Below are 57,671 nucleotides of genomic sequence, written 5' to 3'. Positions count from 1 at the left end.
CGCACTGGGACACGACCTGAACATGATCCGTGAGGTCTTCAGCCAGACGGGTGCCAACTCCCGCGTGCTGGAAACCGACAGCGCCGACATGGTGGCCCGCGAGCACGACTGCTGGTTCTCCGCCGAGCACGCCGCCAAAGACAGCGGCATCGCCGCTGACGTGGCCAAAACCGTAGGCCTCAGCCTGCCTCTCAACGACGCTACCAAGGCGCAGTATGAAAAGATGGTCTCCCTCGGCCTAGGAGGGCTGGACAAGTCCGGCATCGCGGAGCTCACCTTCAAAGGACGCCACGCTTAGAGTTATCGGCAGGGCTGCTCTACTGCGGAGCAGCGCCGACTTTCAGCACCTCCAGCTTCTTGACCACCTTGTGGCGCTCCAGTTCACGAGCGCCGCTCGAGGTCTTGATGATCAGTGTCTGACCGATGCGGGCGGGGATCATGGCCTCCTCCCCGGCCTCCAAAGAGCGGACAAACAACTCGTTGTCCGCCCCCGGAGAAAGACCAAAGACACGGACCGCACCTGCATGATTGTTGGTGATGACGACGTCTGACGGATCGCCTGCATTGGCCGGAGGTTTGATGGCGGCTGCGGGCTGCGGCTTCGGAGATGGCAGGCCCGAGCTTTCAGGAGTCGGTTCTGCCCGCATGACCTGGGGTGCTGCAGGCTGCGGAACATTGGGCAAAGGCTTTCGAGCACTGACAAACGCCGGCTCCTTGATCTCAGCAGCCTGCGCGTTGATGGCGGGACGCTTTGGCTCCTTGTCCGCGCCGCAGTCAAACTGCGCCAGAATCTCCTCGCGCCGCGCTTCCAAAGGCAGATCGCTGTAGGTTTTCAGAGAGCGGCGGCGGCGGACCAGATCATCGATCTCCGGCGTGCTGAAGGCTGCAGGATCAAACGGGGCCGTGCGCTGGCGCTCGAGGGTTTCCATTTCACGGGCGAGCACATCCCGGCGTTGAAGTTTGGTGTTTAGGTCCGCCTGGGCAGTCCCGGCGGTGCGGTTGAACTGCGTCTGCAGATTCGCGATGCTGGCTCCCATCTGCACATCCTGATTTTGGATGACCTGCATCTGCTGGCGGATCTGCTGAATTTCCGCCTGATGCTGCTGGATCTCCACCATGATGGCCTGGGCACCCATGCCCTGCTGGGGCGCACCCGGAATCATCGGCCGTACGCCCGGCCGCATCGTGGTGGGAGGCTGCGGCTGCTGGGTGGCCTGCATTTTCACCTGGTCCTGCGCCATGCATGCGGCGATCTGCTGCATGCGCGCGTTCAGCGCCTGCAACTGCACGGCGTTTGCCTGCTGTTGCTGCATGAAGCCGGTGGCCTGAATGCGATACTGCTGCTGGGCCTCACCCACCGTGGCCTGCAGCGCCTGGATTTCAGGATCGAGCACGGCCGCCTCTTTGCTCAGCACCGCCTGACGCTCCGCGATTCGGGCGAGCCCGGCCCCACGTTTCTCTGTGACGTCTGCCAGCAGCTTTTCGCGCGCGGCATCCTCCGCCGTTTTGAGCTTGCCGTATTCCCCGGCCACATGGTCACGGCCCCTCATGCACTCAGTCTGAAGCTCTCCCTTGAAGGCCGCCAGGAGATCCCTTTCCAGCAGGACATCGTCACCAGCGCCTACCATATCATGCCACGGCCCTTTGACCAGCCCCAGGCCGATGCCGCAGACATACGCCGTGCCCTTCGCCGCCGGAGTGGATGGACGGCTGGCATCATGACTCTGCGCCAGCGAGCGGATCTCACGCACGGCATCTGGCACCTGATGCTGGCAGAGGATCAGCCACACGCGTGCTTCACAGGCGCGATCCCACCAGGTGCTGTCACTCTTTTTGCCAATCGCCACCGTGAGACTTCGCCGGGCCGCATCCAGGTCTCCGGCGCTGAGCTGCGCGAGCGCGCTGGCGTAGTCCACGCTGCAGTCTGCGGCATCCGCTTTCACGGCGCGCTGAAAGGCCCGATCCGCCGCCGCTCTGGCCTGCGCGGAAGTGCCCCAGCCTTCATTGAGCATCGCGCGCACATAGCCATGCAGCAGTTCATTGCATGGGGTGAGTTCAAACACGACGTCCCCGTCCTTGTCGCATTTCACCGCAAGCTTGCCCGTGAAGGGATTGCACTCTGGTGCGTCGATGGCGACTGCATAATCCCCTTCCGCGAGATCTTTGACGGTGCATTCACCTTTGGCATCGGTGACAAAGGGCTGGTTCAGAGGCGTTGGCAGGTTTCCCGAAGGCTGCAGCACCACCCGCGCGTTTGCCACCGGCAGGCGCGCGTCATTGGCGCGGTCATTGCCGCTGCTGATGCGTTTGATCACGAGCACGGCCAGATCGCACCTCTCCCGCTTGGGCGGTGTTCGGGAGATAAAAAAATCATGCACATACTCCAGGGTGCCCTGCGGCACGGCAAAGCCGCGACCGTCATCCTCCGCTGCAAAGCCTGCTGCGGTCACGCGATAGGCGTAGTCTGCAGGTGGCAGGTTTTTGATTTCGTAATAGCCGCCAGGCGAGCTGGCCGTCGCTGTGGCCACCACCTTTCCGCCAGGACCGGAGAGCAGCTCCACTTTGGCGCCGGGCTGGGGGCCGAGATTCTCGCCTTTCTCCGTCTGACCATACACCCGGCCATGCACGGCTGGCTGCACAAGGTTTGACTGAGCTGGCGCCGCACCGGGCCGCGGCTCGCGCGAAAGGAGGAAATCATGCACAAATTCCCGCGTGTCCTGCGGCATGGTGAAGCCGCGCATGGCATCCTCATCGCGAAATCCGGCGGCTGTGATCTTGTAGTGGTAGGAGCCTGCCGCCAGCACGGGAATCTGATAGTAGCCGCTGGCATCCGTGGTCACCGTCGCGCCCGCCGCGCCAGGCTCGCCCTTCAGCTCGATCTTCGCTTTGGCCACAGGGCCGAGGTTGCCGCCTTTTTCGTCCTGGCCATAGACGCGCCCGTGCATGGAGCCATCCACGGCATGCAGCAGCGGCATAGCCAGCAGCAGGAAAACAAGCAGGAGCGTTTTCATGGCGTGTTGTCAGGAACCAGACGCACACCCAGTACTCCCACGGCATCCGTCGCATCCGCGGTGTTGAGCGAGACCATGTAGGTGAGCGTCACGTACATCGTGCCCGTGCCAGCCTGTGCGGTGTAGGCTGGGAAATTAAAAGCAGGCGGACCGGCAAAAGAGTAACTGGCGCCGTTCACAGGATCGAGCGGATAACCTGCAAAGTTGTTGGCCGCCATGCGATCAAATCGCAGAGGCATGTCCACCAGCAGCAGCGGCTGATTTTTCGCCAGCGGCACCGCCGGGACGGGGGCGGTGGTTTGCAGCGTGAAGAAGGGCTGCGCACTGAACGGCAGAGGCATGATGTTTCCGGCGAGGTTGCGCCGGATGGGGCCGCTGCTCAGCTCCGCACGGGCAAGCACCTGCGCCTTGCTTGCGGGAGAAGCGCCGCCCACGAACGCGATGCAGGCCACGGCGCGCAGACCATTGGCAGCCGCCGGCATTGGCACCACTCCCTCAAACCTCAGCGTGATCAGCTCGCTGCCATCGCCGGTGGGGCGCGCCGCCGTGCTCCAGGCCGGCAGCGTGAGCGGCGGGGGAATGCTTTCATGGCTGGCAAAGAGCAGCCCAAAATGACTGCCGTGCTCGGCATTCAGGCTCCAGGCATTGCGCACGGCCAGCGGGTCCGCCAGCGTCATGCCCTGCCATTTCAAAAACGGTGGAGTGACTGCTGGCGTGACCTGAAAGCTCGGAGCGGGCGCATTGCCAGGACCGAAGGGCGGCAGGATGCCGCCTCGCTTCAGGCCCACGGCGGCGGCGGTGGTGCCCGCAGGGAACAAAGGCAGCAGCGAGCCATTGGCCGCGGTTATCACATTTCCCCACGGCCCCAGGGCGGTGACGCGGGGCTGCACATACAGATAAAGTGCCTCGGCGGAGGCTGGAGCCAGGAGAGCGGCAATGGCGGCACGGTTGATCGGAGGCATCACCACACTCGTAGCACCGGCAAAAACACCGGACTTGGTAGCCATGGGTGTGACAAGCACCGGCACAGGCTTGTGCGGGAGCACGGCAAACAAATCGACGCGCCAGGAGGTGATGCCCGATGTGTTGCCACCCACGCTCCAGTTCACCGTCACAGCATCCCCATCACAGACAATAGGTGTGGCGGGAGCTATGCGCACACCGCTGATCAAGGGGGCCGCAGGCGGGGGCAAAGGAATCAGAAGCTGCGCCAGCGCATTGAGCAGCGGCAGCAGCCCACCGCCAGGCGGAGGCAGGCCGCCGGGCAGAATGGTGCGTATCGGGGGCAGCAGCGGTGGTGGCGGCAGCGGAGGCACCGGCGGTACGACGACCAGTGGCGGAGGCTCCGGCGGGAGCGGAGCTGATGGCGGCGCACCCGGCAGTGTCATGCCAGATTTCCAGACCGGTGTTTCCACCGCGGTGGGGGTGGGCCGCATGAGATCGCCCGCTTCGTTAAAATATGCAGCGGGCGTAAGCCACAGCGCGGGCAGTGTTTTCTGGTCGTCGGACTGCTTGTCACTGTCATAGACCACCTGCCCGTCAGCCTCGATTTTCACACTCTGAAGCTGCGCACGATCTGGCACTTTGCCTTCCGGCACACCGCTGCCGATGACACCCACCCCAGGTGTGCTCAACACCTCCTTCGTCAGCGGATTCATCGACAGCTCAAACGCCGCGAGATCAAAAAGCTGCGGTTCATTGGCATCGCGCAGCGGGTCCATCTCCGAGGAAAGCAGAAACTTCCGCGCTCCCGCCACAAGATAGAGCGGATTGCGCGTGCCCTGCTGCGGTCCTTTGCCGCCGGTGAGCGTGATGCGCACGCTCTCCACCTTGGCCGCAGCTGGTGGTGCGGGATTCAGCTCCTCATTGCTCTCCTCAAACCATGGAACCGCACCCACGATGCGGCCGCTGAGCGCACGGACCAGCGCGTATTCAGTCTTGTGCTCCGCCTTCTCGACATCGCTCAGTTTTTTGGCATTCGTCTTCGCCTCATAATCAGGGAGCAGTTTCATGAGGCTCGCACGGCTGGAGGCCAGCTTCTCCTGCGCACGGGCGTCCACGAGACCATTCGCGGCGAAGAGCTTTCCATTCACCTCGATGCGATAGCCCGCCAGCACCCAGTCGCTGCGTCCCTGCGAGGCAAAGCCGATTCGCTGCAAATCCCCGCACTTCACACCGCTGAGCAGTTGCTGCGAAGTGCGCAGAGCATCCAGTCCGGCGTCATCATCCTTCGCCGAAAATTCAAACGTGGCCATCTGGCCCGGCTGGATGGCAGCCGCCATGCCTTCGAGTGATGACTTGTGCGGAAACGCCGCAAAGGAGGGCTCCCGCCTCACTCCGCCCAGGGGATAGAGCCTCAGTGGAAAGCCAAGCCCCAGATGCACATCCACCGGCTCGCTTAGAGCCGCCCCATCCGTCCCGGCTCCCAGCGTGATCTTGATCGACTCCACCGGCTCATCCGGAGACAGGGAACCTTTTTCAAAAGGCGTTCGCGGAAGTCCCTCATGCTTCACCAGCACCTCCATTTCTTCGCCGCTGGCAGCTGCTGGCTGCGGTGCCACTTTCGCCAGTAGCGATGGATTCACCTTGGTAACATACAAGGCTCCGGCACCGATCGCTCCGCCCATCAAGAGACCTATGAACAGCCTGCCCCATCCAGAAGATGGCCTGACAGAGGATGAATGATCATCAGAGGAACCGTCTCGCATGGCATTTTTAGGGGAAGGAGTCCGCCTGCAGCATACAGACCAGCCTGTATGGAATTGGTTCGATATTACCGCCCAGTCTAGCGCATACGCAATCCCAATCTTAGGCAATAATCCCCATTACCACTTCACCGCTCACATTTGTCAGCCGGAAATTCCGACCGCCATAGGAATAGGTCAGCCTAGTGTGATCAAGTCCGAGAAGGTGAAGGATCGTCGCATGCCAGTCATGAATGTGCATCGGATTCAGCACGGCCTTGTGCCCCACTTCATCCGTGGCTCCATAGGTGAGCCCCCCCTTCACTCCACCGCCTGCCATCCAGATGGAGTAGCCTTTGTGATTGTGATCGCGACCATCACCGCTCTGTGCGTAGGGGGTGCGGCCAAATTCACCGGCCCACACCACCAGTGTGTCCTTGAGCATGCCGCGTGCCTTCAAATCCGTCAGCAGCGCGGCAATCGGCTCGTCGGTGGAGACACAGTTTGTGGCCAGCTGCTCACGCAAGCGGTTGTGATGATCCCAGTTTCCAGGGGAGGAAACTTCAATGAACCGCACCCCAGCTTCAGCCATGCGGCGCGCCAGCAGGCACTGCCGAGCAAACTGATCCTTGCCCCGCCCGATGCCATAGAGCTTCAGAATGTGCCCAGGCTCGCTACGCAGATCGAGCACCTCGGGAACCTCGCTCTGCATGCGAAAGGCGAGTTCAAACGACTCGATGGCGCCCTCAATCTCGGGATGGAAACCATCGCGCTCCAGTTTGCGTCCATCCAGGCCGCGAATGAGGTCGATCTGCGCCCGCTGGATATCGCGGGGAACGAGAGCATTTGTGATGTTCTTCATCGGCGGCCCAGGTGCAGCATCCTTGTTTAGCAGTGCCGCATAGAGCTCTGGAAGCTGCGACCCGCCAATGCGCGTCCCCTGGCAGATCGCAGGCAGAAAGGCGCTGCCGTAATTCTGTGCGCCACCATTGTCCGCCGGAGGATTCAGCGTGACGAAGCCCGGCAGATTTTCATTCTCAGAACCCAGCCCGTACAACGTCCATGCACCGATGGAAGGTCTTACGAACTGAAAGCTCCCGGTGTGCATCTGGCCAAAAGCCTGTGCATGATTTGGCAGGTCGGTGTGCATGGAGTTGATGATGCACAGGTCATCCGCATGTTTCGCGAGTCTGGGATACAGCGTCGTCATCCACTGCCCCGAGTTGCCAAACTGCTTCAACGGATGCACGGGACCAAACAGCTTCGCGCCCGCAGCATCACGGCCAAGGCTCGCGGTCTGGCCGTTTCGTTTGATCAGCTCCGGCTTGTAGTCAAACAAGTCCACATGCGAAGGTCCTCCACGCATGGTGAGGAAGATCACACGTTTCGCACGCGCGGGAAAATGCGGGAGCTTTGCTGCAAGGCCGCTTTTGGCCTGAGCCATGGCTGAAAAAGCCAGCCAGCCAATGCCCGACGACAGCGTCGTCAGCATCTCACGTCGTGTCTGGATCATCTTCATGGCATTTAATCGGCAAAGCGAAACTCGGCGCTGGCAAACAGTGACTGGCAGAATGCCTGCAGCAGTTTGAAACCGTCCTGGGCGCCGGTGTGGAGAAATTTTTCGGACAGCGCGAGTTCGCCTGCGTCTGGCTGGCGGTTGAAGCAGAACTGAAATGCGGCCTGCACACGTTCGGGCGAAGATTGGATTCGCTTTGCCAGCGCCTCCGCCTGCTCCTGGACAAAGGGGCCGTTAAGAAGGTAAAGCGCCTGCAACGGCACGTTTGTCACATCACGATTGCCCGTGACGAGATTGGGATTGGCCACATCAAACTGCTCCAGCACATCGGGCAGATGATCCCGCAGGACAGGCAGATAGACCGAGCGACGCTTCGATCCATCGAGGTCAGAAGGCAGTTTGGCATTGAAGCCGATGAGCGAGACCGACTGCCCGTCCAGCTCCGCCACGAGCGATCCGGGCCTGCGCGAGGTATCGAGCACACCCGCCACAGCAAGCATGGAATCACGTATCACCTCAGCATCGAGCCGGCGCTTGTTCGCACGCCACAGCAGCCGGTTGTCCGGGTCTTTTTCAAAGGACTCGCTGCGGTACGTGGATGCCTGCCTGTAGGCTTCAGACATCACCATCTCCTTGATCAGTTTTTTCACCGACCAGCCACCGTCCATAAACCGCAGCGCCAGGTAATCGAGCAGCTCAGGGTGGCTTGGACGCTCCCCGCTGAAGCCAAAATTATCAACCGTCCGAACGATGCCAGCACCCAAAAGATGCCGCCACACGCGATTCGCCATCACCCGGGCGGCGAGAGGGTTTTCACGGCTGACGAGCCACCGCGCCAGCTCCAGCCGACCGCTGTGCTCCTCTGGCATGGCTGCGCCGCTGCCCATGACTTTGGGAAAGCCACGCGGCACAGATTTCACCGGACGCGCGATCTCTCCACGGTCGTAGAGCTGCGAATCCTGGATGCTTTTTGCGTCTTGAACGCCCATGCACAAAGGCAGCGCATGCCCCTGCTCATCCACAGTTTCAAGCTGCCCCTCAATGCCACCACGATTCCACAGGATGCGAATGGCTGTGGCGAGTATCCGGTGATACTCGCCGCTGATGTCACGCCCGTCGGCTTTCGCCTTTGCGACATACTCATTTTGGGCCTTTTCCTCGGCTTGCAGCCTGACAAGATCCTCTTTGAGCTGCCTCACGCGATCCGCGCTCAGCGGCCGGTTCGGAATCACCTGCCCCGGCAGCCCGGGCAGGCGTATGAGATGGCCGTGGTTGTTGTTCTCTGAGTCGATCCAGTTGCCGTAGAAAGTCTGCGTGCTTTTAAAAATTCCAGCAAGCGCGTAGTAATCCTCCATGCTGAAGGGCTCGGTTTTATGATCGTGGCAGCGGGCGCAAGCGATGGAGCTGGCCAGCACTGCGCGCGTCACGGCATCGATCTGTTCGTCAGCCACATCTGCGGCGAATTGCGCCTTGTTCATCTCGTTGAGCCCTTTCGGACCAAGAGCGAGAAACCCTGTGGCAATGAGCAGCCGGGCACGCTCTGCATCTCCCTGTGCGGGAAGCAGATCCCCCGCGATCTGCTCGATGATGAAGCGATCAAAGGGTACGTCTGCATTCACCGCGTCGATCACATAATCCCGATAACGCCAGGCGTGAGGAAAGGTCAGATTGGACTCGCGGCCATTGGATTCGGCGTAGCGTGCCACGTCCAGCCAGTGGCGGCCCCACCGCTCGCCAAAGCGCGGGCTGTTCAGCAGCCCGTCCACCGTGGCTTCCAGTTGATCCATGGAAAACGCCGCGGCCTGTTCCGGTGTAGGCGGCAGGCCAATCAGATCGAAATACAGCCTGCGCAGGATGATCACCGGCTCTGCAACTGGCGCTGGCTCCAGCCCGTTCTCTTTCAGCTTTGCCTGGATGAAGCCATCAATGGTGCCGCCGGCTGCCCTCGGCTTTTGATAGCTCCAGAAGTTTCCGCCTGACTCCAAATCGACAGGCGGACGCTCCGCAGCATTGATGGCCGACTCACGCGGATCAGCCGCGCCTGCTTTGATCCAGGCTTCAAAGTCAGCAATGACCAGCTCTGGCAGCCTGGGCTTTTTCGGCGGCATTTCGAGATCAGGATCGCTGTGTTTGATCGCTGAGAGCAGCAGGCTCTTTGCTGATTCGCCAGGCACCACCGCCGGCCCGGTGTCACCCCCCACGCGGATGCCCTGCCTGGTGTCCAGCATCAGCCCGCCCTTCGCTTTGCCTGACTTCAGCGAGTGACATTCGTAGCAGTGCCTCACCAGCACCGGACGGATTTTGGCCTCAAAAAAAGCGGCGTCTTCTGGCAGCGCGGCACCCGCGCAGCAGCAAAAGAGGACAAGACACAAGGCGGGCTTCATGGTCTGGGACAGCCATTTCAGGATTAATCAGTGACTGTACCGCAAAAGCACCGGCTTTGTCACGCCGGGAGATGGCTCTTCACCACGTCCATGCTGGCGGCAAACTTGGCCATCACAAACTCGCGTGCCTTTTCGGCCTTCGCCTTTGAGCCAGCGGGGTCTTTAGCCATTGCCAGCACGGCGGCGGCCACCTTTTGCACTTCGTCCTCCTTGTCGAGATCGAAAAGCCACTCGCCCAGGCCGATGTCGCGCCACATGTAGCCCTTGCTGGTCTGCTCGGCCCAGCGGCACACGATGGCGGGGATGCCACTGCCGATACACATGATGGGGCTGTGCATCTCATGCCCAAAGAGCCCGGCGCTGCGGCGGTAGGTGCTGATGGCCTCGTCCGTGAGCCAGTAGCTCTCCCGCCATACCACGCGCGCCTTCACTTCTTCCGGCAGCTTGTCGTAGAGCATCTCCTTGCCCACCTTCATCTGCGTCTTGTCCTCCGGGCAGAGCAGGATATTGAGGTCGGTGTTATTGATCACGCTCACGATGGCATCCAGCAGCGGCTTGCCGTCATGGTCCATCATGGCCTTGTTACGAGCGTCCTTCTTTTCATCAATGGCCGCCTTCTTCTCCGGCAGCGTCCAGTAAGGTGTGTTGCGCAGGCGCGGGATGCAGCAAAGGAATTTCCCCTGCTCCAGTCCGTGCTCCTTCAGGAAGGCCTCGGCCTTCGCATCATCCTTCAGATCGACGGCGAAGGCTCCGTCCGGCCCGTACTCCATGCGTGGGCAGGTGCAGCCCATCTTCTTTGCCAGCTCCAGTGAAACGGAATCGCGGAAATACACAAACTTCGCGCCGCTGAGCACATCCACCGTTTTCACGCTCTTCGAGCTCTGCTGGCCGGAGAAGGTGATGCCGTACACACCGTAGGGCTTGCCCGTGGCCTGGCTCCACTTCACCACATCCGCCTGCGCCACCAGCGAGGGTCCGGAGCCGTGCAGCAGGAAATCGCACTCCTCAAAGGCCTTCTTCACCGCCTCCCCCTGGATCACCTGCACCTTAGGAAAGCGTGCAGCCAGCATTTCGGCCACGCCATTGTCCAGCTTGCTCGGCCACAGCCGCATCTCCACCTCTGGCAGATGTTTCTCCAGCAGCGCCAGCACGCCCGGCGTGTGGCCGATGTCGCCAATGTTCACCGTCTGCCACGAAGATCTCAGGATAAGCCGTCTGGGTTTTTCGGCAGCGATGGCCGAGATGAATGGCAGGGCGGCGGCAGAGCGGATGAAGTGGCGGCGGTTCATGGGTGATTGTCAGACGATGCGGTTTGTCTGTAAACGGAACGTAAATTGACTGCCACTCATTCATGCATCTTGCCATCGGCATTTCTGGCTGCGCATAATAAGAAATCATCAAATGGAGGCCACCATGTACCACCGCACCATCTTGTTCCTTGTCCTTGCTCGAACTTTGACAGCCTCCCCGGTTGATGAAGCAGAGATCCTGCTGCAGAGGCAGCGCTACACTGAAGCCGCTTCCGCATTGACCGAGGCCGTCATCTCTGCTGCAACCGATCCGGGCTATGCGCACTACCTGCGTGCCGTCGCCCGCGCGGAGTCAAGGCAGCACGCCGAAGCCATCAAGGATTGTGATGCCGTCCCCGCCACCCACGCATGGACACGCAAGGCCCTGTTTCTCAAAGCCCGGTGCCTGGGTGAGCTGAAGCGCCATCAGGAAGCGGAGGTGATTTACAGCGCGGAGGCCACGCGCCTGTTTGCCACGACACGCAAAGAAAAGCTGGCGGAGGCGCTGGTGGCTCTGGCAAAGGACATTACCAAACCGGCCGTCCCTGGCCAGAGCATGAACAAGAACGCTCAGCTCAAGGCGCTGGCTCTGTATCGCAAGGCGCTGGAACTCGAAACAGGCCCTGCCATGCGCGAGCAGCTTCTGTTTCAGATTGTCGCAAGCGTGCGCGACCTGAAACAAAACAATGAGCTGTCCCAGGCATGCGCCGCCTATCTGCTGGAATTTGATCCTGACTGGCGTGGACTCATTGGAAACCCGCTAGCTGCATCCGCCGCGAAGACAGCAGGAGCGCAGCGCTGGGAGGTGCGCCAGACACTCATCGAAAGCATGCTCCAAACAGGCAACGCCGATGCCGCGCGCCGCTATGCGGAGGATATAATGACCCTCTGGAAGACAAAGGCGCCGGCAGCAGGAACGCAGCCTGACCGTGGAGACATCGAATGGCAGATCTGTCGCAGCTATGCCGCGCTCATCGTCCAAGACGACAGACAACAGTTCGCCAACGCTCCCACCCCATCCCCCAATGAGCAAGTCACCATCATTCCTGCTGACCCCGCTCAGCAGACCGTAAGCCTGCGGAGCTTTCTGAAGACCTATCCGTCACATCCGCGTTCGGCGGAGGCAGCCTTCACTTTGATCCAGACTCTGGCTGCGCAAAACAAAAGCGATGAGGCCATGGAGGCCTGCAAAACTTTGTATGACCGCGCCGACTGGCCGGCACCTGCGGCGGATGAAGCCGACAAACGCACCCCGGCCGAGCGCCTCGAAGCGTGGCGGCAGACGGCATTTTTCCAGATCGGTGCACTGCACTTCGCCGCCCGGAAGTATCCGCAGGCCATCGAGCAATGGCGTGCCTACATCGCCAAACATCCGGACGGCAGCCTGTGGCAGCGGGCGCAGGCGAGCATCATGGACGCAGAGTTTCAGCTCTGCCTTGATGCTGTGGCGGCGGGAGACCGTGCCGAGGCCACGCGGCGTTTTGACGCCTTCATCACAGCCCATCCATTGGACGCACGCTGTCCACAGCTCCTCTTTTTAAACGGCCAGTGGCATTTCACCGCGGCGCAGGAGCTTGCCAAAAAGGAGGCTGGCAAGCCGCGCTCTCCAGAGCTCACCTCACTCTTTGAAAGCGCCGTCTCCGAATGGGCCCGCCTCATCATCAAACATCCCACGAGCGAGGAGGCCTCTCTCGCTCTGTACCGGACCGGCATCATTCAGGCAGATCATCTGGACCGGCATGAAGAGGCGCTGAACACCTTTCAGCGCCTCACCTGGGGCGGCTGGCAGCAGCTGGCCGCCGAACGCGCCGCCATGATGCCACAGCGCTCGCTGGGACTGCAAACACCGCGCATTTACCGCACGAATGAAACCGCCCAGGTGCGCGTGAACGTGCGAAATCTGGAAAAGCTCAGGGTCTCGCGCTACACGCTGAATCTCGAAGACTTCTACCGCAGCCGCCATCGCCTGGATGGTGAATCAGGCATCGGCTCCCTCGACATCGACTTGATCCAGCCGGACAAAACATGGGAGGTGCCCGTCACAGGCTACTCCCGCCTCAAGCCCATCGAGCAAACCATCGACGTCCCGTTTGAAGGCACCAGACCGGGAGTGTGCCTCGTCCGGGTCGAAGGGGAGGACTGGCAGGCCAGCACCATTGTGATCCGCAGCGACATCGACCTCATCGTGCAGTCCGCCTGGACGGAGGCGCTCGTGTTTGTGCAGGACCGCCTCAAAGGCACCGTGGTGGCAGATGCGGAGGTCCTGCTGAGCAATGGCAAGGAAATCATCGGCCAGGGCCGGACCGGCAAGGATGGCGTGTTTCGCCTGCGCGGCGAAATGATCCGCGCCACCGCAGATCTTTGCGCCTATGTGAGCACGGATTCGGGTGTGGCCATCCAGCGCCTGAACCTGCGCGGCATGACGCAGGAGATCACCGGAGGCAGCACCGACCGCTCGGACGTCGCGCTGTCGCGGCACGGCTTCATCTACACGGACAAGTCCGCCTACCGCGCTGGTGACGTGGTGCACTTCCGCGGCATCATTCGAGATGTGCAGGATGGTGCCTACAGCGTGCCCGCCGGCCGTGAGTATGACATCCACATCACCGATGGCGAAGGCCGCACTCTGAGCCGGATGAAGTCAAAGCTCAGCGACTTCGGCACCTTCACCCACAGTGTTCCCCTGCCCGCATCCACACCTCCTGGCAGCTTCCGCATCACGGCAAAGGCCTTGGAGGGAGATGAAACCCATGAGGCGTGGTTCAACGTGAAGGAGTTTGAGATCGAAGAGATCACAGTGGAGATCGAGACGAAACCCGAGGCGGTGTTCCGGGGGGACCGTATCGAAGGGACGCTGAAAGTCGGCTACTCCTGGGGAGCCCCCCTAGCAGACGAACCGGTGCGCCTGCGCATGCCTGATGGCCGCCTGCTGGAAGGCAAAACCGACGCGGCGGGCAACTACACCTTCACACAGGAGACCACCACTTTCACTGCGGGTGGTTACATTCGTTTTTTTGCTGAGCTGCCCGCCCGCCAGCGCAATGTGCATCATGCCGTGAGCCTGCTCCGCACCGGCCTGCAGCTTGTGTGGGACCGGCTGCCAAACCCAGCACTCACCGGCGAGCCTTCGCTCATTCGTGTGAAGGCGCTCGACCATCGTGGCAAACCCGCTGCGGCGGCTGTGAAGGTCACGCTCTCGCGACTGGACAATCAGCCGGCCAATCCCGTGCTCTCCGCCCTCCCCGGTCTGGTGTACATTCCCAATGCAAGCTCACCGGCACGCATCGCTGAGTTCACCGTCCAGACAGATGCCGCCACAGGACTCGGCAGTTCCACCATGGTGCTGCAGTCCGCGGTTATGCACCAGCTTGTCGCCCAGACCACAGACACGCGTGGCAACGCCGTGGAGAGCACCACCTTCATCCAGGCCTCCGGTCCTGATGACACCACCAAGCTGCGTCTCTTCAGCGATGAGAGTGATGTCAATGAAGGCAGCACGCTTAAAGTCGATGCGCACAGCCGCATCACCGCTCCGCTGGCGCTCATCACTCTCTCCGGAGAGAACATGATCGAGCATCGCATCATCAGGCTGGAACCCGGCCACAATGCGCTGCCCATTTCCGTCGCTGCGGCGCACTGGCCGCAGTTTGATGTCAGCGTCGCCTGCCTCGACGGAGACAAGCTGCACAGCGCCCGGCGTGGCTTTGAGGTGAAGCGCCCGCTCAAGATCGAGATCCAGACGCCTGCCCAGCCAGTGAAGCCGGGAGAAGCCGCCGAGATCACTCTCACCGCCACCGACGCGAATGGCAACCCCGTTGCCGCAGAGCTCAGCCTCGCACTTGCCAGCGCCGCACTTTTTGCACAGCACTCCGACCAGACTGAAGACATCGACAACTTTTTCCACGGCAGCCTGCGCCAGCACAGCAGCCTGCGCACCGGCAGCAATGCGGGCTTTCAATACCGCGCCGCCTCCCAGTTTCTCACCCGGGATGAAGCGGGCAATGTCATCGACATCGCCAGCAACGCGCAGTCCCACATCGATCAGCTGCGCAATATGGCACAGCAGGAAAACAGCGTGTGGTATCAGCAGGCAGAGCTGCGACAGCGGAGCGACCGCTCACAAATCGGCGATGCGTCCGGACTCCTCCCCGCACAGCAAGGTCAAACGTTGACCGTGGGAGGCGGCATGCATGTGAATTTCGGCAGCCGCATTGCAAGCAACAACCTGGACATCAGCTCAGGCGGCCTACTCGCGAATGGCCCCATCGACAACCTCCTTTCCGTCAACAGCTCCGGCCCGCCCTTCCCCTACGGCGCTGGACCGATAACCGCCGGAAACCGATCTGGGGGGTTCGCCATTAGCAGCGCTTCCATCGACGGGCTCCTGCAAACTGGCGGTCCCCTGACCCTCACAGGCAACATCTCCGGAGCCTACCCCTTCACTGGCGCTACCGCTTTCGCTGGCGTTCCCGTCATCGGCAGACTCTTCCCAAATGCAGGAGGCCAGCCCTTCGCGCCGGATGCACAGTGGCACTGCCCGCTCGTCACAGATGCCTCCGGCAAGGTGAAGGTGACACTCACGGCCCCGGGCACGGCTGGTGCATGGCGTTTGTCGAGCCGAGGCTGCACGGTAACGACACAGGTGGGCGAAGCTGAGAAGGAGATGACGACGAAGTCGGAGTTCATGGCTGAAATGCGAATGCCTGCTGCTATGCTCCCAGGAGACAGCTTTACTCCGCGCGTGCTGCTGCATGGCGCTCCAGAAAACGAGACGACCGTTCAGGCCACTTTTGAAACCGCAGGTGTGACGAAAGTGCAGACGCGCTCCGTCAAGCTCAACCCCCAAGGCACCGTCGAAGTGGTGTTTGACCCCGTCAGAGCCTCCGACACGCCGGGCCTGAGCATCGCCTCGACGTCCATCAAGACGGCCACAAAAACCCAGGGTCTGGCCTCAAACTTCATGGTGCTGCCCCTGGGTGAATCCAGCACCCGACATGCACTGAAGGTCGTTCCTGCTCCTGGAGAAGCCGCCTTCACGGTCATTCCCTCCCAGCAGCTTTGGATCTCCGCCTTCTCCTCACCTCTGGCGCTCCTGCAATCCATGAGCCACTCATCACAAACCGCTGCCAGCAGACTGCTGAGCCGTGTGGCGGCAGCACGTGCCGGCAAACCTGCGGATGAAAGCCAGCTCCGCCTGCTCATAGCGGAGCTCCAGATCGCCCAGAAGGACGGCGGCTGGACCTGGCAGGATGTCAAATGGCAGCGTGACAGCGTCGTGACCAGCCTCGGCCTGTGGGCGCTGGTGGAGGCGAGATCGCTGGGCTTTGATGTCGAAGACACGGCAATCAAGTCAGCGATGGCTTATTTGAAAAAGGCGCTGGCCATCATCCCGCCGGATGAGCCGGACAAGGCGGCCGTCATCCTGCACGCGCTGGCCTGCGTGAATGAGGCGGACTTCTCCGTGGCCAACCGCATGTATCGAGACCGCGCCAAGCTGAATGACCCGTCTCTGGCCTGGCTGGCTGCCGCCTTTCAGCGCATGAACCGGAGCGACGAGGCCAAGGAACTGCTCAAGGCGCTCGAAGCCAAACCCAGCTGGACCGGCAGCAAAACCACCTCCCGTCTCGGCAGTGACTACGACACGACGGCCATCATCCTCTATGCCGCAGCGAAGACCGTGCCCGGCACTGCGCTGGCAAACAACGCGGCGAACGCTCTGCTGCAACAGCTTGGCGTATCACGGGGATCTGACACAGCCTTGCAGGGGCTTTGGACGGCGGCACTGGCGGAGCATTTCATCAGCAGCGGCATGCACCGGACACCGCTGGCTGAAGAGATGACACTGACCCTGAATGGCGAGCAGCGGTCCATCGGCAATGGCGGAGTCATTCGCTTCCCAGCTCCCAAGGCCGGAGCCGACGGCAAATTCAAGATCAACGTGGGCTACAAAAACAACATGGCCACGCCCGTCATCATCGCGACTTTTGTCAATGAGACCGCCATCGATCCGAAAGCCGCCACGGTGGCCTCGCTGCCAACGGTGACCAAACGCTCCTGGCTGCATGAGGGCCTGCGGCATCACGACAAACCCTTGGAAGCGGAAAGCAGTTCGCCGGTGACTGTCGCAGCCCACGGCCAGCGGCTGCGCGTGCGGCTGGAGTTGAAAGCCCCCGGGCAGGCGCAGAACGGCTATGTCATCATCGATGAGCCGTTGCCTGCCGGCTGCATGTTTGTGCCCGGCTCACTTTCAGCGGAGCAGGCACGCATGGAGCAGCTTCCAGGCATGCTGCGGCTGTGGTTCATCCCCGGCACCTTCACCGAGGATGCAAAGATCAGCTATGAACTCATGGCCTTGCACCCGGGCAGCTATCGCATCGCACCCACGCGCGTGCGTGATGCCTGCCGTCATGAGCTCTTCAATACCGGCCCCGAAGGCAGGCTGACCATTCTTCCTCCCGGCCAGCCATCGACGGACCCGTATGTCATGAACGGCTTCGAACGCCTGGAGCTGGCGGAGCTGCTCTTTGATGAAGGCGCGCTGGAGGAAGCCCGCACCCACCTCGAACTTCTGCGCAATGACGCTGAGGCCATGAAATACCACGAACGCGACATCGCCCGCATGCTGCTTTGGATTCACACCTCCCGTGAAGCCATGGATGCCAGACAGGTGGTGGAGCTTTTTGAGGCGCTGAGCGAGCGCCACCCGGACATCGTCATCCCCTTCGATAAAATCCTCAAGGTGGCCGCAGCCTACCGGCAGATGGGTGAGTTTGAGCGCGCGTGGCTGGTCTATCGCGCCACGATGGAGAGCAGCTTTGTCAGCGATGCAGGCGTGAGCGCCGCCATGGAAACGGCGGGAGATTTCCCCGGCAGCGCAGAGCACCAGCTCAGCCTGTGGATGGAATACCCGGACGGCGCGGACAGCCTGCTGGCCTTCTTCAGCCTGGGCCAGCGCTATCAGGAGCTGGCCGCAGATCCCGCCTCGGTCCCCCTGCGCCCAGGCGCTGCAAAGTGGACCAGGAGCCAGCTGCTGGAGCGCAGCCGCGACCTGCTGCGCCGCCTGCTGACCCTCCAGGCCAGGAATGACCTCGCAGACGATGCCGCCTTCACCCTTGCGAACGTGTTCTTTGACCTCAAGGACTATGCCAGCGTGGTGCAGACGGCGGGAAATGCCGCCTCCACGTTCACGAAAAGCCCCTTCCTGAACAACTTTCACTACATGACGGCACTGGGCCGCTTCTGGCAGTATCAGTTTCCCGAGGCGCTCGCCGCAGCATCTCCTGTTGCCGCCGGCAGCAGCGACGACGCACCCAATGCGCGCTACATCACCGCACAGATCCATCACGCCCAGGGCAAATACGCCGAGGCCGTGCGCTGGTATGAAAAAGTGAAGGACGAATTCGAAGATGCCAGGGAATCCATCGCGGTGCTGCAGGAGAAGGCCGTGAAGCTGCCCTTTGCCACGCTGTCAAAGCCCGGCCAGGCTGTGAAGCTGGTGCTGGAACACCGCAATGTGAAGGAGGCAGCCCTGCTCATCTACCGGGTGGATTTGATGAAGCTGCAGGAGCGACAGAAGGACCTCAGCAGCATCGGCAGCGTCAACCTCTCCGGCATCACCCCGCAGGCAGAGATGAAGGTGCCGCTCGGAGACGGTGCGGACTACGCCTGGAAGAAACGCGACCTCGAGCTGCCATTGAAAGACGAAGGCGCCTACCTCGTGATCTGTCGTGGAGATTCGCAGATGACCAGCGGCCTCGTGCTGCTCACCACCCTGGAGATGGAGTCGCACGAGGACGCGCAAAACGGCTCCATTCGCGTGCAGGTTCGCGACACCCTGCGCAATGCCTATGTGGCTGACGCCGACATCACCGCCTACGACACCAGCGCCACCGCCAGCCCGCAGAAAGGCCGCACCGACCCCCGGGGTGCCTTCCAGGCCTCCGGCATTCATGGGCAGGCAGTGGTGGTCGCCAAGCTGGGGGATGCCCGCTACGCCATTCACCGCAGCAGCGGAAATCTGATGCCACTCCCAATGCCTGTGCAGAGTCCACGGCCCAATGAGCCTGCCGTATCCAGCATGGCCAACCGGGAGATCAGAAGAGGCACCGCGCCGAAGCCCGAGGGCAAAGAGGCTTACCTCCTCAACGTGCGTGGCAAGCTCGATCTCAACAATTTGGACAACCGCGCCGCGTGGTCGGAGAAACTCAAAAGCGAAGGCAAAGGAGTCAAGGCGGAGAAGGCGTTCAAGAAATGAGCATTTCTTCCCGTTGCATGCTTGTCTTCCAAAGCTCTGTTTCCTCATGAACATCCGCCGACTCCCCGCCCTGCTCTGCGTCCTAGCACTCGCCTCCTGCGCCACGCCTCCTGATTCGGAAACCAAGCCGCTGGGCGAGAACGTGCTGGGCAAGGACGCCATCCACGCCGCCAAGCATGGCCCCGTCGATTTCGTGGCGCATGTGAAGCCGGTGCTGGAGGCCAAGTGTGTGATGTGCCACAACCGCCAGGCCCTGCCCGGCCATATGAGCCTGGCCAGCCACAAGGAAGCCCTGCGCACCAAGGCCCTCGGCACCTACATCGTCCCAGGTCATCCGGAGACCAGCCTGCTCGTGGCCAATGTAAAGACTGTGCATCAAAACGTCAGCGTCATGCCCGCCGTGGGCGAGCGCCTGACCAAGGATGAATACGCCATCATCAACAAATGGGTGAAAGAAGGCGCGGCCTGGCCTGCGGGGAAAGCCGGCACGCTGAAGATCATTCGGTAATCACAATTTCCGATCCTGCGCATTCGCAATTCGTCTTGGTGCTCAGGACGGTGCGTGCTCTACTGCACCCATGGCAGACCACCGCGCCCTCATTTCGAATCCCGCAGACTTGCAGCCTTCCACCGCCTGGAATGAAACCGTCTGGGCCTACACCAGCGAGGAGGAGCTGGTGGACCACACCACCAAGGCACGTCTCTGCGTGGCCACGCTGCTGCCTTTCAAGGACAAGAAGCCCGACTGGGACGGCTTCACCAAAAGCGTGCGCTGGATGCAGCAGTGTGGCGAGCACTACGGCGTGGAGATGGTCTTCGTGCTCAATGCAGACACCGGCTACATCTTTGACCTTAGCAATGACCTGTATGCCGAGGTGCTGAGGCGCTTCCGCGCGGAGTTTCCCACGCAGCGCTTCATCGCCGGCGTGACCGCACGCGGCGCGGAAAACGACACCGCCTTCAAAGCCGAGCGCTACTGGCCGCTGCTCGACATCGCGCAGGAGCACGACAACTGCGAGATGATGATCATGACCAGCAAGCTGCTCAACACGCTGGAGAATGAGCCGCGACGCGATGCCTATTTTCAGATCGCCGAACACTTGATCCGCCCAGGCATCGCGCATGCGCTGGAGCCTTCCTTTGTGCCCTGGGCCACACCGTTTGATCCGTGGCTGTTCCATGAGATCGCGCTGCATCCGGCGTATGTGGGTGGCAAGGTCAGCACGCTGGACGAGCCGCACTTCCACTACTGGGCCACCATGTGCAAAGGGCTGAACCTGCCCTTCTCCCCGCACAGCGGAGACGACTACGGGATCGCCACCGCCATCAAGCTGGGCCTGCCGCTGCTCATCGGCGCGGGCGTCAGCGCCTGCCCGCTCATCTGCGCCGCCCGCGACATGTGGCTGCTGGACAGCGTGGCCGACAAGAAGTTCAAGACCGGCACCGGCCGCTTTGACACGCGCGTCTATAAGCTCTTCGAGGCCTTCCAGTCCTTTGAAGACATGGTCTTCCGCCTCGACGACCGCATGAGCGCCTCCCCCTACAAGCACAGCACCGCCCATGTGCTGCACCAGCTCGGCCTCATCGACTCCCCCGAAGCCCACCCCGATTGCAAAGACCTGCGCGGTGCCGATGAAGCAGCAAGAATGGCCGAAGCGATGCGCCGGCCCAAGCGCGTGGCGCAGAAGCTGGGCATTCCCTATTTTGGATCTTGATCAGCGGAAGTGTTTTCAGGCAGGGCGAAGGGATCTTCGGAGTATTGGTCAGCGGGGAAAAAGGGCCCTGGGCCCAGTAACGGCTCCTTGGCCAAACCAACCCACCAATCGACATACCGCTGGAATGGTGGGCCCAGGGATTCGTGCGCAAAGAGTGGCTTCAGCGGACTGTAAATGTTCAGCACGGCATTTATAAGACGCGGATGTTTTAGGCACCATGCCGAATCCTCAAGAAGACAGAATACTGGCCCGACACTCAAGACATACAGCAGAGGCAGTGCCACTAGCATCGCAGCGAATGCTCCGCTCTTGGAACTTTTGCTGGTGGTAGCGTCATTCATCGCAGGTCATTCTGCCAAAAGGGACGCTTCTCACATCTTCCTCGAGCCCAACCGCTCCCACCACGCCATATAGCTGTCTAATGGCTGCTTTAGCGAAGTATGATCATACAGCCAGAACATAGGCGCATAAAGCAACGGCACCAGCAACACGACCAAAGCAATGGTCGACGAATTGGAGGTCTGCCGAGGGTTGCCAGAGTCATCGTTCATGGCCGTGCAATGTGTTACTGACCAGTCTCCAAAATCGCCTCCATCATCCGCAGCGCATCGCAGTTCGGCTTCACATCATGCACGCGGATGATCCTCGCACCATGCTCGCGGGCGTAGGCACTCAGCGCAATCGTTGGCCAGAAGCGGTCTTCCATGGCATCGGAGTGCATGACGCGGGCGATCATGGATTTGCGCGACACACCCACCAACAGCGGGCGCCGGGTGCTGAGCTGCGGCAGGGCGCGCATGAGCGCGAGATTGTGCTCCAGCGTTTTGCCAAAGCCAAAGCCGGGGTCCAACACGATGCGCTCGGGGTCGATACCCTCGCCCTCCAGCACGCGCAGGCGGTTGTCAAAGTAGCTGCCGACCTCGGCCACCACATCCTCATACTGCGGCTGGTTCTGCATGGTCTGCGGCGTGCCGGTCATGTGCATGACGACGAGGCCCGCTTTGGAATCTGCCGCCACGCGCGGCATGGCGGCGTCTCCACGCAGGCCGGTCACATCATTGATGATGTCGGCCCCGGCATCCAGCGCGGCGCGGGCCACGGCGGCCTTCATGGTGTCGATGGAGATGAGAGCTTGGGTCTGCGAGCGCACCGCACGGATCACGGGCAGCACGCGGTGCAGCTCTTCCGTTTCACTGACCGGCTCGGCACCAGGGCGAGTGGACTCTCCCCCGATGTCCAGGATGTCCGCACCTTGCGCCAGCAGCATGAAGGCGTGCTCCACGGCGCGACCGGGATCGTTGAAGCGCCCGCCATCCGAAAAGCTGTCGGGCGTGACGTTGACGATGCCCATGATGAGCCCGCGGTGGGTGAGATCGAGATCGTGGTTGCCGAATCGCCAGCGGTGCATGGGTGGTGCGGGCGGCTGTGCCCGGTTCCGGTTATGTTGGGTTGGAACGGCCTTGCGCCAAGCGGAAAAGTGCACTGAAAAAAAGCGCCGGGGCACCTCTTCTCCGAAGCTTTAGCGAAGGATGAATTGCCCGCGCCGTTTTCCCGCTGCATGATTTGGCGATGAAGCTCAACCCGGCCACCCTGCTGATCATACTCCTAGCGCTAGGAGGGGCCGCGGCTTTGCTTCTGGTGGGGGCCGGCACAGAGCCGCCGCCAGCAGACGGCCAGCGGACGCAGGTGGCTGTGGCAAAGCAGGAAGCAGCGCCGGTCAGCGCCTCCGGCAGCCCATTGGAAGACCTCAAAAAGCAGATCGTTCTGCTGGAGGGCCAGGTCGAGTATTTGCAGGGGCAGAATGACGCGCTTAAAGACGAGAATGCGCAGTTGATTCAGAAGCTCGGCATGCTGGGCATGAAGGACGCGCCCAAGATGGCTCAGAAGGCGGATGAAGAGCCGCCGGACTTTGTGGGCATGGGCCTGGAGATGATGAAAATGCGCAAACTGCAGGCGCTGCCCCTGGTAACGACAGCCGTGAGCCAGGAGGAGGTGGAAATCGTCATCCTCGCCTGGTTGAAACGCCAGCAACCGAACGAGGAGGCAAAGAAATTTGCGCGTGGACTCGCAGCTTTGGGCTGGATTCCTGAGGCCATCGATCCGCTGCCACTGCGTGCCGCATTGCTGGCCCGGCAGCTGGGCGGCTGGTATGATGATGAGTCGGAGACGATGTACACGATCGACCCCGCAACCGCCTCCGGCCCGGCAGTAACTTCCAACGAGCCTCTCGGGATCGCCTTCGGCCAGCTGCTGCGCGAGTATGGCGACATCCTGTATCAGCCACAGCACGGCGCTGTGAAAACGGACATGCGGCTCGCGCGTGACTCATTGATTGCGGGCGATGCAGCGCTCACACGCTTCCTCCACTCGCTGCAAAACCCGGCCTCCGCACTGAAAGACGACCTGCCTGCGGAGGACCCGGACCATCCACTGAACCAGGTACCCATGCCCGCCTTTCTGCGTGAGCTGGCGCTGTTCCCCTTCAGCCGCGGCTTTGACTTTGCCCAGACGCTGCACAGCGCCGGCAACTTTGCGCAGCTCAACGCCGCCTACAGTCGCCCGCCCATCAGCACCGCAGAGGTCATTGAGCCGGAGGTCTATCTCGATCCGGAGCGCCCTGCCCCCGTGGAGATCAAGCTGGATGAGGTAAAGCTCAAAGGCGTGCTGCCCTACTGGGACGACTGCCTCGGCAAGTTCGCCTGCGTGACAGTCCTGCGGACCTACAATGAGGATGAAGACGCCGCACTGGGTGCGCGCGGTCTGGTGGCAGACCGGCTGCTCGTCTGGGCGGCGGACGGCGGCGCCAAACGCGACCACGCCGCATGGCAGACCCTGTTCATGGACAAATCCTCCGCAGACGCCTTTTACAAAGCCATGCTCAGCTGCCTGAAGCAGCGCTACGCCACCCAGGGCGAAAACGAATTCAGCGCGCAGGGCCGGTTTGTGTGCCTGCTGCGCAACCGCGGCGACGCCGGTGTGGTGCTGATTGAAGCGGCCAGCGATGAAGCCAGGGCTGCATTGAAACTTTTGATGAAATGATGACTGCAAAAAATGTTTTCTATTCCGGCCGCGTCCAGGGCGTGGGCTTTCGCTACAGCACGAAGCGCATCGCCTCGGGCTTTGATGTCACCGGCTGGGTCAAAAACCTGCCAGACGGCCGCGTCGAAATGCTGGCCCAGTCCTTTGAGGCCGACGAGCTGGACGCCTTTCTGGAGGACATCCAGCAGAGCAGCCTGGGCTCCCACATCAAGGAACGTGAGGTCAATGCCGTTGCCGCGCAGCCAAACTTGCGTGGATTCAGCATTCTGCGTGATTAACCCGTCCCCTACCCCTATGAGCGCCACGCCCGCCGTTTCCGTGAACCATCTGACCAAGGTCTTCAAAGGCCACCTGGGCAAAGGTGCCTTTCGCGCGGTGCACGATGTGTCATTCACCGTGGAGGCAGGAGAGGTCTATGGCCTCATCGGCCCCAATGGATCTGGCAAATCCACCACGATGAAGGCCATTCTGGGCCTGCTCAATGCGACCGAGGGCGAGACCCGCATCTTTGGCATCCCGAGCACGGAGGTGGCCAGCCGCCGCAGCGTGGGCTTCCTGCCGGAAAATCCGTATTTCTACAAGCACCTGACCGGGCGCGAGACCCTGCACTTTTATGGCAGGCTCTGCGGCATGAGCGGTGATCTTTTGAAATCGCGCGCCGAGGAGATGCTGGCGCTGACCGGCCTCGAAGATGCGGCGACACGGCGTGTGGGCGGCTATTCCAAAGGCATGCTGCAGCGCCTGGGACTGGCGCAGGCGCTGATCCACGAGCCGCGCCTGCTCGTGCTGGACGAGCCCACCGCCGGCGTGGACCCCTCCGGCTCACGCATCATACGGGATCTCATCATCGAGTTCCGCGCACGCGGCATCACGGTGCTGGTGACGTCCCACCTGCTGGAGCAGATGCAGGAAGTTTGCGACCGCGTAGGCATCATGGCCCACGGGCGCATGGTGCGCGAAGGCAGGCTCAATGAGCTGATCGCCGTGGAAAATCAAACCGAGCTCGTATTTGAAAACGCCACCCCAGACCTGCTGGCCAAGATCGACGCCCTGGTGAAGGCCGAAGGCGGCGGCACACGCCTGCTGCGCAGCGGCCACCCGCGCACCACGCTGGAGCGCCTGTTCATCGAAGCCACGAACGAACCCAAAAAACCATGAGCGAAGCCCCCCCCAGTACCACCGCCATCTCCGTGGCCCCGGTGCGCTTCTCGCCCGGGCGCGTATGGACGCTCGCCTATGCGACGATGACGCAGCTCATGCGGATGAAGATCCTGCCCTTCCTGCTGCTGTTTTGCGCTCTGGTGGCCGCCATGGGGGTGGGATTCTCCACGATCAATCCCGAGCAGCAGCTCAGCCAGTTCAAGACCATGTCCCTGGGCGTGCTGCAGATTTTCAGCATCGTGTTTGGCATTGTCGCCACCGCCCTGCTGCTGCCAAAGGATCTGGAGGACCGCACGCTCTACACCATCCTCTCCAAGCCGGTGCCGCGTTTTGACTACCTGCTGGGCAAGCTGCTCGGCGTGCTGATGCTCATCGCCTCCGGCCTGGTCATCATTGATGCGGTGCTGAGCCTCATTTTGTGGCTGCAGCAGTCCATGCTCTTCAACGCGGCCGTGGCCCAGCTGCGCACAGAAAGGCAGGACACTCCCGAAGTCATCGCCCAAATGCGCGAGATCGTGGCCCGGCAGGGGCTCACCTGGAATCTGCACTGGGCGGTCTGGGCCATCTTCCTGAAAGCCGCCGTGGTGACGACCGTGGCCCTGCTGCTGTCCTGCATCGCCAGCTCGACCCTGTTTACCATCGTGATCGCCTTTTGCATCACCATCATCGGTCACGGTCATGCGATGATTCGCGAGTTCGTGCTCCAGCCCAATCTGGGAAGCACCTCCACGCGCGTCGCCACCTTTCTGCTGGCCGCGATCTGCCCGGACCTGGCGCAGTTTGACGTCGTGGACAGCGTGGCCAACGGCGAGATCGTGCCATGGGCGGCAGTGTATGAAATGACCGGCATCACAGCCCTCTACATCACGGTTTACCTCTTCGTCACCCACCTGGTCTTTGTGGAAAAGGAGCTATGAAACGCAAACTCCAGGCCGCCGCGCTGCTGCTGATCTTTGGTGTGCTGAAGCTGCCGCTGGAGCAGAAGGTGACGCATGACCTGCGCACGATGCGCCTGGTGGATGCCCCGCTGCACCTGGGTGTGAAAGGAAACATGGGCCAGATGGGCCTCGCAGCAGCCTTTGGCGGCTTGCGCGGACTCATCGCCACCATCTTCCAGCTGCGTGCCCACGTGGAGTTCACACGGGTGAACTGGGCGCAGGTGGACAAATACTACGGCTTTGTGACACAGCTCCAGCCCCGCGTCGCCCGCTACTGGGAGGAGGCCTCCTGGCACATGGCCTACAACGCAGCCTCCTACTACCTCTACAACAAGGAGCTGAAAGCAGGGCTGCGCGGCACCCTGTACCGCGACTATGTGCAGCGCGGCATCGACCTCCTCAAGGAGGGCCTCAGCCTCATGCCCGACAACGCGCGCCTCTGGCAGAAACTGGGAGACCTGCACTGGAACCGCAGCAAGGATTTCAAAGCCTCAGGCGACGCCTACCTGAGCGCCTTTCAGCACGGCGGCCTGAACTTCACCGAACGCTTCGCCGGCTACGCCTACGCACAGTCCAATGACCCGGACTCCTGGGCCAAAGGGTATGCGATTCTGAAAAAGCTCTACGACGAAAAAAAGTCCACCCCAGGACTGATCGAGTTCCTCAAAATGCTGGAGCAAAACCTCCACATTCCAGCAGCTCAGCGCATTCCGGATGCGGGCCCCGTCAGAACCACGCCCGATCCTCAGTCCGGCCCTTTGAGACAGTAGGCCTGCTGCCTAGCACCGTTTGACATTCGTTACGTTTGGGTGAATTTTCACATTGTTCCCCCCAAATGCCCGCCAAAGTAGATATACCCCGCAAGTCGATCTACCGCCTGTCGATCTACCAGCGCTGCCTGCAGCGTCTGCGTGAGAACCAGGTGGACACGGTTTCTTCTGCCGCGCTCGCAAAGGCCGCCGGGGTGAAGTCCACGCAGTTGCGCAAGGACCTGGCCTACTTTGGGCAGCTGGGCACACGCGGCCTGGGCTACAATGTGGATGCCCTCAGCGGCACCATCGGCGACGTGCTGGGACAGAACAAGCTGCAGCCGGTGATCCTCGTGGGTGTGGGTAATCTGGGCTCCGCGCTCATGCGCTATGGCGGCTTCCGCAAGGAGGGCTTTGAAATTGCCGCCGCCTTTGACCTCGCTCCGCGCAAGGTGCCAGGAGTCAACGTCCCCGTGCTGGCCATGACGGACATGCCCGACTTCATCCGCCGCCAGAATGTGAAGATGGCCATTCTCTCCGTGCCAGCCAGCAGCGCCCAGTCCGTGGTCAATGAGATGGTGCAGCACGGCATCCAGGCCATTCTGAACTTCTCCCCCACCGTGCTCGACGTGCCCGAAAACGTGGTCGTGAACAGCGTGGATCTGGCCGTGGAGCTGGAAAACCTGAGCTACTTCATCCGCTGATTTTCAGCGGGGGATGCGCGCTGAGAATGGCGTGAATCAAACGCCCTGCGGTGTACGTTGATGTGGGCCAGCCTTTTTATCATGCCCACGCTCCGACTTCTCGCCGTCCTCCTCGCCCTTGTCTCGTCCGCTGCTGCGGCGCATCCGTTTCTCTGCTGCGACTACGGCGGGGGCAAAGTGTGTGTGGTGTCTGCCGAGGGCAAGATCGAGTGGCAGTGGGACTGCAAGGCCCCGCAGGACTGCTGGAAGCTGCCAAATGGGAACTACCTCTTCTGCTTTGTCAGCGGCGCGCTGGAGGTGACGCCTGACAAGAAGGTCGTCTGGGAATACAAGGCCCCCACCGATGTGAAAGTGGAGGTGCACGCCTGCCAGCCGCTGCCAGATGGCAATGTGATGCTCGTGGAATGCGGAACGAGCCGCATCATCGAGGTGGATCGCGCAGGCAAGATCGCCAAGGAGATCAAGCTGGCCGCCGCGCCGGAGATCAAGCTGCACAATCAATTCCGAGGCACGCGCAAGCTGGCCAACGGCCACTACCTCGTGGCCTTCAAAGGCGAGGGCAAAATCGTCGAGCTGGATGGCGAGGGCAAAGTGCTGCGCCAGATCAAGGTCCCCGGAGATCCGCATGAAGTCGTGCCGCTGCCCGAGGGGCATCTGCTCATCACCTGCGGCGACGGCCATCAGGTGCGCGAGCTGGATGCGAAAGAGAACATCGTGTGGGAGCTCGGAGAAAACGACATCCCCGGCTATACCCTGCGCCTCATGGCAGGCTGCCAGCGCCTGCCGAATGGCAACACCGTCTTTTGCGTCTATCTCGGCCACGGCCACATCGGCGAGCAGGCCCAGGTCATCGAAGTCACGCGGGACAAGAAGATCGTCTGGGACGTGGCCGACCACGCGCAGTTCAAGACCATCAATCAGATCATGCTGCTGGATGTGCCCGGAGATGTGACGAAGGGGGAGATTTTGCGCTGAGGCAAGCGCTCATCGTGACCAGGGCAGCAGCGAGGAAGTAGCACGGGCAATCCTGCCCGTGAAGAACGTTCTCTTTGCGGGCAGGATTGCCCGCACTACTCCGGCCTGCCTCAATAACTCCGCGCAAACACCACGCGGCGGGTGCTCGGCTTGCCAGTAAGGAAACACTTTCCTTCTTCGGCAAACTGATCGCCGTGCGGGATGCAGCGGATGGTGACCTTCATGTCCTTGCTGAGAGTTTCCTCCTCCTCGCTGCTGCCAGCCCAGTGCATGAGGGCAAAGCCGCCTTCGGAGCCTTCGGCAAAGAAGGCTTTGAATTCCTCCAGCGTCTCCAGCTTCTTCATGTTGGCATCGCGCAGCGCCGTTGCACGGGCCAGCAAGGCGTCCTGAATCTCCTGCAGGCGCTCGGTCACGGACTGGATGAAATCTTCCTTCGGCACAAATTCCTTCGCCTTCGGTCCCTGGTCGCGGCGGCACACGGCCACGCTGCGGCTGGTGATGTCGCGCGGTCCCATTTCGAGTCGCATCGGCACGCCCTTCTTGATCCACTCCCAGTTCTTGGCTCCGCCCTGCAGGTCGCGCTTGTCCACGTGCACGCGCAGCGGTTCGCCGGCAAAGGTCTGCGTGCGCAGCGTCTGCGCCAGCGCCTCGCAGGCGTCGATGACTTCCTGACGCGTGTCGGGTTTTGGAGTCACCGGCAGGATGACAATTTGAGTGGGGGCCACGCGCGGCGGGATGATCACGCCGTCGTCGTCGCCATGCGCCATGATCAGCGTGCCGATCATGCGCGTGCTCACGCCCCAGCTCGTGGTGTAGGCCAGCTGGCGGGTGTTGTCGCGGCCGAGGAACTGGATGTTCGCAGCCTTGGAGAAATTCTGCCCCAGGTAGTGGGAGGTGCCGGCCTGGATGGCCTTACGGTCCTGCACCATGGCTTCGACGGTGAAGGTCTGCACCGCGCCGGGGAAGCGCTCGCGCTCCGTCTTTTCGCCAGGGATCACCGGGATGGCCAGATGGTCGCGCAGGAATTCCTCATACACCTTGTGCATGGTGCGGGTTTCCACGATGGCTTCTTCTTCCGTCTCGTGCGCGGTGTGTCCTTCCTGCCAGAGGAACTCGGCAGTGCGCAGGAAAAGGCGCGGGCGCATCTCCCAGCGCATGACGTTGCACCACTGGTTGATGAGCAGCGGCAGGTCGCGGTAGCTTTCCACCCAGCGGGCAAAGGCCGCACCGATGATGGTCTCGGAAGTGGGGCGGATGACGAAGGGCTCGGCCAGCTCGCCGGTGGGGATCATCTTGGTGGTGCCGTCCGGCTGCTTCTGCGCCTCCAGGCGGTGATGCGTGACGACGGCGCACTCCGTGGCAAAGCCCTCGGCATGCTGAGCCTCCTTTTCCAGGTAGCTCAGGGGAATGAGGAGCGGGAAGTAGGCGTTCACATGGCCGGTGGCCTTGAACTTGGCGTCCAGCTGGCGCTGGATGCTCTCCCACAGGCCGTAGCCCCAGGGCTTGATGACCATGCAGCCGCGCACCTCGGAGTTCTCCGCCATGTCGGCGGCACGAACGACCTGCTGGTACCATTCGGGAAAGTCTTGGGCACGTGTGGGGGTGATGGCGGTGGCGTTGCTCATGGGATTTGGGGTCGAAAGAGTATGGAGCGGGACGCAGAGTGCAAGGGTCAGCGCGAAGTTCGCGGGCGGTAAAAAACGGTGGGTCTTCACAGGGCCATGCCATTTCCGCCATTCTTAGTTCCACCATTTTCCATTCCTCCATGGTTTGGATGCAGCGCATGCAAGAATTGAGAATGATAGAATGGGTCAGAATGGTGGAATGGTCCGGAGCCCCCGCTTCACGCAAAAAAATCATCATTGCCCTGCAAGACTTGGCCCGGATAGACTGACTATCTCGTTCTTATGCGCTCCCTTCTCTGCCTCGCCCTGCTCTCCTCTGCCGCTTTTGCTGCCGACACGCACAAGCTGACCCGTGTTTATGAAAAGCTCAAAACGGAGCGGCCCATCGCCGTGGCGATTCCGGAGGATGGCAGCGGCCGTGAGTTTCTGGCGCTGCAGCGCGGACAGATTTTGATCCTGCCGAAAGACGAAGCTGGCAGCGAGGCCAAGACCTTCCTCAACCTCTCCCCGCGTGGCATGGAGGCCAAGGACGGCCTGTTTGAAGAAGGGCTCAACGGCCTGGCCTTCCACCCGAAGTTCAAGGACAACGGCCTTTTCTACCTCTGCTACACGCTGCAGAAGCCCAAGCGTCTCGTGATCACCGAGATGAAGGCCAATGGCGACAAGGCCGATGAAAGCACCGAGCGCTCGCTTCTTGAGATCCCGCTGGTGAACTGGAACCACCACGGCGGCAACATCGTCTTCGGCCCGGATGGCTTCCTCTACATCGGCGTGGGGGACAACTCCAAGCGCAACGGCGAGCTCAAGATGTCCCAGCTCAACGCCACGCTCTACGGCAAGATCCTCCGCATCGACGTCAACAGCCGCGAATACGCCAAAGCTTACGGAATTCCTGCCGACAACCCCTACGCCAGCGGCGTGAACGCCCTGCCGCAGATCTATGCCAACGGCATCCGCAACCCCTGGGGTCTGAGCTTTGACGCCAAGGGCCACCTCTGGTGCGCCGACGTGGGCCAGGACATCTATGAGGAGATCAACTGGATCACCAACGGCGGCAACTACGGCTGGAACTTCCGTGAAGGTCCCGCCGCCTTCCCGCTCATGACCGACACTCCGCCCGCCGACGCCAAATTCATCGAGCCCATCCATTCCTACACCCACGCAGACGGCCTCAGCATCACCGGCGGCATCGTCTATACCGGAAAAACGCTGCCAGAGCTTCGGGGCAAATACGTTTATGGCGACTTCGTGCTCGGCAAGGTCTGGGCTCTCAAGACCGATGACAGCGGCAAGGAGCAGAGCAATGAGCTGCTCTACACCAGCCCCCAGACTCCGCCCACCGACCCCAAGAAGAAGCCCACCGTGCTGGTCAAACCGACCGCCTTCTGCGCCAATGCCGCCGGAGAAATGCTCGTGCTCGACTGGAACGGCGCCATCTACAAGCTGGGCAAGTAAAGCCCCCCTCAGCGACTAACCCGCCGGGACACAGCGCCGCCTCTCAGGAGCGAGCTTTGAAGTTCGCTCCGCTGGTGGTCACACTGCGCTGATGATCATGCAGCGGGCGCCCGTCCAGGAGGTTGGCCACGTTATTGGCGAGCATCATGAGGACGACCAGCGCCAGAACCGCCCAATGCAGCAGCAGCACCACGGCCTCTGCATAAACCAGCCTGGCGAGGCGTGAGGGGCTGCGCACCAGCAAGCAGCTCAGACAGATGATCAGTCCCACCTGCGCCAGCAGCAGGGGGTAAAACCCCAGCAGCACCGCCTGACGCAGCCAGAGGGGATAACCGCCGGCGTAGGTCCAGAACTCAGGCTGCTCCCGCAGCCATACAAAAGGCAGCAGCACCCCTGCCAGCACTGCCGCCGCCCCATGGAGCAGCGGACGGAGGAAGCAGACGCACGGCCTTTTGTTTTGAATCATCCTGAAACTGAAGCACTTGCCCGCGACTTGGAAACAGCCCGCTGAAAAAGATGCGCACCGCCCATATTTCCCGCAAAAGCCCCCAGTCCGGCGCAATTTCCGCACATCCACACCAAGGGAAGATGCGAAAGGCTTTGCGCCTATGCTGCGTAATTCACACATAGTCCCCCTATGATGCCCAAAAACACCCTTTCGCTGACCTGCGCGGCTTTTGCCGCTGTGTCTCTTCACGCCCAGGATTCCGCCGAAAAAATCACCTACCAAGACCACGTCCGCCCGCTGCTGGAGAACAAATGCTTCTCCTGCCACAATCCGGACAAAAAGAAGGGGGACCTGGACCTGACCAGCTTTGGCGCACTCATGAACGGCGGCGGCGGCGGCTCCGTCGTGGACGCCGGCAATGCCGACAGCAGCCGCCTCTGGACCACCTGCGCCAAGAAGGAGGAGCCCTTCATGCCACCGGAAGGTGCACCGCTGGGGCCGAAGGATCTCGATCTCCTCGCAGCCTGGATCAAGGGCGGCATTCTTGAAACCAAGTCGAGCATCGCCAAGAAATCCTCCAAGCCCAAGGTGGACATGGCCGTCACCGTCACCGGCGGCAAGCCGGAAGGCCCCATCGCCAAGCCCGAGCACGTGCTGCTGGAGCCCGTCATCGTCACCCAGCACACCACCGCCATCACCGCCATGGCCGCGAGTCCCTGGACCTCGCTGATGGCGCTGGCCGCGCCCAAGCAGATCCTGCTCTACGACACAGACACCCGGCAGCTCGTGGGCATCTTCCCCTACACGGAGGGCTACGCACGCAGCCTGCGCTTCAGCCGCAATGGCTCCCTGCTCATCATGGGCGGCGGCCGTGGCGGCAAAAACGGCCACGCCATCGTCTGGGATGTCAAAACCGGCAAGCGCATCACCGAAGTCGGCAAGGAATTCGACCAGGTCATGTCCGCCGACATCAGCCCTGACCACACCAAGATCGTCATCGGCAGCCCGTCCAAGAAGGTGAAAACCTACGACACGGCCACCGGCGAAGAGCTGTACGTCATCAGCAAGCACACCGAGTGGGTCATGAGCACGGCCTTCAGCCCCGATGGGGTGCTGCTGGCCACCAGCGACCGCAACGGCAATGTCAACGTCTGGGAAGCTGCGAATGGCGGCGAGTTCTACATCCTCGGCCAGCACAAGGCCTCCTGCGTGGATCTGGCATGGCGCGCAGATTCCAACATCCTCGCCTCCTGTTCCATGGACGGCACCATCACCACCTGGGAGATGAACGAGGGCAAGCAGGTGAAAAACTGGGCGGCCCATGGCGGCGGCGTACAGTCCGTCTCCTTCACGCCGGACGGCAAGATCGTCTCCTCCGGCAACGACGGCCTCGTCCGCGTCTGGGACATCAACGGCAACAAGCTCGGCGAGGCCCCCAGCCAGGGCGATCTCGTGACCAAGGTCGTCGCGCTCTTTGACTCCAAGTCCGCCATCTCCGCCAACTGGCGCGGCGAGATCAAGCTGTGGGACATCGCCACGCCAAAGCTTGCCGAAACAGGCCAACTCACCAGCAATCCTTCGCAGATCGCCCAGCGCATCGTGCAGACCGAGCAGCGTCTCGCCGAGCTCACCACCAAGCTCCCAGCCCTGCAGGCCGCCATCAAAACCGCCGAGGCCGACGCCAAGGCACGCGACGAAGCCCTGGCCAAAGTCCGTACCGAAGTGGCCGCAAACGAAGCACGCAGCAAAAATCTCCCCGGAGAGATCGCCAACGATGAAAAGGCCCTCGCCGCACTGAAAGCCGCCCGCACCAAGGCCGAGCAGGACAAGACCGCACGCACCGCCGCCATCAAGGCGCATGCGGAAAAGTCCGCCCAGATCGCCGCAAAGGAAAAGGAGCTGGCTCCTGTGGCCGCCGAGGCCGCCAAGCTGGCCGCTGCGGACAAGGCCGTGGCAGACGGAAACGCCGCGCTGGAAGCCGCCCGGAAGGAACTGGCCGCCAAAGCTGGTGACGCAGCCCTGACCGCAAAGGTCAAAGACGCTGAAAGCAAACTCGCCACCGCCAAGGCCGAGCAGCAGAAACTTGCCCCCGTCAAAGCCAAGGCGGACCAGCTCGCTGCCGCACTCGCCAAGGCAAAGGCCGAACTGGGTGCCGCTCCTGCCGCCCCCGCAGACCTCGACAAGCTCATCGCGGAGACCGATGCCAAGATCAAGGCCACAGCCGAAGGCATCGCCGCCAAGAAGGCCGAGCTGCCCAAGCTGCCTGCCCTCGTGAAAGCCGGGCCGGAGCGCATCAAGAATGCCGAATCCAATGCCGCCACAGGCAAAAACAACCTCGCCGCCGCTCAAAATGCGGTGAAATCTGCCAGCACTGAGATCGGCATTTTGCAAAAGGTGCCCACCGCCCTCAAGGCCGCGCAGTTCAACACCGGCGTGCTCGCCGAAAAGGAAAAGCTCGCCAAGCTCGAAGCGGACTTTAACGACTTCACGGAAGCCAAGAAGGATGCGGAAGCCGCCAAGGTCTCTGCCGCCGCCCGCATTGAGGCCGCCAAGAAAGCCATCGCCGAATCCACCGCCGCCCAGCCCGGGCTCGAAGCCGCGCTGAAGAAGGTGCAGGGAGAGCAGGCCGGACTGGAAACCGCCATCAAGCCCACACGCGAGGCTGACGCCGCCGCCGCTGCCAAAGTGAACGAGCAGAAGGCCATCATCACCACCAAGGAGGCCGAAATCGCCGCAGCCACCAAGACCAAGGACGAAGGCATCGCCGCAGCCAAGAAGGCGGCGGAAGGCATCGCCAAGCTCATCGACGGCAGGAAGAAGAGCCTCGCCGAAGTGAATGCCAAGCTCGCCGGCCCCGAGAAAACCGTGAAGACCAGACAGGATGCCACCGCCGCCAAGGAAGCCGCAGTCGCCGCCGCCAGGAAAGCCCACGCAGAGGCCACCGCAGATCTCGCCGCCAAGGCCAAGGCCGACAAGGAAGCAGAAGCCGCCCTGACCGCCGCCACCGCTGCCGAAGGCGCAGCAGACAAGGCGCTCCAGGACGCCCGTGCCCGCCAGAAGACCGCTGCCGACGCCGTGGCCGCCGCCAGGAAGGAACTGGCCGCCAAGGCCGGAGACGCCACTCTCACCGCCAAGGTGGCCGAGGCTGAAAAAGCCGCCGCAGACGTGGCAAACGCCCTCAAGGCTGCCGAGGGTGACCTCAGCGCCAAGAAGAAGGCCAAAAGCGATGCCAGCAGCGCCAAAAACACCGCCCACGCCGCCAACAACCCAGGCCAGGAAGCCAAAGCCCTGGCTGCGGTGAAATCTGCCGAGCAGCAGCTCGCCCAGGCCAAAACCGAACTCGCCACCGCCGAGAAGCAGGCTGCCCCGCTGCGCGCCCAGCGCGAGGCCATCCAGAAGGAAATCGAAGCCCAGGGCAAGGCCCTCGCTGAAAAGCAGGCCGCCCCTGCCGCCCTGGAAAAAGCCCTCGCTGAAAAGATTGCCCCGCTGAACGCCGCCATCGCCGCCGCCAAGGCCGCGCTGCCACCGCTGGAGCAGGCCTACGCCGCCGCCCATGGCAAGCTGGACGCCGAGCAGAAGGTGCTGGACGCCAAGAAGGCTGAAGTTGCGAAGGCAAACACCGACTTTGAAGGCGCGAAAAAGAAGAAGACCGACGCCGAGGCCTCCATCGCCGCCGCCACCAAGGAGATCCCTGAAAAGGACAAGATCATCGCCGAAGCCACCGCCGAACTTGCCAAGCTACAGCCGCAACTTGAGCCGATGCGCACCAAGGTGAAGCAGATGAACGACCAGTATCTCACCATGCTGCCGAAGTGATCTCAAGGCACGTATGATTGGCAGACCGTGAATCGTTCTTGCGCGGCGTCGAAAGCGCCAGCGCTCACGCAGGCACGGCAGCGCCTTGGAACCGAAAAGCAGCGGAGGCAAGACAGCCTCAGGCTGCCCGAAGGGTGAGCGCAGCGAATCAATCAATGGTGTGACAAGACTCGGAGCGGTACCGCTTTCGAAGATGTGCCGGAGGTGCGCTGCCCCAGTGCGCCGTCCGGCTGACGAAAAGCTGTGTCGCACTTGCAGGCTTGCGCCATGCATCTCTGCCACACGCACTCCAAGACGCCGTCGCCGGGTGCGCACACCCAGCTACAAACAGCCTTTTTTTGCCCATGCCTCAATAAAACATCTAGACATCCGGGACATGTCGCTGCTACAGGCCGTGCACTCATGAGCGCCTATCAGGTCACCCGCGAAGGTCAGAATCTTGGATCCTTTGAAGCCGAGCAAATTCAGGAAGGTCTGCAAAACGGCCAGTTTCTGCCCAGCGACTGGGGCTGGCAGGCAGGCATGTCCGGCTGGAAGGGACTGGCTGAAATTTTCGGCAGCTCTCCGGCCACGCAGACCAAAGCACCCTTATCTTCCCTCAGCGCCTTGGTCAGGAGATCCCCGGCCTCAAAGCCGACTGACAGCCTGAATCCCTACGCGGCCCCATCCTCCACCGTCCTAGCGGCGGCAGGCGACACCAAGGGCACCGTGCCTTTCGCTGTGATCGAGGAACTCACGAACACCCGGTCTTGGGTGCGTACCATTGCCGTCCTGCTGTGGATCAGTTTCTCGTTGCTGACTCTGGGCTGCCTTGTCATGGGCGGCGCAGGACTGATCGGACTCATGTCCAAACCGGGCATCGGCCCAGTGGGCGGCCCTGAGTTGATCATCCTGTTTGTCATGTACGGAATCTTTGGCTCGCTGACTTACTATCCCGCCAGGAAACTGAGCAAGTATGCGGCAAACATTGCCAGCCTCGAGAAATCTCAGTCGTTCACCGATTTGACCTCAGCACTCACGGAGCAGCGCCGTGTCTGGAAGTTCACCGCCACGATCCTGATCATTTACCTGGCCATCGTGCTTGTCGCAACCGTCGGAAGCGCTCTGGTCAGCTTCGTTCGCTGATCCCCTCCCCCGGCGCATTCCCACGCAGGAACACTTGAATTGCAGGAGGAAGGGAGGCATGGAGACAACGCGCCCAACCATGAAGCCCTACTACATCACCACCGCCATCGACTACACCAACGCGCCGCCGCACATCGGCCACGCTTATGAGAAGGTGCTGGCAGACGTCATGGCCCGCTTCCAGCGGCTCAACGGGCGTGAGGTGTACTTCCTCACCGGCGTGGACCAGCACGGCCAGAAGGTGCAGAAGAGCGCCGACAAGGCCGGGCTCTCCCCGCAGGAATTCGTCGATGGCGTGACGCGGCACTTCACCGCACTGTGGGACAAGCTGAACGTGCGTTACGACGGCTGGGCCGCCACCACCGACACCAAGCACAAGCTCGTGGTGCAGGCCATGCTGCAAAAGCTGCACGACGCCGGCCAGCTTTACAAAAAGAGCTACGCCGGATTCTACTCCGTACGCCAGGAGCAGTTCCTCACCGACAAGGAACGCGGCCCGGATGGCAGCTACGGCGAGGAGTGGGGCGAAGTCGTCGAGATCCAGGAGGAAAACTGGTACTTCCGCCTCAGCGACCACGTCGAGTGGCTCAAAAACTACATCCGTGGCAATCCCGATTTCATCTACCCGCCGCACCGCGCCAACGATGTGCTCAACTCGCTGGAAGGAAACGCGCAGGACCTCTGCATCTCCCGCCCGGTGGAGCGCCTGAGCTGGGGCATCCCGCTGCCGTTTGATGAAAAATTCGTCAACTACGTGTGGTTCGACGCATTGACGAATTACATCAGCTTTGCCGGCTATCTGGCCGATGAAGTGGGCAACGAGGGCCTGCCACAGTTTGAGAAAATCTGGCCTGCAGATGCCGAGATCATCGGCAAGGACATCCTCGTCCCCGCTCATGCCGTTTACTGGCCCATCATGCTGCATGCGCTCGGCTTCCCGGACGAGCAGATCCCCAAGCTCGTCGTGCATGGCTGGTGGAATGTGAAGGGTGCCAAGATGAGCAAGAGCCTGGGCAACGTGATCGATCCGAACGTGCTCTCAGACACTTTCACGCCCGATGGCCTGCGCTACTACCTCATGCGCGACATCGCCACCGGCTACGACGCCGATTTCAGCGGCGAGCGCATCGAGATGTCTTACAACAAGGAGCTGGCCGGCGGCCTGGGCAACCTGCTCAACCGCTCCATCAACATGGCGCAGAAGTACCGCAATGGCGTGCTTAACCCCGGCGACTACGATGACGAGATCAATCAAGCCCTGCGCCAGACTGTGGCGGAGGCCGTGCCGCTTTATCTCGAAAAGATGAACGGCTGGGACATCCACGAAGGCATCGCCGCCGCGTGGAAGATCGTCACCCATGCCAATGCGTATGTGGACAGCACCAAGCCCTTCGGCCTAGCGAAAGATCCCGCGCAGGCAGCCCGCCTGGACAGCGTGCTCTACCACCTGGCGGAGGCCTTCACGCACGTCACCGTCCTGCTCAATCCCATCATGCCCACCGCCATGGCCACCGCCCGCGCGCAGATCGGCTGGCAGATGCCGGAAGGCTTCAAGGTCAGCGACCTCAAGTGGGGCCTGCTGCCCAGCGGCCACCAGCTCGGCACCCCTGTGCCGCTGTTCCCGAGGCTGGAGATTGCGGAGGAGAAGAAGTAAGAGAGCACTCCGGCCGTAGGTTGGGTGTGTTTGGCGCGGGATACTTTCTTCATCGCCCAAACGCCCCTCCGCCAAACCGCCCGACTGCGAGGACGTTCGTACGCCGGGATGCTTGCAGCACGCTCGCAGACGGCCGGGCTGTCGCCGCACTCCGCGCTCGACATCGCCACGCCGCATCCCGTAATCTCGCGGGATGTTTCTCGTACGTAGTCTCCTCATACCCCTCGCATTCGCCTCCGGCCTGTATGCACAGCCGGCGGCGATGAAGACGCGCGAGTTCAAAGTCGATTTCGATTTGCGTGAGATGGGCCGCAGCTTGAAGGCCCCAGAACAGCCAGATCCGGCTGCAGGGGGCGATCCCTTTGGACCGCCAGCAGCCCCCGCCGCAGGCACGGATCCCTCTGGCCCGAAGCGCAAACTCTTTCGGCCCGCCAAACCGCCGCCAATCCCGACTTCGAAAGATGTTTTGACGCAGATGGGCATCAGCTTTCCCGAAGGCTCCACGTCGTTCTATGACAGCCGCACCAACATCCTGCGCGTGCACAACACCCCTGAGATGCTGCAGCTCATCGAGGCGTTCTTTGACTCCACCGGCGAAGGCTTTCCGCGCGACATCGTTTACACGCTCACCGTCGTCGAAGGTCCGGGAGAAATCATCCGCCAGGCAAATGCCGCCGCCGCACGCACGGCGGATGCCAGCGCAGAATTCCGCAAGCTGCTGGATCAGGCGCAACAACCCGCATCCAAGGTGCGCATCGTCAGCGATGCCTGCGTGCCCGCCAAGTCCGGCACCCGCGCCACCGCCGAAGCCGCGCAGGAGCGCATCCACACCACCGGGCTGACCTTTGACGCGCAGGGCCACGCCACCCTGAAACGGGAAATGCAGCCCCTGGGCTTGGAGCTCGAGCTGGAACCTGTCATCGGTGCCGACGGCATCACGCTCAGCACGTCCGTGCTTCTGCGGCTGAATCTGGCCGCCCCGCAGCTCCAGCCTGTCAGCATCACCGATCCTGGCACCGGCAAAGCGGCCGAGTATGCCACGACCGACTTCTTTCATGCGGAGTTTGCCACGGCCATCACCAGCCTCAGTGGCAGCACCAAGCTGATCGGCATCGCCGCGCCTCTGGGAAAGGGCGGTGCGCGGGAGGACCGTCTGTGTGCCGCCTTTCTCACCGGCACGATTCATGTGCAGGAGCCTGTGCAGGCCCCGGAAGCGCCACCGCCACCACCCACCGCAGCGCCCGCAGGAATGCAGGCCACCGACCTGCCTGTGCCGGACGGCTTGTTCACGAATCACTGGAGCTGGCCCGCACGGCCGCTGCAGGAATGGCTGGAGTCCCAGGGCGTCCCCGCCTCCAAAGGTGCCAGCGCGGTGCAGCAAAACGGCGTGCTGCACATCATCAACACGCCGGCCAACATCGAGCGCATCGCTGCGCTGGCTGACACAGAGCTGGAAAAAGCCCCCAAGACCATCTCCTGCATGCTGCACACCGTGCAGGCCCCCGCCGCCTTTCTGCGCGGGCTCGCCCAAGCCTCAGCTGTCACCAGCGACCATGCCGCACTCTGGGCTCAGGTGGAGGCCGCCGTGGCACGGGGGGAAGGCCGCTTCATCGACTCCCTTTACGTGGAGACCCAGCCCGAGGCGCGTGCCAAGCAGGTGAGCGCCAGCGAATGCCTGCATGTGGAAGAGTTTGGCCTGGATGCCAAAGGCCGCGCCATCCCGGGCATCGCCTACCGCAATGTCGGCTCCACTTTCGAGGTCGAGCCCACGCTGAACTACGACGGCCGCACGGTGAATATTGAGTTCTCCTATGAGCTGCACCCCGCCCAGCCTGCCATGCGCCGCGAGGCGTTTCGCGATCCCGCCTCCGGGCTGCGTTTTGACCTGCCCGTCGCAGATTTCCACTCCAACCACACGGTCACCGGCCTCATCATGACCAAGGGCGGCACGCGCCTGATCAGCCTCTACCAGCCCACCGGACGCGCTGCCGAAGGCCTGCTGTGGGCCACCTTTTTGAAATGCGATGTGGTGCCGCAGGTGCGCCCGCCGCAGGGCAGCCTCCACCCGGCTGCCCCCATCGCCCCGCCCGATCCCAGCTCATGGCACACCCAGACATTCAAAGTCCCGCCTGATTTCCTGTCTTCCGCAGGCTCGTTTGATTCCTCGCCCTCAGAGGACAAAAGCAGCAAAGAGCCGCGCACCGCACGCTCCGTGCTCGAATCTGCCGGCATTCCTTTTCCCCAGGGTGCCAGCGCCATTTATGACCCCAAGCGTTCCATTTTGATCATCCGTAACACCCGGAGAAATCTGGACTTGGTGGAGGCTTATGCATGCGACTTCTGCATCCGAACGCCCAGCTCCATCGCCTACACCGCCCAGGTGTTTCAGGGCCCCGGCCCGCTGCTGCGCCAGCTCACGGCGCAGGCCGCTGGCAAGTGCGGCCACCGCGCCGAGCTCGATACCCTCCTCGCCGCCGTGAAAGCGGGCACGGTGCAGCCGCTCAGCACCGCACGCATCGAAACCAAGTTTGGCACACAGGCCACCACCACCGAGGCGCACACGCACACGAATCTCAGCGAGGTGAAGGTGAATGACAAAGGCGAAACCAAGATCGTTCAGGACACGCGCCAAGTCGGCCTCACTCTCTCCATCGAGCCTGCTGGCAGAGCCGATGGCCGCGTGATTGAGTCCGCCCTCAAGCTGGAATTCCACCCCACCGAGCCACTGGAGCATCGGGAGCATATCCTCGACTCGCAGGGCCGCAGCCTGGAGCTGCCGCTCACGGATTACCAGGTCGTCCACCTCACCACCGGCACCCTCATTCCCAGCGGCGCAGCTCGTTTGGCGGGCCTGTGGAAACCCACGGGCAAACCCGAGTTCGAGCAGGAGGACACCCTGCAGCTGCTCATCCTCACCTGCGATCAGCTTTGGTTGGAGCCGTAAAGACGCACGAGGACGCCCCAGCCTGCCGCCCCCACTTTTTCGCACCTTTTTGCGCCCCTTTGCGGCCATCCTCTTCGCATTCCCTTCCGTCCCCAGTCTTCCCCCTTGCGCCCCCCGCCCTTCTGGCTATGACCACAGCAGCAACCTTGATGAAGAAAGCCCTCCTCGCCCTCGAAGACGGCCGGGTGTTTGAAGGCACGGCGTTCGGCGCCGATGCCACCCACACCGGCGAAATCTGCTTTAACACCTCCATGAGCGGTTATCAGGAGGTTCTCACCGATCCTTCCTACCGTGGTCAGATCGTGACCATGACCTACCCCATGATCGGGAACTACGGCGTGAACCCGCTCGACATGGAGAGCGACCAGCCCCACGTGCGTGGCTTTGTCATCGAGGAGCTCTGCGACGTGCCCAGCAACTGGCGCAGCACTCAGAGCCTGGACGCCTATCTCAAGCAGTGGGGCATCCCCGGCATCCAGGGCGTGGACACCCGCGCCCTCACCAGCCACCTGCGCTCCCGCGGGGCCATGCGCGCCGTCATCACAACCACCGCCACGGCGGAGGAGGCCGTGAAGCAGGCCGCCAGCAGCCCCACCATGGAAGGCAGCGACTTCGTCAAGGAGGTGACCACCAAGGCCCCCTACCTCTGGGACCCCGAGAGCACCGAGAGCGGCGACTGGGACATCCCCAGCCCCTCCCAGAACCGCGAGCCCGGCGCCGATGGCGTGGTGCGCCACCCCCTTCCCGAGGCCAAGCACCACATCGTGGCCTATGACTTCGGCGTGAAGCGCAACATCCTCCGCCGCCTGCGCCAGCAGGGCTTCCGCGTGGACGTGGTGCCCGCCACCACCAGCGCCAAGGACGTGCTGGCCAAGAATCCGGACGGCATCTTCCTCTCCAACGGCCCTGGCGACCCCGCTGCGCTCGACTACATCCACAAGGAAGTGAAGGAGCTCATCGGCAAGAAGCCCATCTTTGCCATCTGCCTGGGACACCAGATCCTCGGCCACGCCTACGGCGGCAAGACCTTCAAGCTCAAGTTCGGCCATCGCGGCGGCAACCAGCCCGTGAAAGACCTGCGCAACGGCAAGGTGTCCATCACCAGCCAGAACCACGGCTTTGCCATCGACCCCTCCTCCCTGCCCAGCAACGTCGAGGTGACGCACATCAACCTCAACGACGGCACCGTGGAAGGCATGCGCCACCGCGAGGCCCCCGTGCTCAGCGTCCAATACCACCCCGAAGCCGCCCCCGGCCCGCACGATGCGAAGTACTTCTTCTCGGAGTTTGCCCGCATGGTGGAGACGGGAAGATAAGAAGCCGCCTCATCCAAGCAGGATCAAAAAAATGATGCCGCAGCCACCGCGCTGCGGCATTTTTTTTGCCGCCTTGCTTTGCCTTCAGTTTCTCCAGCAAAGACGCCGCCGTGTCCGCGTGCTTCAACACCCCGCAGCTGAAATGCGGAACCATGCGTGCTTGCGGAGTGCGCGGAATGACTACCGCGCTCCGCAGCGTCCTCTACACCGCGATCTCTGCCTTGATGCTCGGATGCGGGTCATAGCCTTCCAGGGTGAAGTCCTCGAATTTGAAGGCGTCGATTTCCTTAACCGCCGGATTCAGCTTCATCACGGGCAGCGGGCGGCAGTCACGGGAGAGCTGGAGTTTGGCCTGCTCCAGGTGGTTTTTGTAGAGGTGCAGGTCGCCAAAGGTGTGGACGAATTCGCCGGGCTGGAGGTCGCAGACCTGGGCCACCATCATGGTCAGGAGGGCGTAGCTGGCGATGTTAAACGGCACGCCAAGGAAGAGATCCGCGCTGCGCTGGTAGAGCTGGCAGCTCACACGGCCGCGATCCACAAAGAACTGAAACAAGCAGTGGCAGGGCGGCAGCGCCATCTTCTCGATGTGCGGCACGTTCCACGCGCTGACGATGTGCCTGCGGCTGTAGGGGTTCGTTTTGATGCCATGGATCAGGCGGGCGATCTGGTCATGCGTCTCCGCCTCCGGCGCGCCCTGCCAGCGGCGCCACTGCGCGCCGTAAACGGGTCCGAGATCGCCGTTTTCATCCGCCCATTCGTCCCAGATGGTGACTTTGTTGTCCTGCAGGTATTTGACGTTGGTGTCGCCTTTGAGAAACCACAGCAGCTCATGGATGATGGAGCGCAGGTGCAGCTTCTTGGTGGTGACGAGCGGAAAGGTGGTGCTGAGGTCGTAGCGGCTCTGCTCGCCAAAGACGGAGTATGCGCCCGTGCCAGTGCGGTCCTCACGGTAGCTTCCGTGTTCGAGTACTTTGCGCAGCAGGCGGTGGTATTCTTCCATCGGCAAGCCATAGCGGGCTGCGCGGGGGATGCAATTGCGGGAATGAGGAATGCCGGAGGGGTGGCCGCAAAGAGACACAAAAAAAACAAAAAGCCGGAGGCATGAGCGGACCACCACAGCCTTACTTCACCACTCCACTTTTGCGTCTTTTTGCGCCTCTTTGCGGCCATCCTCAAGTTGCGCAGCAGCCTCTTTCCTCCGATGCTATCCCCATGGCCGACCTGCCTGATGATCCTGCGCTACGCACACGCATGCAGAGACTCCGCATCCGTGAGGAGGATCTGGAGGAGGATTTTATTCGTGGTGGCGGGGCGGGCGGACAGAAGATCAACAAGACCAGCTCCACCGTGGTGCTGCGCCATGTGCCCAGCGGCATCGAGGTGCGCTGCCAGCGCGAGCGCTCGCAGTCGCAGAACCGACTCATCGCCCGGCAGGAGCTGTGCGACCGGCTGGAGGCCGTGTTTAAAAACGCGCAGATGGAAATCCAGAACGACCGCGAAAAACTGCGTCGCCAAACCCGTGCCCGCCCCCGGGGCCTCAAGCGCCGGTTCGTGGCAGGAAAGAGACACCGTGCCGGGATCAAGGAAGGACGTGGGCGGGTGAGCGGGGAGGAGTGAGGGATGGCTAAGGGAGGCCTGGGTGCAATGAGCGCGGTAAAGGACGAATGAGTAAGCACGAATGACGAATTTCGCTCCTGGAGTATTTGCGGCACTTCCACCTGTCGAAGGTAGCTACCCTTGGCAGGTGGCCCACCTTAGGATTTTGGTATTCGGCATTCATTCGGTATTGATTCGCTGTCGCTCACCCCTTCGGGCAGCCTATGGCTGTCTGTCTCGCTGCGCTCGGCTCGGATTTACTCATTCGGCATTCTGATCCCTCTTGCCTCCCGCCCTGCGCGAGGCATGGTCCGCGCTCCCCACCCATGAAAGCGCTTGTCCTTACAGCCCCCTCTGAGTTCAACTACGACACCAGTTTCCCCGACCCCACGCCCGCCGCTGGCGAGGTGCTGGTGAAGGTGGCGGCCTGCGGCATCTGCGGCAGCGACATCCACGGTATGGACGGCCGCAGCGGCCGCCGCCAGATGCCCATCGTCATGGGCCATGAAGCCGCCGGTGAAATCATCGCCCTGGGCGAAGGTGTGGAAGGCTGGAAGCTGGGCGAACGTGTGACCTTTGACTCCACCGAGTACTGCGGCGAGTGCGAGGAGTGCAAAGCCGGATTCGTCAATCTCTGCCCCAACCGCAAAGTGCTGGGCGTCTCCCCCGGTGAATACCGCCGCCACGGCTGCTTTGCCGAAAAGATCGCGCTGCCCACACGCATCCTCTACCGCATCCCGGACGAGCTTTCCTATGAGAAGGCCGCCTTTGCCGAGCCCGTGTCCATCGCCCTGCACGCGGTGAATCTGGCCGATGGCATCGAAGTGGGCGAAGCCTTCACTCAGGACGGCGAGGAAGAGTCGTGCGAAGCCAAGGAATGCGGCCATGACTGCGGCTGCGACAGTGAAGAGGAAGCCAAGGGCGGCACCGCCGTGGTGGTGGGCGCAGGACTGATCGGCCTGCTCGTTGTCCAGGCGCTCAAGGCACGCGGCTGGGAAAAAGTCATCGCCGTGGATCTGGACGACAGCCGTCTGGAACTCGCCCGCAAGCTGGGCGCGGAAGAAACCTTCAACGCCAAGCAGGAAGGCCTGGCCATGCACATCCGCAAGATCTGCGGTGGCGACGGCGCGGACGCCAGCTTTGAAGTGGTGGGCGCAGGCGCGCCTCTCGACCTCGCCATCCGCTGCGTGCGCAAAGGCGGCCAGATCGTGCTCATCGGCAATCTGCAGCCCAACACCCCCTTCCCCCTTCAGGAAGTCGTCACCCGCCAGCTCACCATCAAGGGCTCCTGCTCCTGCGCAGGTGAGTACCCCGAGGCGATCCGCCGCATTCAGGACGGCAGCATCCAGGTGGAGCCCCTGCTCAGCGCCGTGGCCCCGCTGGCGGAAGGCGCCGGCTGGTTCAAGCGCCTCTATGACAACAAGGAGGGCCTGCTCAAGGTCGTGCTGCTGCCCGCGTGATTTTCCACCTCGTCTGCCATGATCCGCCTCTTCCTGCTCCTTTCCCTGCCTTTGTACATCCTCGACCAGCTCAGCAAGAGCTGGATCGTGCAGAATTTCAAACTCTACGAAACGGACAAGGAGGTCATTCCTGGCATCTTCTGGCTGCACCATGCGTCCAACACGGGCGTGGCCTTTGGCATGTTCAACGGCACGCAGTATGCCAACTACGCCTTTGCCACCGTCTCGCTCGCTGCGCTGGTCTTCATCTATGTGATGCATGGCAAAGGCCTGTTTCCCGGCAGGCTGAGCCGCACCGCAGTAGCCCTGCTGGTCTCCGGCATCTTTGGCAACCTCACCGACCGCCTCTTCCGCAACCACGACGGCGGCAAGCTTTTTGACGGCACCTTCTTCGACGGCTACGTCGTGGACTTCCTGCGCTTCGACTTCGGCTTCTGGCCCTTCCACCCCTGGCCCTCCTTCAATGTGGCGGACTCATGCGTCGTGTGCGCCGCCATCCTTCTAGCGCTGGCTTCGTTTGTGGAGACTCCGCCGACGCAAGCGAAGAAGGCCTGAGGTAGCGCGGGCGATGCCTCGCTATGCCCGCCCTTCGGGCAGCCAGCGGCTGGCTATCTTCGCTACGCTACGGTTCCTGCCCGTAGCGGGCGCTCTCTTCACGGGCAGGATTGCCCGTTCTACGCCTGGCCATCCTTGCGCAGTACGCACATTTGGAGTGCGGCTGCCGCTTTCGAACGTCTCCTGAGTTGCGCAAGGTGAAGCAGCCTACGCATGCCATGGAGCCATTGGCGGAGGTCTCCCCATGGCAGGCAATCCATGGCAAAGCCTGCAGAAAGCGGTGGCTGCGCTTGTTCCTCGCTGCGCGACCGCATCTCCAAAACTTCACCCATCCACCGGCACCGCAGACCAGCGGTAGATGCCATCAAACCATGACAAGCTGCCGGGAGGGCTCGCTTTGCGGCGGATCTCCACCCACAGAAATCCGCCTTTGCGGCGGAGGGTGACATTCACGTCCTTGGCATTGTCCGGCACATCCGCCTCCGAGAAGACGGCCTGTGCGGTGCTTTCCTCCCCGCTCTTCTTCACCGCCTCGGCAGGCACCTGCCCGGCCAGATCTGCGCCCTGGCCTTCGATGACGCGCGTGCAGGAGAGGTTCACGCGCAGTTTGCCATCCTTCGCCTGCCGGATGCTCACATGCCCGCCGAAGCCGTCGTCATACTCGCCATCCCAGGAGGAGCTCTTCAGCACCGCCTCCTGCTGGAGGAAGCCGTACGCCGCCGCCGTGGCCTGCGCCAGCTTGAGCCAGTATTGCGAGTCCTTTTCCGCTGCGGGTGTCTCCTTGCCTGAGGGGAATGGCTGCGCCGGCCTGGCCTTGGCAGGTTCCGGGGTCTGGTAGGCGATCTTCATCCAGCGTCCCAGCAGTGCCGGCCAGCGTGCCTTCCAGTCCGCAGGCACCGTTTTATCCACCCCCGGCCAGTTGTGGGCAGCCTCCTTCAGGGCTGTGCTCAGCCGCTCCTCAGCAGCCTGGGCCTCCTTGCGGGCCAGCTGCAAGCGCTTCTCCTCGCTCACGCGGCGGTAGCTGCCCAGGATGCCCGGGTCCTGCGGCATCTTCTGCCCAGGCTTGAAGAGGACCTCCATTTTCGATTCGCCGCCCTTGGCGATGAAGTAGGAACCACGGTCCTGCCCCTCATCCACCACGGCGGCAAAGGTGATCACATTGTCTTTGCGGTTCCCCTGCCCCGTCCACACACCGGTAGAGCCCGGCTCTGAGGCCCAGCGTGTGGTCACCTCCACACCCGTGGCGGAGGTCTGGCGCAGCGTCAGGTAGCGCATGCCCTCCTCATCATAGTAGCAGGCCGTGGTCAGAGGCTCGGCGCCATGCACGCAGACCGCTGCGAGAAGAAGTGCCAGAACCGAACCCTGGAGTGACTGCAGGTGTGTTTGCATGGAGGCCCACTCTCAAAGGAGACGCAATCTGCGCAAGAATTAGAAAAAGCGATTTTCGGCCTTCTCTATAATGATCGTATTTTTCGAATAATTACCCCAGAGAGGCCGAAAATTATTTCATTTCCGTGTTTTCCAAGGCCGATTTTCGACACGCTCGCAACTTTGCGAGCTTCAATCACCTCGTATAACCTATTGAAAATGAACCGATTGTATAATTTCTATACAGTCTTATTTATCATTTTTACAAATATTTGATTAATTTCTGATATGGCTGTTGCACGCTCTATAATTTCTGTTATAAATACTAGCAGAAACAAGAGCCACACACGCAGCCATGAAAACACTCATCCGCCTCGCACTCACCGTCAGCCTCCTCACAGTCGCTACCGCCGCGAACGCTCAGAATGGTTACTCTGCCGCCGGTTACTATGCAGGCCCTCAGGCGCAGGCTGCTTACGCTCAGGAACAGGCCAACGCCCAGGCTTGGGCCGCCTACAATGCCCAGCAGCAGGCCAATGCGGCCGGCTGGGCACGCTACTATGCCGACCAGGCCGCCGCCCGCCAGGCAGCAGCTCAGCGTGCCGCCGCCCCCCGCGCCACTGTGGGCAATTCCCAGATCCGCTTTGACGGCCGCTTCGCCTCCGTGGGCCAGACCGCCCCTCAGGCCCTTCAGTTCGCCGTTTACGCTGCCAACACCCTCCAGAACAAGCCCTACGTGCTGGGTGCCGGCCATCGCAACATTGAGGACAGCGCCTATGACTGCAGCAGCAGCACTTCTTATGTCCTCATGAAGGCAGGATTGCTGAACCGCTGCCTGTCCAGCAAGGAGTTCGCCAACTATGGCGAGCCTGGGCAGGGCCGCTTCATCACCATCTGGGTGAAGCCTGGCGATCACGTTTTCATCACCATCTGCGGTCTTCGCATGGACACTTCCGGCCAGGTTGCTGGCGAAGGTCCCCGCTGGCGCACCCAGGGCCGCAACTATGCTGGCTTCACCCCTCGCCATCCTGTTGGCTTTTAATTCTCATTTTTGTGACTCGATTCTCACACCCATAAACAAAGCTTCACTCAAATCTGAATCTCATCACCTGAATAATCCCAAAAATCTCAAATCTACGAATCATATGAAGACCATCGCCACCACCGCCTCCTCTTCCTCCACCGCCTCCAACAAGGAAATCACCCTCGGCTGGAACTCGATGCCTGCTTACGGCGAAGTGATGCCCCACCTGATCGGCACCGCTCACACCGACGTGAAGAGCAGCGCCAACCTCGGCAAAAAGAGCGTGCTGCAGAGCTTCTGGAGCGCTCTCAGCAACATCCGCTAAGCCAGGCAACCCCGGGGCTGGCGCACCCTTCACCTTGCGCTCTGCATGGCCGCTGGTATTGGCTGTTTCTCCACCCACCACGCATGCAGGTCCTCCGCTCCATCGATGCCCTTTCCACCCTCCCCGGCCCCCTCGCGCTGGCCGTGGGTGTTTTTGATGGGATCCACCTCGGGCACCAGGAGGTCATCCGCGCGGCCCAGGAGCACGCCACGCAGCACCACGGCACAGCCGTGGTCGTGACCTTTGACCCGCACCCGACGCAGGTGCTGCGCCCCGGCTCCGCCCCGCGGCTGCTCTGCGGCCCGCGCCACCAGCAGCACCTTCTCTCCCAGGCGGGCATCGCCTGCCTGCTGGCCTGCCCCTTCACCGCCGAGACGGCCAAGACGCCCGCGCGCGACTTCATCCGGCAGCTGGTGCAGGCAGCACGCCCGCTGGGCTGCATCTCGGTGGGCTACACCTGGAGTTTTGGCCATGGGCGCGAAGGCAACATCCACCTCCTCATGGAGATGGGGCAGGAGCACGACTTTGCCGTGTATGGCGTGCCGCCTTTGAAAATCGACTCCCAGGTGGTCAGCAGCACCCTGATCCGTGAAGCGGTGTCCCGGGGTGACCTGCACAAGGCCGCCACACTGCTGGGCCGCGACTACGCCGTGTTTGGCACCGTCATCGAAGGCCAAAAGCTGGGCCGCCAGCTCGGCTTCCCCACGGCGAATGTGGATGTGGAAAACGAGCAGCTCCCGCCGCTGGGAGTGTATGCCGTGGAGGCGCTCGTCGGCACGGAGTGGCTGCCAGGCGTGGCCAATCTGGGCCGCCGCCCCACCGTGGCCGCAGACGCCGAGCCCTCCCTGGAAGTGCACCTGCTCGACTGGCGCGGCGACCTTTATGGCAAGGACCTGGAGGTGCGCTTCAAGCGCCACCTGCGCAGCGAGATGAAGTTTGCCGGGCTGGATGAGCTGAAGGCGCAGATCGCGCGGGACATTGCGGCGGCAAAGTAGACCAGTTGCGCCGCAACTGGACAACTTGCCGGACTACTTTGTTTTCGGCTTCGGCGCTTCCTGCTTGGGATGGCCTTCCAGCTTCACCACGCTGACGGCTGTTTCCGTGGGAAAATCCGCAGGCACGGCGGCGGTGCGCTCCACGCTGCCGGTGGCGGCCCATTCGGTGCCGCGCTGCAGGAGGGTGTAAAAGCCGCGGTCCAGCATGGAGTAGTCCGCATGGCCGAGTGTGGTATGAAATACCCGCCCCTTGTGGTAGCCGAGCACCATGTTGTTGGGCTCGCTCACCGCCGTGAGGTCGGAGACGGCCGTGGTCAGCACATCCACATTTTCCGCTGGGCCGCGCAGCTTGCTGTAGAGCTCGTCCTTGGCGTGCAGCCAGCGCTTCGGCAGACCGCGCGTGATCGGGTGGTCGGGATTCTGAATTTCGACGATGAACTCGTGCTGCGGACCGTGCGCACCGCCGTTGCCCGCCACGGTGTCGCGGAAGAGCTTTCCATCTTTCACATAGAGCCAGGGGCCGGACTTTTCATTGCGACCGCCCCAGCCGCCGACCCCGATCATGTCATTGTATTCCTTCCACTCGGGGAAGGAATTGTTGGCGGCATGGATGGAGACAAAGCCGCCGCCGTCCGCCACGTACTTGGTGAAGACATCACGCACATTCTGCGGCCAGGGCTCGCCGTTGTAGTTGCTCACCACGGCCGCGTAGTCGCTGAACATGGGCTTCCAGGCATGCCAGGCCTCTTTGGGCGAGCCTTTAGGCGGCGTGGTGCTCACCTCCACAGCAAAGGCTCCGCTGCTCTCCAGCGCGTTCTTCAGCACGGGCGTGGTGATCTCCCACTTGTGGTTGTTCTGGCCGTCCACGATGAGGACTTTGAGCTTGTCTGCAGCGTGCGCGCAGGCGGCGGCGCCAAGGAGAAGGGTGCAAAGGATGGTGCGCATGGTGGTGCCGTTGCTATCAGCCCCTCACAATTTTGGCAAGAACGAACATCTGGAGCACCCCGTAATTCATCTTGACCCCCGGTGCAGACACCACCCACACTGAGGTGTCCCTCGATGCCCCTGATCGCCTCCTGTTTCATCTACTTCGCGCTGCTGCTGCTGCTCGCGGTCGTTTCCGCTGCGGAAACTGCCATCCACAGCGCGCGCGACATCGAGGCGCAGCTGCTCGCCGCCGGCGAGGGCGCCGTGGCGCAGAGGCTGCGCGCCATCACCGCCAATCCTTTTGCGCAGCTGCACCGCACCCTGCTGCTCTCTGCGGCGCTGAATCTGGCGCTCGCGGCGCTCGGGCTGTGGATGGTGACGGGGCCGCTGCGTGACTGCGGCTGGAATGTGTGGCTTTCATCATCCGTGATATTTTTGGCAACGGTCCTGCTAGGAGACATGGCTCCTAAATTTTTTGCCGCCCGCAATCCCTCCGTGGTTCTGCTCGGCAGCCTGCGTTTGCTGCATCCGCTGCGCAACGTGCTCGACCCGCTGGCGCTGCTCGTTGACCGCACCACGGACGTGCTGCTGCAAAAATTTGTCACCCGTCACATCAAGGTGCGCATGCCCGTGACGCGGGATGAATTTGAAACCCTGGTGGAAATGCGCCAGGAGCAGGGCCTGCTGGACAGCGATGAGAGCGCCATGATCCATGAAGCGCTCGACATCGAGGCGCTGACCGTGCGCGACTGCATGATCCCGCGCGTGGACCTCCCGCTCATGAGCAGCGAGGACCCGCCGCAGAAGACCGCCGCCATCCTGGAAAAGTCCTCCGGCCGTTTTGTCATCGTTTATGGCGAGACCCCGGACTCGGTGGAGGGCGTGATCGACACCAGCGCGTGGAAGCTGGCAAACCGCCCTGAGTGGCGCACGCTGCTGCGCACGCCGGCCTTTGTGCCGGAAACCATGCCGGTGCTCGAAGCTCTGCAGCACCACCTGCACCAGGACGGGCAGCCGGTGCTCATCGCGGATGAATACGGCGGGCTGGAGGGCATGATCACCCGCCGGGAGATCGCCGACTGGCTGCTCTATGAGGCCGCGCCCTGGCATGGAGAGACCTCGGAGATCCGCGACCTGGGCAACGGCCGCTACCTGCTGGATGGCGGCACGCGGCTGGACCACCTGTACCAGGAGCTGGGCGTCAGTCTGCAGGAAGATGGCATCGACACCATCGGCGGCCTGGTCTTCAACCAGCTCGGGCATGTGCCCAAGCAGGGGGAACGCATCAGCAGCGACGCCGCAGACATCAAGGTGCGCCGCATCGTGCGCGCCCGCATCCAGGAGGTGGAGCTGCGCCTCAAACCCAAACCTGCCGAAGCCGCCAGCGCCGGCTGAGCCCCACCACCCCCGACTGCATGACCTGGCTCCTGCTTTTTCTCTGCCTTGCCCTTTCCTTCATGCTCTCCGGCCTGGAGAGCGCGGTGATGGCCGTCAGCCGCGTGCGTGTGCGCCACGCCGCCAGCGCCGGAGACCGCCGTGCACGCGGCCTGCTGCCGCTGCTGGAGGACCGCGATGCCCTGATCGGCTGCATCACGGTGGCCAATCATCTGACCAACCTCGCCGCCTTTCTGCTGATCGCCTTTCCCGTCATCCATCATGCGACTTTGTGGGGCTACGTGCTCGCCTTTGCCCTGGCGCTGCCGGTTTTCCTCATCGGCCTGGAGGTGATGCCGAAGAAGCTCTTCCGCAGCTACCCTTTCCGCTCCATGCGCAGCGTCTCGCCGCTGGTGCATCTCGTCGGTCTGGCGCGGCCGCTGTTCCGCGCCATGGCGGGCAAACAGGCCACCGATGCCGGGGAAACGCCCAGCGAGGCACGCCAGACGCGCGGGCGTGACGACCTCAAGGCGCTGGCGCAGGAGCTCGCCTCGCAGCATCAGCTTTCCGCCAATGCCACGCACCTCATCGAGCGCGTGCTCGACTACAAAAAGCTGCGCACCGCCGACATCATGCAGCCGCTGACGCGCAGCATGGCGCTGGCGGCGGAGATCCCGCTGAGCACCGCCTTGATCGCCGCGCGCGAGCAAAACTGCACCCTGCTGCCCGTGCTGGGGGAAAGCGGCAGCTTCATCGGACTGCTGGACACCACCGACCTCCCTGCCAGCCTGCCGTCTGACCGCCTGGTGCGCCACTATATGCGCACGCTGGACACCATTCCCGGCAGCCTGCCCGCGCTGCACAGCCTGCAGCGCATGCGCAAATCCGGCCGCCGCCTCGCCATCGTGGTGGACGAAAAGCAGCAGCCCGTGGGCCTGGTCACGGAGGAGCGCCTGCTGGAGCCGCTGATGCGCTAGAGGGACGGATTTATGATTTACGATTTTTGATTTATGATTTCACGGAAGGACAGGCGTCTCGTGAAATCGGACTTCCCAAATCATAAATCGTAAATCATAAATCATAAATGGTCTCCACCCTCCGACTCGTCTTCGCCACATCGAACGCTCACAAAACAGAAGAAGTCGCCGCCATCCTCGGTGAGGGCTGGCAGGTGGAGGATCTGCGGGCACATCCGGGCGTGACGCTGGACGAGGAGACCGGAGACACCTTTGAGGCCAATGCCATCATCAAGGCCGTGAGCGGCAGCCGTGGCACCCCAGGGCTGCTGGTGCTGGCGGATGATTCCGGCCTGGAAGTGGACGTGCTGGGCGGCGCCCCCGGCGTGCGCAGCGCCCGCTACGCGGGAGAGACCGCCAATGCCGCCGACAACCGCGCCAAGCTGAAAACCGAACTGCTCAAGCTGCCGCAGGATGCCCCCTTCAGCGGGCGCTTTCACTGCTGCATGGTGCTGGCACGGGATGGCCAGGTGCTGCACGTCACCCACGGCTGCGTGGAGGGCCGCCTCCTCACGGAGGAGGTGGGCGCGGGCGGCTTCGGCTACGATGCGCTGTTCATTCCCGAAGGCTTCACGGAGACCTTTGGCGTCCTGCCTGCCGAGACCAAGAACCAGCTCAGCCATCGTGCGCGTGCGCTGGCGGCCATGAAGGAACAGCTCGCCTCATTCTCCTGAGCTCATGCGCTTGCAGATTTTCATCCTCGCTCTGGCGCTGGCAGGTTGTGCCACAACACCTCCGCCGAAACCTGCACCACCCGCCACGGGGTCAGAGCCCGGCGTCTCCGTGCCGGGCTACCCGACGCCGGAAGAGGCCGCTGCACAGCCCCAGCCGCCGCCCTCCAAGGCCGCTGAGTGGAGCGCCATCTCCCGCTTCAACGGCCAGCCGCTCCATGGCAATGCCTCGCTGATCGAGTACCAGATCGGTCACAAAAGTCAGTCCTACCAGATCCGGGTGGTGGTGTTCGACAGCCGTCAGTTTGACCTCAAGGTGATCGACCAGCCCGAAGACTGGGCGGGCGGAGGCCGCATCAAGGAAGCTATGCAGGGGGCTGCGGCCGTCGCCGGGGTGAACGGCGGATTCTTCACACGGGAATTCAAGCCCATGGGGCTCATGGTCTCTGACGGACGCCGTGTGGGCACGTGGCAGACGGGGCCGCTGCTCACGGGCGCGGTCGTTGTCAGCTCACACCTGCAGCTGCTGTGGAACAGCGAGGTGAAAGCGGATGAAGCCCATGAGCTGGTGCAGGCCGGCCCGCGGCTGGTGGATGACGGCAAGGCGGTGCCCGGGCTGGACACCCGCAAACGCAGCGCACGCACCTTCATCGCCCATGATGGCGGCACTCAGTGGCTCATCGGCACGGCGGAGGAGATCAGCCTGAGCGATCTGGCCGAACTCCTCTCCACGCCCGGACTCATGCCCGCCTTCACCGTGCAGCGTGCGCTCAATCTGGACGGCGGCCACTCCAGCGCCTTCTACTACCGCACGGTGGACGGCCGCGAGCACGTGCACCCCGGATGGAGCACGGTGAGGAATTACCTCGGCATCGTGCCGAGGTGAGGGGCGAGTCAGCGTGCCTCCACCGGCTTGAGGATGGCCCCCATCCATGCGGTGAACTGGGTCATGAAATCCGGAGGCCGTGTGTGCTTGGAGACACCTTCGTAGAGCTTCAGCGTGACGTGGGCTCCGAGGGCTTTTTCCAGATGCTCCGCATACGCTTTTGTGAGGCCGACGTTGCCCTCATGCTCCTCGGCACCGCAAAAGCAAAAGTAATGCTGGGTGGCATGCTGCGGCAGCCGTTTCTCAGCAGCTTTTGGCCCCCCAATGCCCCCGGGTGACATCAAAATGGCCCCCCGATAGGACTCTGGATACTGAGTGGCAAGATCCGCGGCCACCATCGCGCCTTGGGAGAAGCCGAACAGTCCGACCCGGGTCAGATCCACCTGCAGACCCGTGGTGAGTGTTTTCAGCCTCTCCTGAATGTAGGCGTGGTCGGCCACTGGCTCTTCGGACCACTGCTGCGTGTCATCGCCCAGGTCTGTGGTGGCGGGAAACCCGAGGATCACAGCGCCGAGGGCATCGGCCAGTTTCTGGATGGACTCCTCACTCTCTCCCGGCATGGGGCCCAGAGGCGAATAGCCGCGATACCCATGCAGCCACACCGCCACCGGCAGAGTCCCGGCGGCATCTTTGGGCACAAAGATGAAAGGCTTCGGCTTGGCCGCCTCTGAGACTGTTGCCAGCAGAAAGAAGAGGATGGTGGTGAGGAGGTGTTTCATGGGGAAAGGCGGCACAGGTGATCGCAAGCTTAACGATGCACCATTTAAGGTGCAACAACGGCCGCCGCCGCCCGAGTACGCAAAACCGCCTCCGACGGCTTGTACCGAGGGAGGCGGGTGAGGATTACTGATGTATGACTGGCGGGGCGGATCAGGCCGCGTCTTCGTCCACTCCGGCAGGCAGAGCTGGGCGCTCGGTCTCGTGGAGTTCGAAATTGCGGTTGCTGATGAAGCCGGTGCCGGCCGGGATGAGGTGACCCATGATGACGTTTTCCTTGAAGCCGCGCAGGAGGTCGGACTTGGCAAGGGTGGCAGCCTCCGTGAGCACGCGGGTGGTGTCCTGGAAGGAAGCAGCCGAGATGAAGGACTCGGTCTCGATGGAGGCCTTGGTGATGCCGAGGAGGACGGGCTCTGCTTCCGCAGGCTTGCCGCCTTCTTCGGACACACGGGCGTTTTCCTTCTCGAACTCGCCGCGGTCCACCTGGTCGCCCCAGAGGAACTCGGTGTCGCCGGTGTCGGTGATCTTCACCTTGCGCAGCATCTGGCGGATGATGATCTCAACGTGCTTGTCGTTGATTTCCACACCCTGGGCGCGGTACACTTCCTGCACTTCGTTGACGAGGTGCTCGCGGAGCGCCTGCGGGCCAAGAATTTCGAGGAGGTCATGCGGAACGACAGGACCGTCGGTGATCTGGTCGCCCTTGCTGACGTGGTCGCCGTTGAAGAGCAAGATGTGCTTGCTGCGGGGGATGAGGTGCTCCTCCTGCTGGCCGGTCTTGTTGTCGGTCACGATCACGCGGCGCTTGCCACGCACGAGTCCGCCGATTTCCACGGTGCCGTCGATACGGGCGATTTCGCAGGCGTCCTTGGGCTTGCGGGCTTCGAAAAGCTCGGCCACACGGGGAAGACCACCGGTGATGTCCTTCGTCTTGGAAGCTTTACGAGGCGTCTTGGCGATGGTAGTACCAGCCTCGACCTTCTCGTTGTTCTTCACGCTCAAGTGAGCGCCGGCAGGAATGGTGTAGCTGGCGAGGACTTCGTGAGTCTTCGGATTCACCACGACCACCTGCGGGTGGAGGTCTTCCTTGTGCTCGATGACGACGGTTTCTTCGTTGCCGGTGCTCTGGTTGACTTCCTTGGTGATGGTGATGCCCGAGATCATGTCGCGGAACTCCAGCTTACCGGCCTTCTCCGTGATGATCGGCACGTTATACGGATCCCAGGTGACGACCTGCTGGCCCTTCTTGACCTTGCCACCGTCTTCGACGGCGATAACGGCACCCGTGACCAGCTTGTGGCTTTCGAGTTCGCGACCGTCATCGTCATGGATGGAGAGGACGCCGTTCTTGGTGAGGGCGATCCAGGTGCCTTCGATGGTCTGCACCGAACGCATGTCCGTGTACTTGACGGTACCGGAGTTTTTGACGTTGATGAAGGGCTGCTTGAAGGAGCTGGTGGCGGCACCACCGACGTGGAAGGTACGCATGGTGAGCTGCGTTCCGGGCTCGCCGATGGACTGGGCGGCCACGATGCCGACGGCTTCGCCGATGCGCGCCATGCGGTGCGTGGCGAGGTGGAGGCCGTAGCACTTGGAGCAGCAGCCGCGCTTGCTTTCGCAGGTGAGCACGGAGCGGATCTTGAGCTTTTCGACACCGATCTTGGCCAGGTGGGCGGCTTCCTTCTCGGAAACGAGCTGACCGGCTTTGACGATGACGCTCTTGTCCACGGGGTCATGGATGGTCTCGCATGAGACGCGGCCATAGACGCGGGTCTTGAGGTCGACGATTTCTTCATCGCCCTGATAGATGGAAGAGAGCGTGATGCCGTTGACGGTGCCGCAGTCCTCCTCGGTGACGATGACGTCCTGGGACACATCGACCAGCTTACGGGTCATGTAACCGGAGTCAGCGGTCTTAAGGGCGGTGTCTGCCAGACCTTTACGAGCACCGTGAG

At 62.3% G+C, this 57,671-nt stretch carries 41 protein-coding genes (2 of these 41 only partly in view); 27 read left to right on the top strand and 14 right to left on the bottom strand.

The features are described from left to right. A protein-coding gene (locus ACZ5WW_RS23290; protein ID WP_464694191.1) for an NAD(P)-dependent oxidoreductase crosses the window boundary here: on the top strand, positions 1–298 show its end. Its footprint begins 587 nt before the window's first position; the window shows 298 of its 885 coding nt (coding positions 588–885); its start codon lies beyond the left edge, outside the window; it ends in the stop codon at positions 296–298. A gap of 19 nt (positions 299–317) precedes the next feature. Here the strand turns inward: ACZ5WW_RS23290 and ACZ5WW_RS23285 are convergent, their stop codons facing one another. From ACZ5WW_RS23285 to ACZ5WW_RS23265, 5 genes are all read right to left on the bottom strand, one after another. Next, positions 318–3,011, bottom strand: a complete 2,694-nt coding sequence (locus ACZ5WW_RS23285) for a carboxypeptidase regulatory-like domain-containing protein (protein WP_377163427.1) — start codon at positions 3,009–3,011, stop codon at positions 318–320. Continuing rightward, the gene (locus tag ACZ5WW_RS23280) at positions 3,008–5,596 is read right to left on the bottom strand and encodes a hypothetical protein (RefSeq protein WP_377163425.1); all 2,589 of its coding nucleotides are present in this window, start codon (positions 5,594–5,596) and stop codon (positions 3,008–3,010) included. The genes ACZ5WW_RS23285 and ACZ5WW_RS23280 overlap by 4 nt, the downstream gene beginning before the upstream one ends. Positions 5,597–5,819: 223 nt before the next feature. Continuing rightward, on the bottom strand, positions 5,820–7,214 hold the full coding sequence (locus tag ACZ5WW_RS23275) for a DUF1501 domain-containing protein (protein WP_377163423.1): 1,395 nt from the start codon (positions 7,212–7,214) through the stop codon (positions 5,820–5,822). 5 nt (positions 7,215–7,219) lie between these two features. Beyond that, a complete protein-coding gene (locus ACZ5WW_RS23270) occupies positions 7,220–9,595 on the bottom strand; it encodes a PSD1 and planctomycete cytochrome C domain-containing protein (protein ID WP_377163421.1) in 2,376 nt (791 codons plus the stop codon). Positions 9,596–9,654: 59 nt separating this feature from the next. Then, positions 9,655–10,884: a polysaccharide pyruvyl transferase family protein gene (locus ACZ5WW_RS23265; protein WP_377163419.1), complete on the bottom strand. Its 1,230-nt coding sequence runs from the start codon at positions 10,882–10,884 to the stop codon at positions 9,655–9,657. 124 nt (positions 10,885–11,008) lie between these two features. Here ACZ5WW_RS23265 and ACZ5WW_RS23260 point away from each other — a divergent pair, with 124 nt between their 5' ends. From ACZ5WW_RS23260 to ACZ5WW_RS23250, 3 genes are all read left to right on the top strand, one after another. Then, complete coding sequence (locus tag ACZ5WW_RS23260) at positions 11,009–19,138, top strand: MG2 domain-containing protein (protein ID WP_377163417.1); 8,130 nt, start codon at positions 11,009–11,011, stop codon at positions 19,136–19,138. A gap of 46 nt (positions 19,139–19,184) precedes the next feature. Then, entirely contained in the window at positions 19,185–19,646 is a 462-nt protein-coding gene (locus ACZ5WW_RS23255) for a c-type cytochrome domain-containing protein (protein WP_377163415.1), read from the top strand. A gap of 70 nt (positions 19,647–19,716) precedes the next feature. After that, the gene (locus ACZ5WW_RS23250) at positions 19,717–20,853 is read left to right on the top strand and encodes a hypothetical protein (protein WP_377163413.1); all 1,137 of its coding nucleotides are present in this window, start codon (positions 19,717–19,719) and stop codon (positions 20,851–20,853) included. A 371-nt stretch (positions 20,854–21,224) separates the two neighbouring features. Here ACZ5WW_RS23250 and ACZ5WW_RS23245 read toward each other — a convergent pair whose 3' ends face one another. Together ACZ5WW_RS23245 and folP are read right to left on the bottom strand one after the other, a co-directional pair. Further along, positions 21,225–21,404, bottom strand: coding sequence for a hypothetical protein (locus ACZ5WW_RS23245; RefSeq protein ID WP_377163411.1), 180 nt, complete (start codon positions 21,402–21,404; stop codon positions 21,225–21,227). Between the two features lie 14 nt (positions 21,405–21,418). Further along, positions 21,419–22,261 (bottom strand): dihydropteroate synthase, encoded by an 843-nt coding sequence (gene folP, locus ACZ5WW_RS23240; protein WP_377163409.1) that lies wholly within the window; start codon positions 22,259–22,261, stop codon positions 21,419–21,421. Between the two features lie 161 nt (positions 22,262–22,422). Here folP and ACZ5WW_RS23235 point away from each other — a divergent pair, with 161 nt between their 5' ends. From ACZ5WW_RS23235 to ACZ5WW_RS23205, 7 genes are all read left to right on the top strand, one after another. Continuing rightward, on the top strand, positions 22,423–23,892 hold the full coding sequence (locus tag ACZ5WW_RS23235) for a hypothetical protein (RefSeq protein ID WP_377163407.1): 1,470 nt from the start codon (positions 22,423–22,425) through the stop codon (positions 23,890–23,892). Next, positions 23,889–24,170, top strand: a complete 282-nt coding sequence (locus tag ACZ5WW_RS23230; RefSeq protein ID WP_377163405.1) for an acylphosphatase — start codon at positions 23,889–23,891, stop codon at positions 24,168–24,170. Before ACZ5WW_RS23235 ends, ACZ5WW_RS23230 begins: the two co-directional genes overlap by 4 nt. A gap of 16 nt (positions 24,171–24,186) precedes the next feature. After that, positions 24,187–25,050, top strand: coding sequence for an ABC transporter ATP-binding protein (locus ACZ5WW_RS23225; protein ID WP_377163403.1), 864 nt, complete (start codon positions 24,187–24,189; stop codon positions 25,048–25,050). Further along, positions 25,047–25,970, top strand: coding sequence for an ABC transporter permease (locus ACZ5WW_RS23220; RefSeq protein WP_377163401.1), 924 nt, complete (start codon positions 25,047–25,049; stop codon positions 25,968–25,970). The genes ACZ5WW_RS23225 and ACZ5WW_RS23220 overlap by 4 nt, the downstream gene beginning before the upstream one ends. Then, entirely contained in the window at positions 25,967–26,761 is a 795-nt protein-coding gene (locus tag ACZ5WW_RS23215; RefSeq protein WP_377163399.1) for a hypothetical protein, read from the top strand. The genes ACZ5WW_RS23220 and ACZ5WW_RS23215 overlap by 4 nt, the downstream gene beginning before the upstream one ends. 65 nt (positions 26,762–26,826) lie before the next feature. Continuing rightward, complete coding sequence (locus ACZ5WW_RS23210; RefSeq protein ID WP_377163397.1) at positions 26,827–27,444, top strand: redox-sensing transcriptional repressor Rex; 618 nt, start codon at positions 26,827–26,829, stop codon at positions 27,442–27,444. 81 nt (positions 27,445–27,525) lie between these two features. Next, positions 27,526–28,419: a beta-propeller domain-containing protein gene (locus ACZ5WW_RS23205; protein WP_377163396.1), complete on the top strand. Its 894-nt coding sequence runs from the start codon at positions 27,526–27,528 to the stop codon at positions 28,417–28,419. Between the two features lie 110 nt (positions 28,420–28,529). Here the strand turns inward: ACZ5WW_RS23205 and proS are convergent, their stop codons facing one another. Beyond that, positions 28,530–30,044: a proline--tRNA ligase gene (gene proS / locus ACZ5WW_RS23200; protein WP_377163394.1), complete on the bottom strand. Its 1,515-nt coding sequence runs from the start codon at positions 30,042–30,044 to the stop codon at positions 28,530–28,532. A 282-nt stretch (positions 30,045–30,326) separates the two neighbouring features. Here proS and ACZ5WW_RS23195 point away from each other — a divergent pair, with 282 nt between their 5' ends. Further along, entirely contained in the window at positions 30,327–31,499 is a 1,173-nt protein-coding gene (locus ACZ5WW_RS23195) for a PQQ-dependent sugar dehydrogenase (RefSeq protein ID WP_377163392.1), read from the top strand. A gap of 43 nt (positions 31,500–31,542) precedes the next feature. Here ACZ5WW_RS23195 and ACZ5WW_RS23190 read toward each other — a convergent pair whose 3' ends face one another. Next, positions 31,543–31,965 (bottom strand): hypothetical protein, encoded by a 423-nt coding sequence (locus ACZ5WW_RS23190; protein WP_377163390.1) that lies wholly within the window; start codon positions 31,963–31,965, stop codon positions 31,543–31,545. Positions 31,966–32,136: 171 nt separating this feature from the next. On the opposite strand from ACZ5WW_RS23190, the gene ACZ5WW_RS23185 reads away from it, so the two are divergent. The 5 genes from ACZ5WW_RS23185 (at position 32,137) to carA (ending at position 42,802) form a co-directional block, all read left to right on the top strand. Then, on the top strand, positions 32,137–35,763 hold the full coding sequence (locus tag ACZ5WW_RS23185; protein ID WP_377163388.1) for a c-type cytochrome domain-containing protein: 3,627 nt from the start codon (positions 32,137–32,139) through the stop codon (positions 35,761–35,763). 402 nt (positions 35,764–36,165) lie between these two features. Then, complete coding sequence (locus ACZ5WW_RS23180; protein ID WP_377163386.1) at positions 36,166–36,888, top strand: hypothetical protein; 723 nt, start codon at positions 36,166–36,168, stop codon at positions 36,886–36,888. 79 nt (positions 36,889–36,967) lie between these two features. Beyond that, entirely contained in the window at positions 36,968–38,542 is a 1,575-nt protein-coding gene (gene metG / locus ACZ5WW_RS23175) for a methionine--tRNA ligase (protein ID WP_377163384.1), read from the top strand. 193 nt (positions 38,543–38,735) lie between these two features. Beyond that, positions 38,736–41,486, top strand: a complete 2,751-nt coding sequence (locus ACZ5WW_RS23170; protein WP_377163382.1) for a hypothetical protein — start codon at positions 38,736–38,738, stop codon at positions 41,484–41,486. 128 nt (positions 41,487–41,614) lie between these two features. Continuing rightward, a complete protein-coding gene (gene carA / locus ACZ5WW_RS23165) occupies positions 41,615–42,802 on the top strand; it encodes a glutamine-hydrolyzing carbamoyl-phosphate synthase small subunit (RefSeq protein ID WP_377163380.1) in 1,188 nt (395 codons plus the stop codon). A 202-nt stretch (positions 42,803–43,004) separates the two neighbouring features. Here carA and ACZ5WW_RS23160 read toward each other — a convergent pair whose 3' ends face one another. Continuing rightward, entirely contained in the window at positions 43,005–43,802 is a 798-nt protein-coding gene (locus ACZ5WW_RS23160) for a thymidylate synthase (protein ID WP_377163378.1), read from the bottom strand. A 212-nt stretch (positions 43,803–44,014) separates the two neighbouring features. Between ACZ5WW_RS23160 and ACZ5WW_RS23155 the strand changes: the two genes are divergently transcribed. The 3 genes from ACZ5WW_RS23155 to lspA all read left to right on the top strand — a co-directional run bounded on the left by ACZ5WW_RS23155 (position 44,015) and on the right by lspA (position 46,413). Further along, positions 44,015–44,419, top strand: coding sequence for a peptide chain release factor family protein (locus tag ACZ5WW_RS23155; protein ID WP_377163376.1), 405 nt, complete (start codon positions 44,015–44,017; stop codon positions 44,417–44,419). A gap of 305 nt (positions 44,420–44,724) precedes the next feature. Continuing rightward, the gene (locus ACZ5WW_RS23150; RefSeq protein WP_377163374.1) at positions 44,725–45,858 is read left to right on the top strand and encodes a galactitol-1-phosphate 5-dehydrogenase; all 1,134 of its coding nucleotides are present in this window, start codon (positions 44,725–44,727) and stop codon (positions 45,856–45,858) included. Between the two features lie 18 nt (positions 45,859–45,876). Beyond that, a complete protein-coding gene (gene lspA, locus ACZ5WW_RS23145; RefSeq protein ID WP_377163372.1) occupies positions 45,877–46,413 on the top strand; it encodes a signal peptidase II in 537 nt (178 codons plus the stop codon). 324 nt (positions 46,414–46,737) lie between these two features. On the opposite strand, the gene ACZ5WW_RS23140 is transcribed toward lspA, so the two are convergent. Next, positions 46,738–47,802, bottom strand: a complete 1,065-nt coding sequence (locus tag ACZ5WW_RS23140; protein ID WP_377163370.1) for a hypothetical protein — start codon at positions 47,800–47,802, stop codon at positions 46,738–46,740. 334 nt (positions 47,803–48,136) lie between these two features. Between ACZ5WW_RS23140 and ACZ5WW_RS23135 the strand changes: the two genes are divergently transcribed. The 3 genes from ACZ5WW_RS23135 to ACZ5WW_RS23125 all read left to right on the top strand — a co-directional run bounded on the left by ACZ5WW_RS23135 (position 48,137) and on the right by ACZ5WW_RS23125 (position 50,125). Continuing rightward, positions 48,137–48,823, top strand: a complete 687-nt coding sequence (locus tag ACZ5WW_RS23135) for a hypothetical protein (RefSeq protein WP_377163368.1) — start codon at positions 48,137–48,139, stop codon at positions 48,821–48,823. Between the two features lie 103 nt (positions 48,824–48,926). Further along, positions 48,927–49,130 carry a hypothetical protein gene (locus tag ACZ5WW_RS23130; RefSeq protein WP_377163366.1) on the top strand — a complete coding sequence of 68 codons (204 nt, stop codon included), beginning with the start codon at positions 48,927–48,929 and terminating at the stop codon, positions 49,128–49,130. 83 nt (positions 49,131–49,213) lie between these two features. Next, positions 49,214–50,125, top strand: a complete 912-nt coding sequence (locus ACZ5WW_RS23125) for a bifunctional riboflavin kinase/FAD synthetase (protein WP_377163364.1) — start codon at positions 49,214–49,216, stop codon at positions 50,123–50,125. A gap of 33 nt (positions 50,126–50,158) precedes the next feature. Here ACZ5WW_RS23125 and ACZ5WW_RS23120 read toward each other — a convergent pair whose 3' ends face one another. After that, entirely contained in the window at positions 50,159–51,070 is a 912-nt protein-coding gene (locus tag ACZ5WW_RS23120; RefSeq protein ID WP_377163362.1) for a ThuA domain-containing protein, read from the bottom strand. A 114-nt stretch (positions 51,071–51,184) separates the two neighbouring features. Between ACZ5WW_RS23120 and ACZ5WW_RS23115 the strand changes: the two genes are divergently transcribed. The 4 genes from ACZ5WW_RS23115 (at position 51,185) to ACZ5WW_RS23100 (ending at position 54,999) form a co-directional block, all read left to right on the top strand. Beyond that, positions 51,185–52,447 carry a CNNM domain-containing protein gene (locus ACZ5WW_RS23115; protein ID WP_377163360.1) on the top strand — a complete coding sequence of 421 codons (1,263 nt, stop codon included), beginning with the start codon at positions 51,185–51,187 and terminating at the stop codon, positions 52,445–52,447. Between the two features lie 20 nt (positions 52,448–52,467). After that, entirely contained in the window at positions 52,468–53,403 is a 936-nt protein-coding gene (locus ACZ5WW_RS23110) for a CNNM domain-containing protein (protein ID WP_377163357.1), read from the top strand. A gap of 107 nt (positions 53,404–53,510) precedes the next feature. Further along, the gene (locus ACZ5WW_RS23105) at positions 53,511–54,116 is read left to right on the top strand and encodes a non-canonical purine NTP pyrophosphatase (RefSeq protein ID WP_377163355.1); all 606 of its coding nucleotides are present in this window, start codon (positions 53,511–53,513) and stop codon (positions 54,114–54,116) included. A gap of 4 nt (positions 54,117–54,120) precedes the next feature. Continuing rightward, a complete protein-coding gene (locus tag ACZ5WW_RS23100) occupies positions 54,121–54,999 on the top strand; it encodes a phosphodiester glycosidase family protein (protein ID WP_377163353.1) in 879 nt (292 codons plus the stop codon). A gap of 8 nt (positions 55,000–55,007) precedes the next feature. On the opposite strand, the gene ACZ5WW_RS23095 is transcribed toward ACZ5WW_RS23100, so the two are convergent. Both ACZ5WW_RS23095 and rpoC read right to left on the bottom strand, forming a co-directional pair. After that, the gene (locus ACZ5WW_RS23095) at positions 55,008–55,718 is read right to left on the bottom strand and encodes an alpha/beta hydrolase (RefSeq protein WP_377163351.1); all 711 of its coding nucleotides are present in this window, start codon (positions 55,716–55,718) and stop codon (positions 55,008–55,010) included. Positions 55,719–55,869: 151 nt separating this feature from the next. Then, positions 55,870–57,671, bottom strand: partial view of a DNA-directed RNA polymerase subunit beta' gene (gene rpoC / locus ACZ5WW_RS23090; protein WP_377163349.1) — the 3' portion only. It continues 2,338 nt past the right edge of the window; 1,802 of the gene's 4,140 nt are visible here — the last part of the coding sequence; its start codon lies off the right edge, out of view; the stop codon is at positions 55,870–55,872.

This window comes from Prosthecobacter fluviatilis, from assembly GCF_055388355.1.
The sequence above is the reverse complement of the archived record's forward strand: the minus strand, read 5'-3'. Positions and strand labels throughout refer to the sequence as shown.

Coding starts and splice junctions, on each gene's coding strand:
- ACZ5WW_RS23190 (WP_377163390.1), bottom strand. CDS start 31,965: ATGATTCAAAACAAAAGGCCGTGCGTCTGCTTCCTCCGTCCGCTGCTC.
- ACZ5WW_RS23100 (WP_377163353.1), top strand. CDS start 54,121: ATGCGCTTGCAGATTTTCATCCTCGCTCTGGCGCTGGCAGGTTGTGCC.
- ACZ5WW_RS23210 (WP_377163397.1), top strand. CDS start 26,827: ATGCCCGCCAAAGTAGATATACCCCGCAAGTCGATCTACCGCCTGTCG.
- ACZ5WW_RS23205 (WP_377163396.1), top strand. CDS start 27,526: ATGCCCACGCTCCGACTTCTCGCCGTCCTCCTCGCCCTTGTCTCGTCC.
- ACZ5WW_RS23095 (WP_377163351.1), bottom strand. CDS start 55,718: ATGAAACACCTCCTCACCACCATCCTCTTCTTTCTGCTGGCAACAGTC.
- ACZ5WW_RS23155 (WP_377163376.1), top strand. CDS start 44,015: ATGGCCGACCTGCCTGATGATCCTGCGCTACGCACACGCATGCAGAGA.
- ACZ5WW_RS23235 (WP_377163407.1), top strand. CDS start 22,423: ATGAAGCTCAACCCGGCCACCCTGCTGATCATACTCCTAGCGCTAGGA.
- ACZ5WW_RS23270 (WP_377163421.1), bottom strand. CDS start 9,595: ATGAAGCCCGCCTTGTGTCTTGTCCTCTTTTGCTGCTGCGCGGGTGCC.
- ACZ5WW_RS23170 (WP_377163382.1), top strand. CDS start 38,736: ATGTTTCTCGTACGTAGTCTCCTCATACCCCTCGCATTCGCCTCCGGC.
- ACZ5WW_RS23115 (WP_377163360.1), top strand. CDS start 51,185: ATGCCCCTGATCGCCTCCTGTTTCATCTACTTCGCGCTGCTGCTGCTG.
- folP (WP_377163409.1), bottom strand. CDS start 22,261: ATGCACCGCTGGCGATTCGGCAACCACGATCTCGATCTCACCCACCGC.
- ACZ5WW_RS23140 (WP_377163370.1), bottom strand. CDS start 47,802: ATGCAAACACACCTGCAGTCACTCCAGGGTTCGGTTCTGGCACTTCTT.
- ACZ5WW_RS23195 (WP_377163392.1), top strand. CDS start 30,327: ATGCGCTCCCTTCTCTGCCTCGCCCTGCTCTCCTCTGCCGCTTTTGCT.
- ACZ5WW_RS23150 (WP_377163374.1), top strand. CDS start 44,725: ATGAAAGCGCTTGTCCTTACAGCCCCCTCTGAGTTCAACTACGACACC.
- ACZ5WW_RS23225 (WP_377163403.1), top strand. CDS start 24,187: ATGAGCGCCACGCCCGCCGTTTCCGTGAACCATCTGACCAAGGTCTTC.
- ACZ5WW_RS23130 (WP_377163366.1), top strand. CDS start 48,927: ATGAAGACCATCGCCACCACCGCCTCCTCTTCCTCCACCGCCTCCAAC.
- ACZ5WW_RS23135 (WP_377163368.1), top strand. CDS start 48,137: ATGAAAACACTCATCCGCCTCGCACTCACCGTCAGCCTCCTCACAGTC.
- ACZ5WW_RS23215 (WP_377163399.1), top strand. CDS start 25,967: ATGAAACGCAAACTCCAGGCCGCCGCGCTGCTGCTGATCTTTGGTGTG.
- ACZ5WW_RS23105 (WP_377163355.1), top strand. CDS start 53,511: ATGGTCTCCACCCTCCGACTCGTCTTCGCCACATCGAACGCTCACAAA.
- lspA (WP_377163372.1), top strand. CDS start 45,877: ATGATCCGCCTCTTCCTGCTCCTTTCCCTGCCTTTGTACATCCTCGAC.
- ACZ5WW_RS23285 (WP_377163427.1), bottom strand. CDS start 3,011: ATGAAAACGCTCCTGCTTGTTTTCCTGCTGCTGGCTATGCCGCTGCTG.
- ACZ5WW_RS23120 (WP_377163362.1), bottom strand. CDS start 51,070: ATGCGCACCATCCTTTGCACCCTTCTCCTTGGCGCCGCCGCCTGCGCG.
- ACZ5WW_RS23255 (WP_377163415.1), top strand. CDS start 19,185: ATGAACATCCGCCGACTCCCCGCCCTGCTCTGCGTCCTAGCACTCGCC.
- ACZ5WW_RS23125 (WP_377163364.1), top strand. CDS start 49,214: ATGCAGGTCCTCCGCTCCATCGATGCCCTTTCCACCCTCCCCGGCCCC.
- ACZ5WW_RS23275 (WP_377163423.1), bottom strand. CDS start 7,214: ATGAAGATGATCCAGACACGACGTGAGATGCTGACGACGCTGTCGTCG.
- ACZ5WW_RS23220 (WP_377163401.1), top strand. CDS start 25,047: ATGAGCGAAGCCCCCCCCAGTACCACCGCCATCTCCGTGGCCCCGGTG.
- metG (WP_377163384.1), top strand. CDS start 36,968: ATGAAGCCCTACTACATCACCACCGCCATCGACTACACCAACGCGCCG.
- ACZ5WW_RS23160 (WP_377163378.1), bottom strand. CDS start 43,802: ATGGAAGAATACCACCGCCTGCTGCGCAAAGTACTCGAACACGGAAGC.
- carA (WP_377163380.1), top strand. CDS start 41,615: ATGACCACAGCAGCAACCTTGATGAAGAAAGCCCTCCTCGCCCTCGAA.
- ACZ5WW_RS23265 (WP_377163419.1), bottom strand. CDS start 10,884: ATGAACCGCCGCCACTTCATCCGCTCTGCCGCCGCCCTGCCATTCATC.
- proS (WP_377163394.1), bottom strand. CDS start 30,044: ATGAGCAACGCCACCGCCATCACCCCCACACGTGCCCAAGACTTTCCC.
- ACZ5WW_RS23185 (WP_377163388.1), top strand. CDS start 32,137: ATGATGCCCAAAAACACCCTTTCGCTGACCTGCGCGGCTTTTGCCGCT.
- ACZ5WW_RS23245 (WP_377163411.1), bottom strand. CDS start 21,404: ATGAACGATGACTCTGGCAACCCTCGGCAGACCTCCAATTCGTCGACC.
- ACZ5WW_RS23110 (WP_377163357.1), top strand. CDS start 52,468: ATGACCTGGCTCCTGCTTTTTCTCTGCCTTGCCCTTTCCTTCATGCTC.
- ACZ5WW_RS23260 (WP_377163417.1), top strand. CDS start 11,009: ATGTACCACCGCACCATCTTGTTCCTTGTCCTTGCTCGAACTTTGACA.
- ACZ5WW_RS23250 (WP_377163413.1), top strand. CDS start 19,717: ATGGCAGACCACCGCGCCCTCATTTCGAATCCCGCAGACTTGCAGCCT.
- ACZ5WW_RS23230 (WP_377163405.1), top strand. CDS start 23,889: ATGATGACTGCAAAAAATGTTTTCTATTCCGGCCGCGTCCAGGGCGTG.
- ACZ5WW_RS23180 (WP_377163386.1), top strand. CDS start 36,166: ATGAGCGCCTATCAGGTCACCCGCGAAGGTCAGAATCTTGGATCCTTT.